The 56,546-nt window shown below is 71.6% G+C and carries 53 protein-coding genes (2 of these 53 running past the window's edge); 28 read left to right on the forward strand and 25 right to left on the reverse strand.

All coding sequences use genetic code 11. The features are described from left to right. The 11 genes from ACIRVH_RS40550 to ACIRVH_RS40600 all read right to left on the reverse strand — a co-directional run. Positions 1 to 172, reverse strand: partial view of a cytochrome P450 gene (locus ACIRVH_RS40550; RefSeq protein ID WP_403964619.1) — the start only. The gene continues 1,076 nt to the left of window position 1, outside the view; 172 of the gene's 1,248 nt are visible here — the first part of the coding sequence; it begins with the start codon at positions 170 to 172; the stop codon falls past the left edge of the window. A gap of 96 nt (positions 173 to 268) precedes the next feature. After that, on the reverse strand, positions 269 to 1,630 hold the full coding sequence (locus ACIRVH_RS40555; protein ID WP_403964621.1) for a cytochrome P450: 1,362 nt from the start codon (positions 1,628 to 1,630) through the stop codon (positions 269 to 271). A gap of 13 nt (positions 1,631 to 1,643) precedes the next feature. Continuing rightward, the gene (locus ACIRVH_RS40560) at positions 1,644 to 2,204 is read right to left on the reverse strand and encodes a GTP-binding protein (RefSeq protein ID WP_403964623.1); all 561 of its coding nucleotides are present in this window, start codon (positions 2,202 to 2,204) and stop codon (positions 1,644 to 1,646) included. A 3-nt stretch (positions 2,205 to 2,207) separates the two neighbouring features. Next, entirely contained in the window at positions 2,208 to 2,591 is a 384-nt protein-coding gene (locus tag ACIRVH_RS40565; RefSeq protein WP_389189503.1) for a DUF742 domain-containing protein, read from the reverse strand. Further along, entirely contained in the window at positions 2,588 to 3,430 is an 843-nt protein-coding gene (locus ACIRVH_RS40570) for a roadblock/LC7 domain-containing protein (RefSeq protein ID WP_403964625.1), read from the reverse strand. The genes ACIRVH_RS40565 and ACIRVH_RS40570 overlap by 4 nt, the downstream gene beginning before the upstream one ends. After that, positions 3,427 to 4,608, reverse strand: a complete 1,182-nt coding sequence (locus ACIRVH_RS40575; protein ID WP_403964627.1) for an ATP-binding protein — start codon at positions 4,606 to 4,608, stop codon at positions 3,427 to 3,429. Before ACIRVH_RS40575 ends, ACIRVH_RS40570 begins: the two co-directional genes overlap by 4 nt. A gap of 383 nt (positions 4,609 to 4,991) precedes the next feature. After that, positions 4,992 to 5,441, reverse strand: coding sequence for a hypothetical protein (locus tag ACIRVH_RS40580; protein WP_403964629.1), 450 nt, complete (start codon positions 5,439 to 5,441; stop codon positions 4,992 to 4,994). Between the two features lie 254 nt (positions 5,442 to 5,695). Continuing rightward, positions 5,696 to 6,511 carry an ABC transporter permease gene (locus tag ACIRVH_RS40585; RefSeq protein ID WP_403964631.1) on the reverse strand — a complete coding sequence of 272 codons (816 nt, stop codon included), beginning with the start codon at positions 6,509 to 6,511 and terminating at the stop codon, positions 5,696 to 5,698. 12 nt (positions 6,512 to 6,523) lie between these two features. Beyond that, positions 6,524 to 7,417 carry an ABC transporter permease gene (locus ACIRVH_RS40590; protein ID WP_403964633.1) on the reverse strand — a complete coding sequence of 298 codons (894 nt, stop codon included), beginning with the start codon at positions 7,415 to 7,417 and terminating at the stop codon, positions 6,524 to 6,526. A 3-nt stretch (positions 7,418 to 7,420) separates the two neighbouring features. After that, on the reverse strand, positions 7,421 to 8,614 hold the full coding sequence (locus ACIRVH_RS40595; protein ID WP_403964635.1) for an ABC transporter substrate-binding protein: 1,194 nt from the start codon (positions 8,612 to 8,614) through the stop codon (positions 7,421 to 7,423). A gap of 60 nt (positions 8,615 to 8,674) precedes the next feature. Beyond that, the gene (locus tag ACIRVH_RS40600; protein WP_403964637.1) at positions 8,675 to 9,706 is read right to left on the reverse strand and encodes an ABC transporter ATP-binding protein; all 1,032 of its coding nucleotides are present in this window, start codon (positions 9,704 to 9,706) and stop codon (positions 8,675 to 8,677) included. Positions 9,707 to 9,816: 110 nt separating this feature from the next. On the opposite strand from ACIRVH_RS40600, the gene ACIRVH_RS40605 reads away from it, so the two are divergent. Both ACIRVH_RS40605 and ACIRVH_RS40610 read left to right on the forward strand, forming a co-directional pair. Continuing rightward, positions 9,817 to 10,578, forward strand: coding sequence for a FadR/GntR family transcriptional regulator (locus ACIRVH_RS40605; protein ID WP_403964639.1), 762 nt, complete (start codon positions 9,817 to 9,819; stop codon positions 10,576 to 10,578). Positions 10,579 to 10,616: 38 nt separating this feature from the next. Beyond that, positions 10,617 to 11,393, forward strand: a complete 777-nt coding sequence (locus ACIRVH_RS40610) for a cache domain-containing protein (protein WP_403964641.1) — start codon at positions 10,617 to 10,619, stop codon at positions 11,391 to 11,393. A gap of 37 nt (positions 11,394 to 11,430) precedes the next feature. Here ACIRVH_RS40610 and ACIRVH_RS40615 read toward each other — a convergent pair whose 3' ends face one another. The 4 genes from ACIRVH_RS40615 to ACIRVH_RS40630 all read right to left on the reverse strand — a co-directional run bounded on the left by ACIRVH_RS40615 (position 11,431) and on the right by ACIRVH_RS40630 (position 16,455). After that, positions 11,431 to 12,039: a flavin reductase family protein gene (locus ACIRVH_RS40615; RefSeq protein WP_403964643.1), complete on the reverse strand. Its 609-nt coding sequence runs from the start codon at positions 12,037 to 12,039 to the stop codon at positions 11,431 to 11,433. 13 nt (positions 12,040 to 12,052) lie between these two features. Then, the gene (locus tag ACIRVH_RS40620) at positions 12,053 to 12,727 is read right to left on the reverse strand and encodes a DUF6215 domain-containing protein (protein WP_403964645.1); all 675 of its coding nucleotides are present in this window, start codon (positions 12,725 to 12,727) and stop codon (positions 12,053 to 12,055) included. Positions 12,728 to 12,817: 90 nt separating this feature from the next. Next, a complete protein-coding gene (locus ACIRVH_RS40625) occupies positions 12,818 to 14,296 on the reverse strand; it encodes a glutamate-cysteine ligase family protein (protein ID WP_403964647.1) in 1,479 nt (492 codons plus the stop codon). A 92-nt stretch (positions 14,297 to 14,388) separates the two neighbouring features. Then, positions 14,389 to 16,455 carry a SpoIIE family protein phosphatase gene (locus ACIRVH_RS40630; protein ID WP_403964649.1) on the reverse strand — a complete coding sequence of 689 codons (2,067 nt, stop codon included), beginning with the start codon at positions 16,453 to 16,455 and terminating at the stop codon, positions 14,389 to 14,391. Between the two features lie 176 nt (positions 16,456 to 16,631). Between ACIRVH_RS40630 and ACIRVH_RS40635 the strand changes: the two genes are divergently transcribed. Continuing rightward, entirely contained in the window at positions 16,632 to 19,094 is a 2,463-nt protein-coding gene (locus ACIRVH_RS40635) for a SpoIIE family protein phosphatase (RefSeq protein ID WP_403964651.1), read from the forward strand. Positions 19,095 to 19,132: 38 nt separating this feature from the next. Here ACIRVH_RS40635 and ACIRVH_RS40640 read toward each other — a convergent pair whose 3' ends face one another. Further along, on the reverse strand, positions 19,133 to 19,954 hold the full coding sequence (locus ACIRVH_RS40640; RefSeq protein WP_403964653.1) for an SDR family oxidoreductase: 822 nt from the start codon (positions 19,952 to 19,954) through the stop codon (positions 19,133 to 19,135). Positions 19,955 to 20,034: 80 nt separating this feature from the next. Between ACIRVH_RS40640 and ACIRVH_RS40645 the strand changes: the two genes are divergently transcribed. Beyond that, positions 20,035 to 20,640, forward strand: coding sequence for a TetR/AcrR family transcriptional regulator (locus tag ACIRVH_RS40645; protein WP_403964655.1), 606 nt, complete (start codon positions 20,035 to 20,037; stop codon positions 20,638 to 20,640). A gap of 16 nt (positions 20,641 to 20,656) precedes the next feature. Here ACIRVH_RS40645 and ACIRVH_RS40650 read toward each other — a convergent pair whose 3' ends face one another. Then, positions 20,657 to 22,603 carry an acyl-CoA dehydrogenase gene (locus ACIRVH_RS40650; protein WP_403964657.1) on the reverse strand — a complete coding sequence of 649 codons (1,947 nt, stop codon included), beginning with the start codon at positions 22,601 to 22,603 and terminating at the stop codon, positions 20,657 to 20,659. Between the two features lie 394 nt (positions 22,604 to 22,997). On the opposite strand from ACIRVH_RS40650, the gene ACIRVH_RS40655 reads away from it, so the two are divergent. The 18 genes from ACIRVH_RS40655 to ACIRVH_RS40740 all read left to right on the forward strand — a co-directional run bounded on the left by ACIRVH_RS40655 (position 22,998) and on the right by ACIRVH_RS40740 (position 41,566). Continuing rightward, entirely contained in the window at positions 22,998 to 23,681 is a 684-nt protein-coding gene (locus tag ACIRVH_RS40655; RefSeq protein WP_403964659.1) for a ScbR family autoregulator-binding transcription factor, read from the forward strand. Between the two features lie 121 nt (positions 23,682 to 23,802). Further along, entirely contained in the window at positions 23,803 to 25,041 is a 1,239-nt protein-coding gene (locus ACIRVH_RS40660) for a cytochrome P450 (RefSeq protein ID WP_403964661.1), read from the forward strand. Between the two features lie 278 nt (positions 25,042 to 25,319). Then, entirely contained in the window at positions 25,320 to 25,976 is a 657-nt protein-coding gene (locus ACIRVH_RS40665; RefSeq protein WP_403964663.1) for a ScbR family autoregulator-binding transcription factor, read from the forward strand. Positions 25,977 to 26,137: 161 nt separating this feature from the next. Continuing rightward, the gene (locus tag ACIRVH_RS40670; protein WP_403964664.1) at positions 26,138 to 26,395 is read left to right on the forward strand and encodes a hypothetical protein; all 258 of its coding nucleotides are present in this window, start codon (positions 26,138 to 26,140) and stop codon (positions 26,393 to 26,395) included. Between the two features lie 116 nt (positions 26,396 to 26,511). Continuing rightward, positions 26,512 to 28,731: a heavy metal translocating P-type ATPase gene (locus ACIRVH_RS40675; protein ID WP_403964727.1), complete on the forward strand. Its 2,220-nt coding sequence runs from the start codon at positions 26,512 to 26,514 to the stop codon at positions 28,729 to 28,731. Further along, positions 28,728 to 29,237, forward strand: a complete 510-nt coding sequence (locus ACIRVH_RS40680; RefSeq protein WP_403964666.1) for a copper chaperone PCu(A)C — start codon at positions 28,728 to 28,730, stop codon at positions 29,235 to 29,237. The genes ACIRVH_RS40675 and ACIRVH_RS40680 overlap by 4 nt, the downstream gene beginning before the upstream one ends. A 158-nt stretch (positions 29,238 to 29,395) precedes the next feature. After that, positions 29,396 to 30,052 (forward strand): hypothetical protein, encoded by a 657-nt coding sequence (locus ACIRVH_RS40685; RefSeq protein WP_403964668.1) that lies wholly within the window; start codon positions 29,396 to 29,398, stop codon positions 30,050 to 30,052. Positions 30,053 to 30,223: 171 nt separating this feature from the next. Next, positions 30,224 to 30,880: a sigma-70 family RNA polymerase sigma factor gene (locus ACIRVH_RS40690; RefSeq protein WP_403964670.1), complete on the forward strand. Its 657-nt coding sequence runs from the start codon at positions 30,224 to 30,226 to the stop codon at positions 30,878 to 30,880. Positions 30,881 to 31,023: 143 nt separating this feature from the next. Further along, positions 31,024 to 32,091, forward strand: coding sequence for an ABC transporter substrate-binding protein (locus ACIRVH_RS40695; RefSeq protein WP_403964672.1), 1,068 nt, complete (start codon positions 31,024 to 31,026; stop codon positions 32,089 to 32,091). A gap of 5 nt (positions 32,092 to 32,096) precedes the next feature. Beyond that, positions 32,097 to 33,164 carry a FecCD family ABC transporter permease gene (locus ACIRVH_RS40700; protein ID WP_403964729.1) on the forward strand — a complete coding sequence of 356 codons (1,068 nt, stop codon included), beginning with the start codon at positions 32,097 to 32,099 and terminating at the stop codon, positions 33,162 to 33,164. Continuing rightward, positions 33,161 to 34,045, forward strand: a complete 885-nt coding sequence (locus ACIRVH_RS40705; protein ID WP_403964674.1) for an ABC transporter ATP-binding protein — start codon at positions 33,161 to 33,163, stop codon at positions 34,043 to 34,045. Before ACIRVH_RS40700 ends, ACIRVH_RS40705 begins: the two co-directional genes overlap by 4 nt. Then, positions 34,008 to 35,396, forward strand: a complete 1,389-nt coding sequence (locus ACIRVH_RS40710) for an MFS transporter (RefSeq protein WP_403964676.1) — start codon at positions 34,008 to 34,010, stop codon at positions 35,394 to 35,396. Before ACIRVH_RS40705 ends, ACIRVH_RS40710 begins: the two co-directional genes overlap by 38 nt. A gap of 78 nt (positions 35,397 to 35,474) precedes the next feature. After that, positions 35,475 to 35,624, forward strand: coding sequence for a hypothetical protein (locus tag ACIRVH_RS40715; RefSeq protein ID WP_403964678.1), 150 nt, complete (start codon positions 35,475 to 35,477; stop codon positions 35,622 to 35,624). Between the two features lie 16 nt (positions 35,625 to 35,640). Further along, positions 35,641 to 37,467 (forward strand): asparagine synthase (glutamine-hydrolyzing), encoded by a 1,827-nt coding sequence (asnB, locus tag ACIRVH_RS40720; RefSeq protein WP_403964680.1) that lies wholly within the window; start codon positions 35,641 to 35,643, stop codon positions 37,465 to 37,467. A gap of 9 nt (positions 37,468 to 37,476) precedes the next feature. Further along, entirely contained in the window at positions 37,477 to 38,706 is a 1,230-nt protein-coding gene (locus tag ACIRVH_RS40725) for a cytochrome P450 (RefSeq protein ID WP_403964682.1), read from the forward strand. A gap of 27 nt (positions 38,707 to 38,733) precedes the next feature. Continuing rightward, positions 38,734 to 39,672: an L-tyrosine/L-tryptophan isonitrile synthase family protein gene (locus tag ACIRVH_RS40730; protein ID WP_403964684.1), complete on the forward strand. Its 939-nt coding sequence runs from the start codon at positions 38,734 to 38,736 to the stop codon at positions 39,670 to 39,672. 10 nt (positions 39,673 to 39,682) lie between these two features. Continuing rightward, on the forward strand, positions 39,683 to 40,081 hold the full coding sequence (locus tag ACIRVH_RS40735; RefSeq protein WP_403964686.1) for an ACT domain-containing protein: 399 nt from the start codon (positions 39,683 to 39,685) through the stop codon (positions 40,079 to 40,081). A gap of 120 nt (positions 40,082 to 40,201) precedes the next feature. Then, positions 40,202 to 41,566 (forward strand): S41 family peptidase, encoded by a 1,365-nt coding sequence (locus ACIRVH_RS40740; RefSeq protein WP_403964688.1) that lies wholly within the window; start codon positions 40,202 to 40,204, stop codon positions 41,564 to 41,566. Positions 41,567 to 41,573: 7 nt separating this feature from the next. Here ACIRVH_RS40740 and ACIRVH_RS40745 read toward each other — a convergent pair whose 3' ends face one another. The 5 genes from ACIRVH_RS40745 to ACIRVH_RS40765 form a co-directional block, all read right to left on the reverse strand. Next, positions 41,574 to 43,853, reverse strand: coding sequence for an FUSC family protein (locus tag ACIRVH_RS40745; RefSeq protein ID WP_403964690.1), 2,280 nt, complete (start codon positions 43,851 to 43,853; stop codon positions 41,574 to 41,576). 20 nt (positions 43,854 to 43,873) lie between these two features. Beyond that, positions 43,874 to 45,106, reverse strand: a complete 1,233-nt coding sequence (locus ACIRVH_RS40750) for a cytochrome P450 (RefSeq protein ID WP_403964692.1) — start codon at positions 45,104 to 45,106, stop codon at positions 43,874 to 43,876. Between the two features lie 387 nt (positions 45,107 to 45,493). After that, positions 45,494 to 45,805 (reverse strand): hypothetical protein, encoded by a 312-nt coding sequence (locus ACIRVH_RS40755; protein ID WP_403964694.1) that lies wholly within the window; start codon positions 45,803 to 45,805, stop codon positions 45,494 to 45,496. A 275-nt stretch (positions 45,806 to 46,080) separates the two neighbouring features. After that, complete coding sequence (locus tag ACIRVH_RS40760; protein ID WP_403964696.1) at positions 46,081 to 47,367, reverse strand: MFS transporter; 1,287 nt, start codon at positions 47,365 to 47,367, stop codon at positions 46,081 to 46,083. After that, positions 47,364 to 47,903 (reverse strand): ArsR/SmtB family transcription factor, encoded by a 540-nt coding sequence (locus ACIRVH_RS40765; protein WP_403964699.1) that lies wholly within the window; start codon positions 47,901 to 47,903, stop codon positions 47,364 to 47,366. Before ACIRVH_RS40765 ends, ACIRVH_RS40760 begins: the two co-directional genes overlap by 4 nt. 107 nt (positions 47,904 to 48,010) lie before the next feature. Here ACIRVH_RS40765 and ACIRVH_RS40770 point away from each other — a divergent pair, with 107 nt between their 5' ends. Next, entirely contained in the window at positions 48,011 to 48,610 is a 600-nt protein-coding gene (locus ACIRVH_RS40770) for a recombinase family protein (RefSeq protein WP_403964701.1), read from the forward strand. Beyond that, complete coding sequence (locus ACIRVH_RS40775) at positions 48,607 to 48,912, forward strand: hypothetical protein (protein ID WP_403964703.1); 306 nt, start codon at positions 48,607 to 48,609, stop codon at positions 48,910 to 48,912. The genes ACIRVH_RS40770 and ACIRVH_RS40775 overlap by 4 nt, the downstream gene beginning before the upstream one ends. Here ACIRVH_RS40775 and ACIRVH_RS40780 read toward each other — a convergent pair. Beyond that, positions 48,901 to 50,499, reverse strand: a complete 1,599-nt coding sequence (locus ACIRVH_RS40780; protein ID WP_403964705.1) for a glycerol-3-phosphate dehydrogenase/oxidase — start codon at positions 50,497 to 50,499, stop codon at positions 48,901 to 48,903. The genes ACIRVH_RS40775 and ACIRVH_RS40780 overlap by 12 nt on opposite strands. Then, positions 50,496 to 51,095 carry a TetR/AcrR family transcriptional regulator gene (locus tag ACIRVH_RS40785; protein WP_403964707.1) on the reverse strand — a complete coding sequence of 200 codons (600 nt, stop codon included), beginning with the start codon at positions 51,093 to 51,095 and terminating at the stop codon, positions 50,496 to 50,498. Before ACIRVH_RS40785 ends, ACIRVH_RS40780 begins: the two co-directional genes overlap by 4 nt. Before the next feature lie 83 nt (positions 51,096 to 51,178). Between ACIRVH_RS40785 and ACIRVH_RS40790 the strand changes: the two genes are divergently transcribed. Both ACIRVH_RS40790 and ACIRVH_RS40795 read left to right on the forward strand, forming a co-directional pair. Then, positions 51,179 to 52,768, forward strand: a complete 1,590-nt coding sequence (locus tag ACIRVH_RS40790; RefSeq protein WP_403964709.1) for an FAD-binding oxidoreductase — start codon at positions 51,179 to 51,181, stop codon at positions 52,766 to 52,768. A 48-nt stretch (positions 52,769 to 52,816) separates the two neighbouring features. Continuing rightward, complete coding sequence (locus ACIRVH_RS40795; RefSeq protein WP_403964711.1) at positions 52,817 to 53,722, forward strand: YegS/Rv2252/BmrU family lipid kinase; 906 nt, start codon at positions 52,817 to 52,819, stop codon at positions 53,720 to 53,722. Between the two features lie 43 nt (positions 53,723 to 53,765). Here ACIRVH_RS40795 and ACIRVH_RS40800 read toward each other — a convergent pair whose 3' ends face one another. Further along, positions 53,766 to 54,506 carry a VOC family protein gene (locus ACIRVH_RS40800; protein ID WP_403964714.1) on the reverse strand — a complete coding sequence of 247 codons (741 nt, stop codon included), beginning with the start codon at positions 54,504 to 54,506 and terminating at the stop codon, positions 53,766 to 53,768. 336 nt (positions 54,507 to 54,842) lie between these two features. Between ACIRVH_RS40800 and ACIRVH_RS40805 the strand changes: the two genes are divergently transcribed. Next, positions 54,843 to 55,286 (forward strand): hypothetical protein, encoded by a 444-nt coding sequence (locus ACIRVH_RS40805; protein ID WP_403964716.1) that lies wholly within the window; start codon positions 54,843 to 54,845, stop codon positions 55,284 to 55,286. A gap of 316 nt (positions 55,287 to 55,602) precedes the next feature. Further along, positions 55,603 to 56,546 carry the beginning of an N-acetylmuramoyl-L-alanine amidase gene (locus tag ACIRVH_RS40810; RefSeq protein WP_403964718.1) on the forward strand. The gene runs 1,252 nt beyond the window's last position, so the window shows 944 of its 2,196 coding nt (coding positions 1-944); its start codon is at positions 55,603 to 55,605; the stop codon falls past the right edge of the window.

Genomic DNA, 56,546 nt, shown 5'->3' on the forward strand with positions numbered 1-56,546 from the left:
CGTCGAAGGCGGTGACCAGATGTCCGCCCCAGGGGGCTGCGACGACTCCGCCCCTCGACCGCAGCTCCCCGTAGATCGGGAAGGGATTCGCCTGGCCCTTCGCCGTCCTTAAGCGGGAGAAGAGCGAAACGGCAAATCGTCTGTCGACGGGCGGAGTTATCGCAATCTCCACGATGTCCCCTTCTTGCTCTCACGTATCAGCCGCCATGCATACCCCCCCGTTTGCCGATACATACAAGATGACTATTCGTGCGAAGGGTTGCCTACGTCACTCTCCCCTGGTCCATGCCAGGAACCGACTGAAGAGGCCCGGTTTGGGCTTGGACGAGGCCGGCGCCGCAGGCTGCGGCACGAGGCTCGGGCCGTGGTGCGCGGTGGTCGCGGCAGGCTGCTGCGGTGCCTGAGCGGGCGTCGGCGCCACGGTGCGCGGCGTGAACCGGACCGGCAGCGCCACCAGGGACCGGCTCCAGGGAGCGGGCACCCAGCTCAAGTCCTTGAACGGCACCCGGACTTCGATGTCGGGCAGCCGGTTGAGGAGGGACTCGACGGCGGTGACGGCGATCACGAACGCCGGGTCCTTGGCCGGGCAGGCGTGCGGCCCGGCACCGAAGGACAGATGGGCCTTGGCGCTGAGCTGCTCGCGGTGCTCCGCCAGCCGGGGATCGGTGTTGGCGGCCGCGAAGGAGATCACCACCGGGTCGTTCGCGCGGAGCATCCGGCCGCCCAACTCCACGTCGTGGGTGGGGTAGTGGGCCGCGTAGTTGGCGATCGGCGCGTAGTTCCACAGGGCCTGGCCGACCGCGTCCTCGACCGGCAGGCCGGTCTGCCAGTCCTCGCCGAGGATCAGCGCGCTGCTGGTGCCGATCGTCGCCGACAGGGGCGCGGTGCCGCCCGAGAGCAGCGTCACGAGCTGGTGCAGCACCTCCTCGTCGGTCAGTGCCGCGGAGTGCTCCATCAGACGGGTCGTCAGGTCGTTGCCGGGCCTGCGCCGCTTGAGCGCGATCAGCTCGCCGAGCGCCTCGCCCAGCACCTGGTCCGCACCGGCCGTACCGTCGAAGATGCCGCTGATCCCGACGATCACCCGGTCACCGATCTCGGGCGGGCACCCGAACAACTCGCTGAAGACCAGCAGCGGCAGCGGCTGCGCGTACTCGGCCATCAGCTCGGCCTGCCCGAGCCGGTCGGAGCTGAACCGGCTCACCAGGTAGTCGGCGGACTGCTGGGTCTGCCGCACCAGCTGGATCTCGTTGACGTTGGCCAGACTGTCGGTGACGGCCTGGCGGAGGCGGGCGTGTGCCGCTCCGTCGCTGAACAGTGCGTTGGGCCGGTACCCCATCATGGGCAGCGCCGGGCTGTCCTCGGGCACCCGACCCTCGTTCAGCGCCCGCCAGCGCCGCGAGTCCCGGACGAACGAAGCGGGGTTCTGCAGGATGTACAGGGCGGCGTCGTAGCTGGTGACCAGCTCGACCTCCACGCCCGGGGCGATGTCGACCGGCGCACTCGGGCCGAGGCTGCGCAGGTACGCGTAGGTGGCGTCGGGATCGGAGCCGAACTGGGGGCCGTAGAGGGGGACATTGCCGTGCGCGGGGCAGCCGGGCGGTGGCCCTTGTATGCCGGGACGCTGCTGCATGTGGGGGAGGCTCCTAGTCGAGAAGGGACAGTAGGTGGTGGACGAGGGTGATGAGCGCCTGCGCCGACGACTGCTGGTCCCGTACGTCGCAGGAGACGACGGGTGTCCGGTCGGACAGGTTCAGCGCCTCGCGGATCTCCGCGAGCGGGTAGTTGGTCGTGTCGTCGAAGTGGTTGACGCCTATGGCGTACGTCAGGCCGAACCGCTCGACCAGGTCCAGGACCGCGAAGGACTCCGACAGCCGCTCCGGGTCGACGAGGACGAGCGCGCCCAGCGCCCCCCGGGACAGCTCCTCCCACATCTCCTTGAAGCGCTCCTGACCCGGCGTGCCGAAGAGGTACAGCACCACCTCGTCGCTGATGGTCAGGCGGCCGAAGTCCATGGCGACCGTCGTGGTGGTCTTGTCCGGAGTTCCTGACAGATCGTCAAAGCCTACGCTGGCTTCGGTGATCTCCTCTTCGGTCCGCAGGGGCTCGATCTCGGAGATGCTGCCGATGCACGTGGTCTTCCCGACCCCGAAGTGCCCCACCACGAGGATCTTCACCGCGGTGAGGACACCTGAATCCAGGTACACGAATCACGCTCCGAATCGGGCTTTGAGGCCGTCGAGTACGGCGTTGAGCACTTCTCGGTCGACACGTTCGGCGCGGGGCACGGGCTTCCGCGCGATGATGAGACCGCTCTCCTCCATCTGTGCCAGGAGAATCCGCACGATCCCCAGCGGCAGATGCGTGTGGGCGGCCACTTCGGCGACGGAGAGAAAACCTTCCGTCACCAGCTCCAGAACCTGCCTCGCCTCCGGAGAAAGCGTGCGAGCCGAAGCAGTGGCACCCTCTAGCGCGGACACCAGGGTGGTGCGCTCGTAGGCATTGTCCGGGGGCAGGGCTCGCCCGTTCGTGATCACGAAGAGCGGGACTAATGCTGAGGTCAGCTCAAGTTCCTGATCCGGCCCGTCATTCACGTACGGCTCGCCTCCCCGAGTGGTGCCATATATGCGCTCAGCCGGGGCACCACCTGATGCAGCCGGGTGGTGAACTCCTCGATATCGGCATCGTGTTCGGCGGCCGCGGCCAGGAACGCCCCGCGGCCGGCCGAGATCAGGAAGATCCAGCCGTGCTGAAACTCGATCACCGTCTGCCGCCACTTCGCGTCCTGGCCCACACCGGCGAACTGCGAGGTGGCCCGGCTGTAGGCGTGAATCCCCGTCATGGCCGCGGAGATCGTGTCCGCCAGGTCCTGGCTCATACCCGTGGTGGCGCCGCGGGGCAGGCCGTCGGAGCCCAACAGGACGGCGTGGCGCGCACCTTGCACCTCGGCGACCACCTCGTCGAGGTCCACGATCGGGATCCCCTGGCCGCCCGCCCCATGCTGCGCCCGGGCTCCGCCGGACTGCCCGGCGAGGCCGTCCGTGTTCACCCGGGGCGGCGAGGTGAGGTTGTTGCCGAGCCGGGCGACCAGCCGGTGCATGCGGAAGGAGATCTGCTGCATGTCGACGTCCGGCGCCGCGGCCGCCGCCAGGTAGGCGCCCTGCCCGGCACCGATCAGGAAGATCCAGCCGTGTGAGAACTCGATGATCGTCTGGTTCCACTGCCTGTCTTCCCCCGGCCCGGCGAAGTGGGAGGTCGCGCGGCTGAGCGACTGCATGCCGGCCATGGCGGCGGAGATCGTCCGCACGTCCTTCTGGGCCATGCCGTCGGTCGCGCCCCGGGGAAGGCCGTCCGCGGACAGCAGGACGGCGTGACGCGCCTTCGGCACGTTGTGCACGATGTCCTCGAGCATCCACGACAGGTCTGTGGTCATGCGTCATCGGACCCTTCGGACGGCGCCGAGGCGAGATTGCGGCCCGAGAGCGTGCCGCGCTGGAAGGCTCCGAGGCTCCGGCCCGCGGCACGGCCGGCGTCCTCCGGCGCCGCGGCGGGCGGCTCCGAGCTGTTCCGGTCGGGAACGCTGGCGATGGGCACCTGGCGGGCGCCACGCCGCGGCAGGCCGTGCGCGGTACGGCTGACGGGCTCCGGCCGGCCGACGGTGCCACGGATACCGCTGACCTGGGAGTCCTCGGCCGGGGCCGCCTCTTCCTCGGTCCACAGCTCCTCGGGCAGCAGCACGACGGCGCGCACGCCGCCGTAGCGGGAGACACCGGTCACGTCCACCCGGAATCCGTACTGCTGCGCGAGCAGACCGATGACGGGGAAACCGAACTTCGGCTGGTTGCCGAGATGCGAGAGACGGGGGCGGAAGCCACCGGAGAGCAGCGCGGAGGCCTTCTGCCGGTCCTCGTCGTTCATACCGACACCGGCGTCGTCGATGACGATGCACAGGTTCTTCTGCACCCGCTGGAAAGTGACCTCGATCGGCGAACCCTGCTGAGAAAAACTGGCAGCGTTGTCGAGAAGTTCGGCGACGGCGAGCGCGACCGGAGAAACGGCGGACGCCTTCAATGCGAAACCGGTCTGCTGCATGATTTCGACACGCCGGAAGTTACGAATCTGACCCTGCGCACTGCGCACCACGTCATAAACGCTGGCGGGCCTATTGCGGCGACCCAGCGGAGCACCACACATAACCGCAATACCCTGTGACTTGCGGGCCATCTGCGCATTGGCGTGACTGACTTCCAGCAAATCACTCAGGACGGAATGGCCGCCGTACTTGCGCTGGATTTCCTCAAGAAGCGCGAGCTGTTCCGCGGCAAGGCTCTGCAAAAAGCGCGCGGAACCCTTGAGAACAGCCTTGGTGCTCTCCTCGGCCGCCTCTTCGGCTTCTTGGATGGTCTTGTCGTGCTCGTCCTGGTGCTGCTGCAACTCCGCTCTTAAAGCGGCCAGTTGCACGTCGGCCTCGCTCAGCCTCTGCGTGAGCGCGGCCTCGGCCTGCTGCTTCTTCGCCGCTATGGCCTTGTTGCGACGACTGAGCACCAGGGCCGCGGCGACGGCGATGGTCGTCGCCGCAACCAGGCACCACACGAGTGCGTCTCGATTCATGGAAACCTTTCCTATATGTAGCCTGCAGTCGTCGGCGGACGGATCGGGGGAATCCGTGGCACAACCGCTTGGCACGACTCGGTCGCCGTCGTGATGAGAACCGGCCCGATCTCAAAACAGCGCCTGAGCCGAGTGGACCAAGGTCGCAGACGCGGGGATGCTATCACTGAGATAGGGGAAGTTTCACAACGCGGAGTCGTCCGGTAACCGAAGCATGTTCGCCGCAGAGGTTATTGATTGAACGACAGTCAACGGCAGTGCGGCCAAGTCGTGAGGGTGTGGGGTATTTATTCGGCACCATGAAGGACTGATTGCCCTTTCATGGACTTAACGGACGGCGAGGTGCTGAACGGCCCGGCTCAGGACCACCACTCCCATGACGATCAGTACGGCACCGCATATTTCGGGCACCAGCCACCAGCCCGTGCGGATGCGTTCGTCGAACAGGGCGATACCCAGGGCGCGTTGCCCGTGGCCGAGGCGGCCGCCAGCAGGACGGCCAGGCCCGTCACCACGCCGCCGACACCCCACCAGCCCGAACGGGGCAGCCGGCGGTGCATCAACAGCCCCGCGATGAGCAGGGCGAAGGGAAACTCCAGGATGAACAAAGGCTGGACCAGCGCGAGCGGGCCGTTGACGAGGGCCAGGCTCTGGAACAGCGCGGCGCCGACCACCCCGGCCATGCCGATCAGCCAGGCCGGCCGGCGCAGCAGCTCCGCCGGCAGCCGTACCCCGCCGCGACGGCTGGTGGACGCGGCCTTGCGCTGGAACGCCGTGCCGACGGCATTGCTCGCCGCGCCCACGACGGCGAACGCCGCGGCCACTTCGATCACGACCGTCTCCCGCCTGCGGGCGCACCTCCCGGAGGAGCTTCGGGCACGCTCAGCCTACGAAAGCCCTCCCAGGCCCCGGCCAGGAGAGTGGTGCGCTCGCGCAAGGGGTCTCCAGGGTCGAATGAGCGTGCCGCACGCGGTCGTTCACGCGTTCGGGGTGCGGCGGCGATCAGGAGAAACCCGGCAAGTGGCAAGGGTTGCCAGGGACTTGGATGAACTTTTGGGGTCGCTGTGGTGTGCGGGTCGGGTCCCCCTCACACCCGGCTCGATGTCGCCGTGTCCGAGGACAGCCGCTGGGCGACATAGATCGGGACGACCGACAGCAGGACGAGCACGGCAGCCACGACGTTCACCACGGGCGCCTGCTGGGGCCGGGTCATGTTGTCGAAGATCCAGATGGGCAGGGTCTCGATACCGGGTCCTGCCGTGAAGGTCGTGACGACGATCTCGTCGAAGGACAGGGCGAAGGCGAGCAGACCGCCGGCCAGCAGCGCGGAGCGGACCAGCGGGAAGGTGACGTCGGCGAAGGCGCGGAAGGTCGTCGCCCCCAGGTCCATCGCCGCCTCCTCGTACGAGGCGGCCGTACGGCGCAGCCGCGCCACCACGTTGTTGAAGACCACCACGATGCAGAAGGTGGCGTGGCCGACGATCACGGTGAACAGCCCGAGGCCCACACCGAGCGGCGCGAGCACCGTGCCGAAGGCCGAGTTGAGCGCGATGCCCGTGACGATGCCGGGCAGCGCGATCGGCAGGACCACGATGAACGACACCGTGTCGCGGCCGAAGAACCGGTGCCGGGCGACCGCGAACGCGATGAGCGTGCCGAGGACCAGCGCGATCGCGGTGGCGCCCAGGCCCGCCTTCACGGACACCCACAGCGCCTCGCGCGCACCGGAGTTGTCGAGGGCCACGGACCACCAGCGCAGTGTGAACCCGGGCGGTGGCCAGCTCGCACTGCGGTCGGGGTTCAGGGAGTTGACGAGGACGAGCAGGAGCGGGACGTAGATCACCGCGAAGCCGAGTGCGGCGCCTATGCGCAGGGCGGTGCGCGCGGTGCGGCTGAGATGCATGGCGCTCTTCTCCTACAGGCTGGTCAGGGCGCCCGTGCGGCGGATCGCCAGCAGGTACAGGACGATCACGAGCACGGGGACGGTGCCGAGCGCGGCCGCCATGGGCAGGTTGAGTTCGATGTTGGAGTACACGAGGTTGCCGACGAGCTGGGTCTTGCCGCCGACGATCTGCACGGTGATGTAGTCGCCGAGGCTGAGCGAGAAGGTGAACACGGAGCCGGCGGCCACGGACGGCAGCACCATCGGCAGCACCACCGAACGGAAGGTGCGGCCGGCCTTCGCCCCGAGGTCCGCCGAGGCGTCGAGCAGGTTGCCCGGCAGCTGTTCGAGGGCGGTGTGGATCGGCAGGATCATGTACGGCAGCCACAGGTACGTCAGCGTGAGCACGGTGGCGGGCAGCCCGAAGCCCGGTCCGCTCAGGCCGAAGGGCTTGAGCATCCAGTCGGCGAGGCCGCCCTCGGAGAGGATCAGCCGCCAGGCGTACACCTTCACCAGGTAGCTCGCCCACAGCGGGGTGAGGATCGCCACCACGAGCAGCGGGCGCCACGTGGGGCGGGCCACCCGCGCGGTGTAGAAGGCGACCGGAAAGGCGATCACGACGCACAGCACGGTCACCGCGAGCGCCACTCCGACGCTGCGCAGGATCACCTGGCGGAAGACCGGGGTCGTGAACAGGGCGTGGAAGTTGTCCGTCGACCAGACCTTCACCACCTGGGAGGTGAAGGAGTTGGTCGTCCAGAACGCGGAGACGAACAGGACCGTCAGCGAGCCCAGGTACAGGACCGTCAGCCACAGCAGCGGCGCGGTGAGCAGCAGGGCGAGGCGGAGCCGGGGTCTGGTGTGCAGCGCTCCGGCGAGCCGCCGGACGGTGCCCCGTCCGGCGGCGGGCGTCACTTCACTGGTCACGGCTCAGCCCTTGATCTCGGTCCAGGCCTGCACCCACTTCGCGTACGGCACGCACTTGACGTCCGTCCGGCCGTCGAGGCACTGCTCGATGGGTGTGTTCCAGAAGGCGATGTTCTTCCAGTAGCCCTCGTCGGCGGCGTGGTAGGTCGTGCAGAAGTTCTTGTCGCTGGTCTCGGCGCAGGCCTTGGAGTTGGCCGGGGCCTCGCCGAAGTACTCGGCGACCTGGGCGTTGACCTTGGGGGAGACGATCCAGTCGAGCCACTTGTAGGCGCAGTTGGGGTGCTTGGCCTTGGCGTACACCATCCAGGTGTCCGACCAGCCGGTCGAGCCCTCCTTCGGGACGAACGCCTTGACCTTGGCGCCCTCACCGGCGGTCAGGCTGGCGATGACCTGCCAGGTGGTGCCGACGACCGAGTCCCCGCTCTTGAAGGCGGAGATCTCCTTGAGATAGTCGCTCCAGTACTCGCCGATGTTCGCGTTCTGCTGCTTCAGCAGGGCCACGGCGGCGTCGAACTGCTTCTGGTCGAGCGCGTACGGGTTCTTGATCTTCAGTTCGGGCCTGGTGGCCTTGAGGTACAGGGCCGCGTCGGCGATGTAGATCGGCGAGTCGTACGCGGTGACGTGGCCCTTGTGCTTCGGGGCGTCGTCGAAGACCGCCGACCAGGAGGTGGGCGCCGGGTTCACCTTCTCGGTGTTGTACATCAGCAGGTTGGCGCCCCGGCCGTGCGGGATGCCGTACATCTGCCCCTTGACCGAGTTCCAGGAGCCGTTCTTCAGGCCGCTGAAGACGTCCTTGTAGTTGGGGACGAGGTCGGTGTTGACGGGGGCCGCGTCGCCGGAGGCGATCAGGCGCAGGGAGGCGTCCCCGGAGGCGGAGACGGCGTCGTACTCCCCGGTCTTCATCAGCTTGACCATCTCGTCCGAGCTGGCGGCGACCTTGGAGTTGACCTGGCATCCTGTCTGCTTCTCGAAGTCGCTGACCCAGTTCACCTTGGGGTCGTTGGAACCGTCCTCGACATAGCCCGCCCAGGCGATCAGGTTGACCTGGCCCTCGGTCTTGCCGAGCTTCGTCGGGGCCTTGAGGTCGGGCGGATTGAGGCCGGTGGCCGAGGAGCCGTTGCCGGAGGAGCCGCAGGCGGCGGTGAGCAGCAGGGCCGCGGTGCCGGCCGCGGCCACGAGGGTTCGGGTGAGACGCACGACGTTCTCCATGAGTGAGGGAGCCTTGCGCGGAGCGGAGGGTTCGGGGGAGCAGGGGGGTCAGGAAGGGATCCGGACGGCGTGTCCGCGGTGCCACTGGAGGCGCACCCGGGCGCCGCGGTAGGCGGCGACGTCCTCGGAGGAGGTCTCGAGGTTCTGCTGGAGGGCGGTGAGGCGGCCGCCGCCGTCGAGGTCGACGAGGAAGCGGGTGGCGTCGCCGAGGTAGACGACCTCGGCGACCGTGCCGGTGACGGTCGCGCGTCCGGGCTCGTCCGCCTCGGCGGACTCCTTCAGGACACGGATCTTCTCCGGGCGGATGTTGTACGTGCCGGGAGCGCCGACGATCCGGTGGGCCGCCTCGCCCTCCAGCAGGTTCGACGTGCCGACGAAGGAGGCGACGAAGGGGGTCGCCGGGCGCTCGTATATCTCGGCGGGTGTGCCGACCTGGGCGATGCGGCCCTGGTCGAAGACGGCGATGCGGTCGCTCATCGTCAGGGCCTCCTCCTGGTCGTGGGTGACGAAGACGAAGGTGATGCCCACCTCCCGCTGGAGTGCCTTGAGTTCGACCTGCATCTGTTCGCGCAGCTTCAGGTCGAGGGCGCCGAGGGGCTCGTCGAGCAGCAGGACCCGGGGGCGGCCGACGAGGGCGCGGGCCAGGGCGACGCGCTGGCGCTGTCCGCCGGACAGCTGGGCGGGGCGCCGCTGGCCGTAGCCCTCGAGACGGACCTCGGCGAGCGCCTTGCGGGCGCGGACGAGGCGTTCGGGCTTGGGCACCTTGCGGACCTTGAGCCCGTAGGCGACGTTCTGCTCGACCGTCATGTGCGGGAACAGGGCGTAGTCCTGGAAGACCGTGTGCACGTCCCGTTCGAACGGGGCGAGGCCGGTGACCTCCTGCCCGGCCAGTTCGATCCGGCCCGCGGTGGGCGCCTCGAACCCGGCGATGAGCCTGAGGACCGTGGTCTTCCCCGAGCCGGAGGGGCCGAGCATGGAGAAGAACTCTCCGTCCCGGATCTCCAGGTCCACACCGGCCACGGCGGTCGTCTCCCCGAACGACTTCCGCAGGTCCTGCAGCCGGATAGCAATTCCCTCCATGCGGGAACCTTTCTGGCGCGCTCTACGTTGACCGCAAACATATGAAGTCATAGTTCTAAGCTCAAGGTCCCCTTAGGGTAAAGCTTGAGTCAACGCACAAGGTGGTGGCCGTGAGGCAACACGAGATCGACGGCGGCGCCCGGGGAACGGGCGGCGGCGCCCGTCGGGCCGTCTTCACGCCGGTGGACAACCGGGCCCGCGTGGACACGGTCGTCCGCCGCATCGGCGACGCCATAGAACTGGGACTTCTCGCCGACGGCGAGCAGCTTCCGGGCGAGAGTGAACTCGCCGCACAGCTCGGCGTGTCGACGGTGACCCTGCGTGAGGCGCTGATGGCACTCAGGCAGCAGGGCCTGGTCACCACCCGCAGGGGCCGCGGCGGCGGCAGCTTCGTGTCGCTGCCCGAGGTCCCCGCCGACGACCGGCTCAAGGCCCGGCTGCGCGGCTGGAGCACCGAGGAACTGCGCGACCTGGGCGACCACTGGGCCGCCCTGTCCGGCGCCGCCGCCCGCCTCGCCGCCCAGCGCACCGAACCCGAGGACCTCCACCCCCTGCGCCGTACCGCCGAGGAGCTGGCCCACGCGGAGGAGACGGCGGCCCGCAGCCGCCTGTACGGCCGCTTCCACGTGGAACTCGCCGCGGCCGCCCAGTCCGCCCGGCTCACCCGTGAGCAGGTCGCCCTGCAGAGCGAGGTGGGCGCGCTGCTGTGCCTGGTCCTGGGGAACGGCGAATATCGTGAAGAAGTGGCGGACCGTCACCGCTCCGTGATCTCGGCCGTGCAAGATGGGGCCCACGAATCGGCCGGCACGCTGGCCGAGCGGTGCGTCAGGGAGTCGACGGCGCGACTCGTCGCCGTACGCCTCACCCTCTGAACGCGCCGCGTCCGGTTCTCGTCCCGCTGGAGGACACCATGGGCTGGAGCACCGGGCAGGCCCACTCGGCTGCCGCGACGCTCGACACGGACGCCGAGGCGTGGGTGGCCTCGCAGGTGGGCGGTGCGCTGGAGGCGGTGTTCGAGGCCGTCGCCGCCACCCGGGCCGACACCGCGGCCCTGCTCGCCAAGGCGACCGCACAGGGCCGTCGCCCCGCGAGCGTGGACCTCGCCGCCCTCCGCCCCGGCCTGCACCAGCGGCTGACCCGCCAGGAACTGGTCTCCGGCGTCGGCTTCGTGGCCGCCCCCGGCCTGCTGACCGACGTACCCGCATGGCTCGAGTGGTGGCAGACGGGCGCCGACGGCGACGTACGACCCCTGCTGCTCGACCTCGACCCCGGGCACTCGGCGTACTCCGACTACACGCACTGGGACTGGTTCGCCCTGCCCCGCGACACCGGGCGCCGCGCTGTGGCCGGCCCGTACGTCGACTACCTCTGCTCCGACGAGTACAGCCTCACCCTGTCCGCACCGGTCGAGACCGAGGGACGCTTCGCCGGGGTCGCCGCGGCCGATGTGTACCTACGGCACTTCGAGGCGGCCGTACTCCCGCTGCTGCGGCGGCTGCCCCGGCCCGCCCACCTGGTCAACGCCCGCGGCCGGGTCGCCGCCTCCGCCGACCCCGCACACCTGGCCGGCTCCCTCACCAAGGGCCCCGACTTCGGCGACCTGCTCACCGAGGCCACGCCCGCCGAGTACGAGGGCCTGCGACTGGTGCCCTGCCACGGCATCCCGCTCGTCCTCGTACTGGCCTAGGACCTGTACGGCAGGGCGCGGACGGACGCACCCGTGCTCAGTCGGCCGTCCACTCCCGGTACGGTACGCGCGCCGCCTCGCGCACCTCTCCGACCGTGCTCCACTCGTTCCCGCCCAACCGGGCCAGCGGGCGCAGCAGTCCGATGTCCGGCCGGCCGTCCACCAGGACGTCGTCGCTGACGGCCGCGTGCACGACCTGGCCGAACACCACCGTCGAGTTGCCGAGCCGCAGCGTCGAGTGCAGCGTGCACTCGAGCGCCACCGGGGAGGCGGCCACCCGCGGCGGCTTCACCCGCAGCGACGGCTCGGGCCGGATGCCCACCGCGTCGAACTCGCCCTCGTGCCGGGGAAAGTCGGTCGCGGTTGCGTTGATCTGCTCGAAGAGCTGCTCGGGCGCGAAGTTGACGACGAACTCCCCGGTCTCCTCGGCGTTGCGCAGCGAGTCCTTCCGGCCCACGGAGGTGAACTGCACGATCGGCGGATCCGTGCACGCCACGGTGAAGAACGAGTGCGGGGCCAGGTTCGCCGTCCTGCCGTCCGCGGTCAGGGTCGAGACCCATGCGATCGGCCGGGGCACGACCACCGCGGTGAGCAACTGGTAGAACCCTCTCGGGTCCAGGGACCGGGGTGAGTAGTCGACGCGCATGACAGCACGCTATCTATGTCCAACCGGGGACCGTCGGCAGCACCCGCTCGGCGACGCGGAGCAGCGCCGTGTCGTCGGGCGGAACGTCGTCCTGGCGCCAGACGGCGACCTCGAACGAGCCGCCCCCGTCCTTGGCGTCACGGGCGACCAGCAGATGACGGGCGATGCCACCCGGGCCGGTGCCGATCTTGTTGTCGCCGAGGTTGATCTCGAGGCCGATGGTCTGGCCCGAGTACAGGACGGCGGGGTGACCGAGGATCGTCTTCGACTCCTCGTCGCTGCTGAAGAGTCCGGAGAATTCGCCGACCCGCAGATCGTCCGACGCCCACAGCTTCACGGAGTACGTCTTCAGCGAGACCTCCGCCTGGGGTGAGGAAGTCTTCTTGCCGTCGGCGTCCTTGAAGGAGCTCTCGGAACCGTAGGCGGTCTCGGCCTGTTCCTGGGGTGTCCCGAGGAGCGTGGGCAGGTCCGATCGGTTCAGCGCCGTGCACAACCGGGCCGCCGACACATGCCTGCCGGGCTTGTGATCGTCACTGGAGCAGGTGGCCGGTCCCTCCTCGGTGGAGTCCGCCAATTTCCCCTGCCCCCACAGGACTCCCGCTATCCCCCCGAAGACCAGCACCGCCACGAGCGCCTGGACCCAGGGTCTCCGGTCCCTCTCGGACGCGGGATCGTCGACGTCAACCATGTTCCCCCACCTCAGTCGTTCCCCCGACAAACGCTGGTGGAGCCTAACCGGTGATCGTCTTCGGTGGCATCCCCGATTTCGCGGGCTCCGTCAGTCGACCGGCCAGGTGTGCACCGGCGCGTTGAGGTGCATGAAGTCGATGTACAGCTCGGTCATCCGGCGCAGGGCCTCGTGGCGGCCGGCGTGCGTGGTGGCGTCGATGCGGTGGAGCATCTCCTTCTGCCACACGGCCCCGTTGCGGGCCGTGACACAGCGCTGCTCGATGATGCCGAGCAGCGGCTCCCGCCAGGCCGCGTCCATGCCGGACAGCTCCAGCCCGCGGTGCGCCAGCGGCAGCAGCCGCCGCAGGACCAGTTCGGGCACCGGCAGTTCACCCATGCCCGGCCAGTACAGCAGCGCCTCGATGCCGTGCCGGGCCGCCGTGTGGAGGTTCTCCTCGGCCGCGGAGAACGACATCCGCGACCACACCGGGCGGTCCTCCTCCACCAGGGCGCGGGTCAGCCCGTAGTAGAAGGCGCCGTTGGCGAGCGTGTCGGCAACGGTCGGCCCGGCGGGCAGCACCCGGTTCTCCACCCGGACGTGCGGCTTGTCGTGGGCGACGGCGTAGACGGGCCGGTTCCAGCGGTAGATCGTGCCGTTGTGCAGGGTGAGTTCGGACAGTTCGGGGATGTCCCCGCGGTCCAGCGTCTCCCCGGGATCCTGCTCGTCGGTCAGAGGCAGCAGGGCCGGGAAGTAGCGCAGGTTCTCCTCGAAGAGGTCGAAGACGCTGTTGATCCACCGCTCCCCGAACCACACCCGCGGCCGTACCCCCTGGATCTTGATCTCCTCCGGGCGGGTGTCGGTCGCCTGCTCGAACAGCGGGATACGGGTCTCGTGCCACAGCTCCTTGCCGAACAGGAACGGCGAGTTGGCCGACAGTGCTATCTGGACCCCGGCGATGGCCTGCGCCGCGTTCCAGTAGCCGGCGAAGGTCTCCGGGGACACCTGCAGATGGAACTGCGTGCTGGTGCACGCGGCTTCCGGAGTGATCGTGTCCGCGTAGGTCCGCAGCCGGTCGACGCCGTCCACCTCGATGCGCAGGTCCTCGCCCCGGGCCGCGAAGATCTGGTCGTTGATCAGCCGGTAGCGCGGGTTCTCCGACAGGGACTCCTCGCCGATGTCGTCCTGGCGCAGGGTGGGCAGGATGCCGACCATGACCAGCCGGGCACCGACCGATCGGGACCGCTCGTCGGCGTGGTTCAGCGCGGCGCGGATCTCGGACTCCCAGGCGTCCGGGCCGCCCGCCGTCAGCCCACGGGGCGGAACGTTGATCTCGAGGTTGAACCGGCCCAGTTCGGTCGACCAGGCGGGGTCCGCGATCGCCTCCAGCACATCGGTGTTGCGCATCGCGGGCTCGGCCCGGTCGTCGACCAGGTTCAGCTCGATCTCCAGTCCGACCTGAGGTCGCTCGGACTCGAAGCGAGCGTCGCGGAGCATCTGCGCGAACGCGTCGAGGCACTCCTGCATCTTGATCCGGTACCGGCGGCGGTCCTCGCGGGTGAAGACGAGCGCCGGGACGTCCCGTCCCATCGGCCCTCCAGGGTTCCGCTCCTCGGACACCTCTCCCACCAGAGTCCCACCGACGGGCGAACCCCACCAAGCGGATGGAGCGGCGCCACGGCCTACAGGGCGCGTGCGACGAGCAGGGCCACGTCGTCGTGGTCGTCGGGATGGCGCAGACCGTACAACAGCCGGTCGCAGGTCTCCTCCAGCGGCCGGCGGGGCTCGTCGAGGAAGCCGAGGAGGACGGAGAGGCGGTCGTCGATGGGGTGCTGCCGGGTCTCCACGAGGCCGTCGGTGTACAGCACCAGCAGGTCGCCGGGGGTCAGTTCGGTCGTCGTGGTCTCGAACGGGATGCCGCCGACACCGAGCGGAGCCGCGGAGGGCAGGTCGAGGTACACGGGCGCCTGACCGGGCCGCGCCAGGGCGGGCGGCATGTGTCCCGCGTTGGCGATCGTGCACTGCCTGGTGCGGGGGTCGTAGACGATGTACAGGCACGTGACGATGTAGTGCTCCAGATCGCAGGTGATCTTGTCCAGGTGCTGGAGCACCGCGCCGGGAGCGAGGTCCAGGTCCGCGTAGGCACAGGTGGCGGTGCGCAGCCGGCCCATGGTGGCGGCCGCGTCGATGCCGTTGCCCATGACGTCGCCCACCACCAGGGCGGTCTTCTCGTCGGCCAGCGGGATGACGTCGTACCAGTCGCCGCCGACCTCGCTGGTGGCCTGCGCGGGCTGGTAGCGGGAGGCGAGTTCCAGGCCCGTGTGGTGCGGCGAGTGGTCCGGCAGCAGACTGCGCTGGAGCGTGAGGGCGGTGTTGCGCACGCTCTGGAACCAGCGGGCGTTGTCGATGGCGACGGCGGCACGGCTGGCCAGCTCGCCCGCCAGGACGACGTCGTCCTCGTCGAAGGGCAGCGGGTTGCTGGTGCGCTTGAGATCGAGGGCGCCGAGCACCTCGCCGTGCGCGATCAGCGGCACGGCCAGATACGAGTGCACGCCGGCCTGGGCCAGGAGCGCGCCGGCCTCGGAGTCCCGGGCTATCTGCCGCAGATCTCGGGCGCCGACGTGGCGCACCATGACCGCCCGGCCGGTGTGGACGCACAGGGTGACCAAGCGGTCGCCGTCGTACGAGGCAACGTTGCCGGGCGCGTCGGCGGCGCTCAGCGCCACGGTGGGGTGGGCCGCCTTGAGGGCGAGGGCACGGAACAGCTCCGGGCCGTTGTCCGGCCGGCGGGAGCGGCGCAGAGCCAGCGCGGAGTCGAGGACGTCCACGGCGACCACGTCCGCGAGCACGGGCGTGCAGATGTCGGCCAGCTCGCGGGCGGTCTCTTCCACCTCCAGCGTGGTGCCCACGCGGGCGGAGGCGTCCGCGATCAGCGCCAGGCGACGCCGGGCCCGGTCGGCCTCGGCGGCCGCGTGGTGCCGCTCGGTGACGTCGACGACCGACGCGGCCGCGCCCAGCACCCGCCCGCCCGGGTCCTCCAGCCGGTAGAAGGACAGCGACCAGGCGTGCTCGTGCTCGGGATCGGCCGGGGGACGGCCCACGTGGTACTGGTCGAGGAGGGGCGTGCCGGTGGTGAGCACCTGGCGCAGCGCGGACTCGACGGTGTTCACGTCGGGGAAGGGCAGGGTCTCCCGCAGATGACGGCCGATGTGGTCCTCGGCCGGGATCCCGTCGATCCGCTCCAGCGCCGGGTTGACCAGCAGGTACTTCAGATCGGGGTCCATGAGGGCGAGCCCGATCGGGGACTGGTTGATCAGGCGCTCGCACAGCGCGAGGTCGGTCTCGACGCGCTGCAGCAGGGTGTGGTCGGCCGCGATGCCCAGCGCGTACACGTCCCCGAGGTCGTCCAGGAGCCGCATGGTGCGGAACTCCGTCAGGCGGCTGCTGCCGTCCTTGTGTCGCACGGGGAAGGCGCCGGCCCACCCCCGGCCGGTCTCCAGCACCTCCGTGAACAGGCTCACCACGGCCTGCAGGTGCTCGGGAGGGATCAGCCGCCGCGCCGCGTACTTCCCGAGGACGTCCTCCGCCGTGTAGCCGAACAGGTCCTCGGCCTGCGGGGTCCAGAAGACGATGCGCCCACGGGTGTCCAGCGCGACCGCGGCCACGCTCAGCATGTCCAGCAGGCCGGTCGGCCGGGGCGGCTCGGGGCTGTGCTCGTCGTCGCCGGCGCGCAAGGATTCCACTGCCATGCCAGAACCACCTCCAGCGGCCGGTCACCCGTACGTGCCGGTACGGCGTCACGCCCGAGCGCTCATGGCCGTCACCTCCATGCTGCCTCCAGGGATCCGCCCACCCCAACCGCAGCACCGGCCCGTGCGTATCCAGCGGACAAGCAGGACCATGGTGAAGAAAGAGGATGGAGCAGATGGAACCACCGCGAAAGGGTTTCGACGCATCCGCATCCGTGGCACCGCGTGATCTCCTGGACGCCTCCACCGATGCTGCGGCGGTGCTCTCGGCGGACGGCGTCGTGGTCGGCTGGACCAGGGGCGCGGAAGCGCTGCTCGGCCACCCTGCGTCCGGGGTCGTGGGCCACCCCGCCGCAGGCCTGCTGGCGGTGCCCGCGGACCCGGCCCGCGCCGCAGGCATCGCGGAGCGGTGCCGCAGCGGAATGGGATGGAACGGCCTCGTCCCCGTACGGCACCGGGACGGTCGTCGCGTCGAGCTCGATCTCCGGGTCTCGGCGGCCTTCCGCATGGGCGGGCAGGAGTGCTTTCTGCTCTCGGCACGGGAGCAGCGGCCGCAGTGGACGGTCGGCCAGTCCGTCCTGGACGGATTCCTGACCCGCTCACCGGTCGGCATGGCCGTGATGGACCTGGAGCTGCGCTACATCTGGCTGAACGACACGCTGGAACGCTTCGGCGGGGTGCCCCGGGACCAGCGGCTGGGACGCCGGCTGAGCGAGCTGCTGCCCGGTCTGCAGGCGGACACCCTGGAAGGCCTGATGCGCAAGGTGCTGGCGACGGGGGAGCCGGTCACCGACTACGAGTATCTCGGCTGGAGCTGGGCCGATCCGCACCGCCAGCACGCCTACTCCACCTCCTTCTTCCCCCTGGTGAACGCCGGAGCCACCGTCACCGGGGTCTGCTACATGGTCCTCGACGTCACCGAGCGCTGGACCGCCCGCCGGCTCCTGTCCCTGGTCAACGAGGCCGGCACCAGCATCGGCACGACCCTCGACGTGTTGCGGACGGCCCAGGAACTGGCCGACCTCGCGGTGCCCCGGTTCGCCGACTTCGTCACCGTCGACCTCCTGGAGCCCGTTCTCAGCACCGAGGGCCACGGAGCCTGGCTGACCGATGCCGGACCGGCGCCCGTCCGGCCGGTGATGCGCCGCGCGGGACTGCAGTCGGTGCGGGAGGGCTGCCCCGAGGCCGTGGTGGGGATCGGTGAGGAGGTCGACTTCCTGCCACCGCCCAACGACATCAACCTCCTGATCAGAGGCGAGCCGTGCCTCATCCCGGTCCTCGACCCGAACGACCCCCTGTGGGTCGCCGAACAGCCCGAGCGAGTGGCCCGCATCCGCGAGTTCGGCCTGCACTCCCTCATCTCCGTACCGATGCGGGCGCGGAACACGGTGCTGGGCCTGACCACGTTCGCCCGCTCGCTCAACACGGTCCCGTTCGGGCAGGACGACGTCCTGCTGGCCCAGGAACTGGTGGCACGGGCGGCGGTGTGCGTCGACAACGCCCGCCGATACACCCGGGAGCACACCGCGGCGGTCACCCTGCAGCGCAGCCTGCTGCCCCACGTCCTGACCGGCGGAACGGCGGTGGAGGTCGCCTCCTCCTACCTTCCGGCGGACCCCACGGGCGGCGTCGGCGGTGACTGGTTCGACGTGATCCCCCTGTCCGGCGCGCGCGTCGGCCTCGTCATCGGGGACGTGGTGGGCCACGGCATCCCCGCGGCGGCGAGCATGGGGCGGCTGCGTACGGCGGTGCAGACCCTCGCCGACATGGAGATGCCTCCCGACGAACTGCTCGCCCACCTCGACGACCTGGTGCTGCGGCTGAGCGACGAGGAGGCCGATCGCGCCCCGGCCGACCGGAGCACGGCGACCTTCATCGGCGCGACCTGCCTCTACGCCGTCTACGACCCGGTCTCCAGGCGGTGCACGATGGCCCGGGCCGGCCACCCGCCGCCCGTGGTCGTCACTCCGGACGGACGCGCCTACTTCCCAGACATCCCGGCCGGGCCACCGCTCGGGCTGGGCGGCATGGCCTTCGAGGCCACCGAGATCGAGCTGGCCGAGAACAGCCTCCTCGGTCTCTACACCGACGGCCTCATCGAAGGAAACGACGGGGACGTGGAGTCGGGCATGGCACGGCTCGGCGAGGTGCTGGTCAGGACCGGGACGGACCTCGGCACGCTGTGCACCTCCACGGTGCAGCAGCTGGTGTCTGCACCGCAGCCCGACGACATCGCCCTCCTGCTGGCCCGCTCCCACACCCTCGCCGCGGACCAGGTGGCGTCGTGGGACGTACCCCCCGACCCGGCCGCCGTCGGACACGTACGGGCCGCGGCGACCCGCCAGATGACGGACTGGGGCTTCGCGGAACAGGCCCTGACGACGGAACTCATCGTCAGCGAACTCGTCACCAACGCGATCCGCTACGCCGACTCGCCCATCCGCCTGCGGCTGCTCCGCGACGCCCGCCTGACCTGTGAGGTCGCCGACGGCAGCAGCACCGCCCCCCGTTTGAGGCACGCCCGCAGCACGGACGAGGGCGGCCGCGGACTGTTCCTGGTGGCCCAGCTCGCCCTCCGCTGGGGCGCCCGGTACACGGCCGAAGGGAAGATCATCTGGGCCGAGCAGGACATCTCCTGAGGCCTGCACGGCCCCGGTGGGCCTGTTCTGGGTGAGTCTCAGCGGAACGCCGCGGCGTTGCGTGCCGCCCACGCCGCGAAGGGGGACGCGGGGCGCCCCAGGATCCGCTCGACGTCCCCGCTGACCGCCAGCTCCTCGGGGGTCGGCTCGCCGAGGACGGACAGGGTTCCCTCGACCACGGCGCTCGGCATGAACTGCGCCATCTGCGCGCGGGCTTCCTCGCGGCTCTGTTCCACGAAGGTGACCGGCTCGGCGATGGCCCGTGCGAGGGCGGCGGCCCGCTGCCGGGGAGTGGTGGCCTCGGGGCCGGTCAGCGTGTAGGTGATGCCGTCGTGCCCGTCCTCGCGCAGCACCACGGCGGCGACCGCGGCGACGTCGTCCGGGTCGACGAACGGCAGCGCCACGTCGGCGAACGGTGCCGCCGCGGTGCGATGGTGCCGGACGGGCTCGGCCCAGGCGAACGCGTTGGAGGCCAGCCCGCCCGAGCGCAGCACGGTGAAAGCCAGTCCGGATCCGGCCAGGGCCGCCTCGAAGCCGGCGGCGTGCGCGTAGCTGTGCGGCCGGGTGCCCGCGCCCTGCGAGGACAGCAGGACCACCTTGGTGACGCCGGCCGCGGCCGCCTGCTTCAGGATCCCTTCCGGATCGTCCCCGGCGACGAGCAGGAACAGAGCCGTGGCCCCCTCCAGCGCGGGACCGAGACCGGCCGGCTGTCCGAGATCGGCGGCCACGGCCCGCACCCCCGCCGGGACGTCCTCGGGGGTGATGTGCCGGGCCACCGCGGTCCCGGCCACCCCTTCCCCGGCCAGCCTCGCGACCAGGGCCCGCCCGACGTTCCCCGTACCACCCGTTACGACGATCATGACAGCTCCTCGATTGAGTCAGTTGACTAACTAAGTCGCCACGCTAGCCGGTCCGCCTGGCGCTGTCTATCCTTAGTCAGGTGACTGACTCAAAATCCGGTACGGCGGCCGGAGCCGCCACCTCCCGGCGGGGCGGCAAGCGTGAACGCCTGGTCGAAGCGGCCGTCCAGGTCTTCCACCAGCAGGGCGTGGAGAAGACCACCCTGGCGGACATCGCCCGTGCCGCCGATGTGCCCCTCGGGAACGTCTACTACTACTTCAAGACCAAGGACCAGCTGGTCGAGGCCGCGGTGGAGGCGCACTGCGACCAGCTCACCCGGCTCACGGCCCGACTCGAGGAGCTTCCCGACCCGGCCACCCGGCTGAAGGCCCTGGTCGCCGGCTGGGTCGAGGGGCGCGAGACGGCGGCCCGCTTCGGCTGCCCCTTCGGCACCCTGGCCACCGAGCTCGACAAGCGCGACGACGGCCTGGACCTGGCCGCCGCCGAGGTCATGCGGGCCCTGCTCGACTGGGTCGAGGGCCAGTTCACCGAACTGGGCCGACCCGACGCCCGCGCCCTCGCCGTCGAGCTGGTCGCCGCCTACCAGGGCATGTCGGTGCTCACCAACACCCTGCGCGACCCGGCACTGATGGCCACCCAGGGCGAACGCCTCCAAGCCTGGATCGACGGCTTCGCACAGCCCTGATCCAGGCTCGGACCCCCTACTCGGCCGCCGTCGCGTAGTCCGCGAGGGAGATGTGGCCCGAGTTGGCCAGCGGGATTCCCTCCAGGTAGGCGGCGGGCAGGTCGAAGCCCTCGACCAGCTCGGTCATGTGCGGGGCGAGGTCGCGCAGCACGTCGTCCAGCAGCTGGGGCAGGGCGCGGACCTGCTCGGCGGACAGATGGCCGTCGGCCAGCAGATCGCCGGTGTGCTCGCCGAGCTGCTGCAGCAGGAACAACACGCAGAGCCGCTCCAGCAGTTCGCGGGCCTCGGGGTCGGCCGCCCGGGCGACCGCGTCCAGGAAGGCGTCGGCCGCCCGCAGCCGGGCGTGCACCGAGACCATCTCCAGGGCCGCGGAGGAAGCGCCGTTCCAGCGCTCGACCGGATCCCCGGACGGCCCACGGCGCAGTGCGGTCCGGGCCCGGTCCTGCCAGCCGGCCTCGACCCGGGCCAGCAGCCCGCGCAGATGCCGGGGGTCCGTCAGCCGCTCCACGCCACCCGGGCGTTCGGGCGCCTCCCGGGGCGGCTGGTACTCGAAGAGCATCTCGGCGGCGGCCTTCACCCAGATCACCAGGTTGTCGCCCTCGGCGGTGATCGTGCCCTCGACGTACTGCGGGAACTCGGACAGACCGTTGGCGGCGAACAGGCCCTGCGCGCCACAGCGTTCCCGGCACTCGATGGTGATGTCCCGTGCCTGCCAGGTGATCCAGCTCTTGGCGATCGCGACCAGCCGCTCCGCCTCCGCCTGCTGTCCGGCGTCGTGGCCGGCGTGCACGGCGGCCCAGCGGGCGAGCACCGAGCGGTGCAGGAAGGTCATGGCGTAGCCCGAGGCCAGGCCCTTCAACAGCCGCCCGTGGTGCGAGCGGTGGGCGTTGACCGGGATGCGCTCGCCCACGCGGGGCCCGCTGACCTGTCGCTGGTCGCCGTAACGGACGGCTATGGCGAGCGCGGCCCGGGTCGCGCCGACGGCGGCGCCGCTCATGCAGAGCTTGCCCATCGTGACCCGGCCGATGGACTGCAGGAACCGCTTGCGCCGGTTGCCGAGGCTGCTGTGGAAACGGCCGTCGGCGTCCAGGCGGCCGTGCTCGGACTCCAGCAGGGCGTCACGCGGCAGCAGCACCCGGTCGAACGCGGTCAGGCAGTGGTCCACCGGGGCTCCGGTGCGCAGGGGCAGTCGGCGAACCCGCACTCCCGGCAGCAGGCCCCGCTCGTCGCTCAGCGGGGTCAGGAACAGGAAGACGCCTTCGTCCCGGCCCTCGACGATGAGGCGGGCGGCCACCACGGCACTCTTGGGTCCGCCGGTCATGCTGGTGTTGGGCATGAACTTCTGGGCGCCGACGTGCGGTGTGTTCAGCACGAACCCGCCGGTGTCCGGGTCCAGTTCGGCGGTGGTGGCCAGGGCCGAGGCGTCGTTGCCGTGGTCCAGTTCGGTGCACAGGAACGTGCCGGTGCGCCGCAGGGTCGCGAAGTCGGACAGGTCCCGGCGCTCGGCACCCTCGTGGTCGAGCAGGCTGCCGAGGAAGAGGTTGTAGTGGATGCTCGCCACCGTGCACAGGCCCCCGCCGCCGTCCACGATCGCAGCCCACTCGTGCAGCCCCGCCAGCAGCTGCGGGTCGTCCGCCAGTGGCTCGGCCCCGCCGGCCGTGTCGTTCACCAGCCGCAGCCACTCGTAGGAGAGGGCGGCGCGCTCGGCGGGGTCCAGCCCGGGACGGTGGCGGAACGTGTCCTTCGAGATGAGGTCGCGCCACATCCCGTGGATGTGCTCCCGGTCCTCGCCGTCGAACAGGAGTCGGGCCAACTCGCCGGACACGGTGCCGGGGAACGCTCCGCCGGGCCCGGTGTGCGGACCGTCGGCGCGGAACGTGTCCGGACCAAGCACCGGATCCGTGCCGTAGTGCTCGATCTCCGGCAGAGAAGGGAGATGTACCTGGGGTGTCAGAAGGGTCATGGCCCTCTCCCGTCGTCGCAGAACCGGAAGGGTGGGGATGCGCAGAGTCAGAAGATACGGACCTCCCGGTTTGCTTATCAAGCCAAATTTCTGCCAACGGTGGCCGAACTTCGGTGCCTTGGGGACACTCCCCGGCCCCAGAAGTGAGCGCGATGCTCAACTCCGGTCCGGTCCGGCGGACTTCCCTGCATCGGCAGATGCTGCGGGAACGTTGAGATACCGGGCGACAGGTTTTATTGTGGCGGTCAGCGACGGCTCGACGGGTTCCCGCGTATCTGGTGAGGAGGGTGGCGTTCACATGGTTGAAAGGCCATCTTCCGAGGTGGCAGGATACGTACCTGTCGGTTTCTTTTTGTGGCCGACCGGTCCGTGAAGCCAGTGCGGAGGATGTGCCGTGGCCCTGCAGGAACGAGCGATCAGGACGAGGCGCAACATCCTGGTGGCAGCCGCCGACGTGTTCGCCGACGTCGGCTACGAGGCGGCGACCATCTCGGAGATCCTCCAGCGGGCGAACGTCACCAAGGGCGCCCTGTACTTCCACTTCTCCTCCAAGGAGCAGCTCGCCCAGGCGGTCCTGACCGACCAGCTGAAGTCGGTGCCGGAATCGCCGCCGCGGGAGCTGGTGCTCCAGGAGGGGCTGGACGCCGGTTTCCTCCTCGCTCATCTGCTCGGCTCGGGCGACCCCATGGTGCGCGGCAGCATCCGCCTCACCGTGGACCAGGGGTCACCGCACGACGGGCTGGACCGGCGGGTGCCGATGGCCTCCTGGGTCGACTACAACGCCGCGCTGCTCGAACGGGCGAAGGCGAACGGAGAGGTGCTGCCCCAGGTCGACGTGGACGCCGCGGCGAAGGCTTTCGTGGCCGCGTTCACCGGGGCACAGGTGCTGTCCAAGATCATGAACAACCATGCCGACCTGATGGAACGCGTGGTCGACCTCTACCGGCACCTGATGACCAGCATCGCGGTCCCCGCGGTACTGGTACGCCTGGACATGTCACTCGAACGGGGCCGGCGTGTCTACGAAGAGGCCATGGAGCTGAGCCGGGAACCGCAGGAGGCGCCGGCCGCCGGCTGAACGGGGTCTCTCCGCGGACCACGGACACCGGCGCCGCCGGGAGCCGGGGGAGCGGACATCGCTGCCATGGGCACGTCGCAACGCCACAACGTGATGCAGAACCGACCCAGGGAGCACATCGATGGAAGAGACCGCCTGCCCTTACGCCCTCGACCTCACCGGCCAGGACCACCTGGGGGAGGCCGCGATGCTGCGCGCCCAGGGCCCCGCGGTCCAGGTGGAGCTGCCCGGCGGCGTGCTCGCCTGGGCCGTCGTCCGGCAGAGGTACGTGGAGCAGCTGCTGACCGACCCGCGCGTCTCGCGCAGCGCCCGCCTGCACTGGCCGCCGTTCATCGAGGGGAAGATAACGGAGGAGTGGCCCCTCTACCCATGGGTGGCGAACGAGAACATGCTGTTCGCCTACGGGGAGCACCACACCAGGCTGCGCCGGCTCGTCGCCGGCGCGTTCACCGCGCGGCGCTCCGAGGCGCTGCGCCCCCGGGTGCAGGAGCTGTCGGCCGAGCTGCTCGGCACACTGGCCGCTCTCCCGCCCGGCACCCCGGTCGACCTGCGCACCTCGTACGCGGAGGTGTTGCCGCTGCAGGTCATCTGCGAGCTGTTCGGCGTGCCGCAGGGCGCCGAGACGGATGCGCTGTCCGCGGCGTTGAGCACGGTGTTCAGCTCCACCGTCAGCGGCCAGGAGATGGAGGCCGCCCGGCTGGAGGCCTTCGGGCGGCTCGCCGCACTGGTCAAGGCCAAGCGGGAGCGGCCCGGTGACGACCTCACCAGCTCGCTGATCGCGGCCCGGGACCAGGGCGACCGGCTCACCGAGGACGAACTGCTCGGATCCCTCTTCATGTTCATCGCGGCGGGACAGGACACCACGGCCACCCTCATCACCAACGCGGCCGGCGCCCTGCTGACCCACCCCGAGCAGCTGGCGCACCTGCGCGCGGGCCGGGCGACCTGGGCGGACGTGGTCTCCGAGACCATGCGGGTGCACACGCCCGGGGCCTACGCGCCGATGCGGTTCGCGGTCGAGGACATCGACCTCGACGGGGTGCGGATCCGCAAGGGCGACTGCATCCTCGTCAACTTCGCGGCGGGCGGCCACGAGACCGACCGGCACGGTTCGGACGCGGACCGCTTCGATCTGCTGCGCGGCGGCGACCGGGACGTCCTCGGCTTCGGCCACGGAACCCACCGCTGCCTCGGCGCACCGCTCGGGGAGATCGAGGCCGCCTCCGCCCTCGCCAAGCTCTTCGATCTCTTCCCGGACGTTCAGCTGGCCTGCGCTCCCGAGGAGTTGGCCCCGCTGCCGACCTTCATGCTCAACGGATTCCGGTCGCTGCCCGTGCTGCTGCGTCCGTCGGCGTCCTGAGCGCGCGGGCGGATGCGCCCGCCGGAAGTCCGCCGCCCGTCGCGGGCGGCGGACTTCCTTGTGCGCCAAGGAAGCGACGTCACGTCCTTCATCCGGCCTTCTCGCTTCCGTAAGCCAAACCAAGCACGCGGTTTGCTTCGTGACTGACGGGGGCGTCAAATCACTCCGACGGGCGAGTTTGCCTGGTCCTCGATGTTTTTACCCTGGCATCCCGTCAGGTCTTGCCGCACCGCATCCACATAAACATACTGAACATGCGGTTATTAGAGGAGGGCGTCATGGTCAAGCAGGTACGGGCGGTTCGCACACGGCAGGCCCTCGTCCGCGCGGCGGCGGAAGCCTTCGCCCACGACGGGTACGCACGCGCGTCCCTGCCTGCGATCAGCAGGCGGGCCGGGGTGAGCGCCGGCGCGCTGCACTTCCACTTCCCGAGCAAGGACGCTCTGGCGAGCGAGATCGAGTGCGCGGCGGCACGCACGGTGGAGGAGATGACCGCGCACTGCCGGGCCACGGGCGGCAGCGCGCTCGGGGCGCTGGTGGCCGCGATCCGCCAACTGGTGGTCGCGTTAGCGGCCGACCCGGTCATGCGGGCCGGATTGGCGCTCAGCGGCGACCCCGCACGCAACGGCGGGACCGCGGTGGTGGACTCGTGGCACGGCTGGGTGCGTGACGTGATCGGCCAGGCGCAGACGGCGGGAGAGCTGACGAACGACCTCTCGCCCGAATGTGTGGCCGGGGCCGTGGTGGCCGCGACGGTCGGCTTCGAGGTCCTCGGCAGCGGGGACCGGGACTGGCTGTCGAAGGACCGCATGGTGGAGTTCTGGACCTGTCTGCTGCCGCGGCTGGCGACCGTGCCCGGACCGGACCTCGCCCGGGTGCTGGAGAGCGAGGCGACCGGCGACCGGGACGCCGAGAACAGCATGGCCGGCCTGTAGGACGGACCGGCCCCGCACCGAGGCGGCTCGGCGGCGCGCCTGCCGCCGCGTGACGCGTGCCATACCCGGACTCCGGAACTCGGCCCCTCGACGGCCCGACTCCTGAAGCGCTACGGCTTCGACCAGGTGATGCCGTACGACGTGATCTGGAGACGCGCTTGATGGACGAGTCCGGTCAGTCCCCCTCCGGCGCGGGCGCGGTGCTGCGCACAGCGGTGCCCCCGCCCGCCCTCTGCGGGTTCCTTCTGTTGCTGGCCCTGCTGTTCACGCTGTCGTACGCCGTCGGCGCCGCGGCCGGACCCGTCGCCCCCGGCATGCACGGCACCGGCACCGGCCGTGGCGGCGGTGACGGCGGAGGCGGGGGCGCGGGCGCGGACGACGGCGGCGACATGGGGCGGATGCACGGGGGAACCCACTGATGGCCACGGAACCCGTGATCGCGGACCCGACGGCCACCGACCCGACGGCCACCGACCCGACGACCAGCGACCCGACAACCGCCGACCTGACGACCACCGACCTGACCGTGGGCGGGATGACCTGCGCGGCCTGTGTGAAGCGCGTCGAGAAGAAGCTCGGCCGACTCGACGGGGTCACGGCGGTCGTCAACCTGGCGACCGGACGGGCCCGCGTGAGCCACCCGGCCCGGATCAGCCCCGAGGAGCTCGTCGCGACCGTCGAGCAGGCCGGGTACACGGCCGAGATCGCGCAGCGACCCGAGAAGCGGCTGCGCGAGCGCGGCGGAGGAGCGGGTCCGGCGGATGAAGTGCGGCAGGAGGCAGGGCAGGAGGTAGGGCAGGAGCGTGACCGGCTCCTGGTCACCGCGCTGCTCGCGCTGCCCGTCCTCGCGCTGTCGATGGTGCCCGGCCTGCAGTTCCGCAACTGGCAGTGGCTGTGCTTCGTGCTGGCCGCCCCGGTGGCCGTGTGGGGTGCCTGGCCCTTCCACGAGCGGGCGGTACGCGGGCTGCGGCACTCGGCGGCCACCATGGACACCCTCGTCTCCCTCGGCGTGCTGGCCTCCTTCTCCTGGTCGTCGTACGCACTGTTCCTCGGCGGTGCCGGGGATCCCGGCATGCGGATGCCGTTCAGCCTGCTGCCCTCCGCCTCTGGCGGTGCCGCGCATCTCTACCTCGAAGCGGCCGTCGGCGTACCGCTGTTCGTGCTGGCGGGCCGGTTCCTGGAGGCACGGGCCCGGCGCGGAACCGGGTCCGCACTGCGGTCGCTCGCGGAACTCGCCGCCAAGGAGGTGGCGGTGCGCGAGGACGGCACCGAACGACTTCTGCCCATCGAGGAGCTGACGGTCGGGCAGATCTTCGTCGTGCGGCCGGGGGAGCGGGTCGCCACCGACGGTGAGGTGGTGGAGGGCCGCTCCACGGTGGATCTTTCCCTGGTCACCGGGGAGAGCGAGCCCGTCGAGGCCGGGCCGGGCTCCGCGGTGACCGGCGGGGCCCTCAATGCCGGTGGGCTGCTGCTCGTACGCGCCACGGCGGTCGGCGCCGACACCCGACTCGCCCGAATCACCGACCTGGTGACGGAGGCGCAGGCGGGCAAGGCGCGGGCGCAGCGACTGGCCGACTCGGTCGCCGGTGTCTTCGTACCGGTCGTGCTCGCACTGGCCGTCACGGCGCTCGGGTTCTGGCTCGGTGCGGGCGCCGATGCACAGGCCGCCGTCACCGCCGCGATGGCCGTCCTGGTGGTGGCGTGTCCGTGTGCGCTGGGCCTGGCGACCCCGACCGCGCTGATGGCGGCCACCGGTCGCGGGGCCCGACTGGGCGTCCTCGTCGGCGGCCCGCAGGCCTTGGAGGGTCTACGGCACGTCGACACGGTCGTCCTGGACAAGACCGGCACCCTCACCACCGGCCGGATGAGCGTTGCCAGGGTCACCGCGGTACCCGGCGGGCTCGGGAGGGACGCGGCGCTGCGGCTGGCCGCTTCGGTCGAACAGGGCTCGGAGCATCCCCTGGGCCGGGCCGTCACCGCTCATGCGCCCGGGTCGCTTCCGGCCGTGAGCGACTTCCGTGCGGAGGCCGGCCGGGGCGTGCGGGGCCGGGTCGAGGGCCGCCTGGTCGAAGTTCTGTCCCCCGACGACGACTTGCCCACGGCGCTGGCCGAGGCGCTCCCGGTGGCGGAGGCCGCCGCGCACACACCGGTCCTGGTCCGCGTGGACGGGATCGCCGAGGCGCTGATCGAGGTCGGCGACGTCGTACGGCCCGGGGCCTACCGGGCGGTGGACCGGCTGCGGCGCCTCGACGTACGGCCGGTGCTCGCCACCGGCGACCGCGAGGCACCCGCGCAGGCCGTCGCCACGGAGTTGGGCATCGAGGAGGTGCACGCCCGCTGCACACCCGGCGACAAGGCGTCCCTCGTACGAGACCTCCAGCAGCGGGGCCGTCGGGTCGCCGTCATCGGGGACGGCGTGAACGACGCGGCCGCGCTGGCCGCCGCCGACCTGGGCATCGCCATGGGCGGCGGCACGGATGCCGCCATCGGTGCCGCCGACGTGACCCTGGTGCGCGGGGACATCGAGGCCCTCGCGGACGCGGTCCGTCTGGCCCGGCGCACCCTGGGCACGATCCGCGCCAACCTCGCCTGGGCGTTCGGATACAACCTCGTGACCGTGCCGCTCGCCCTGGTGGGCCTGCTCACCCCGATGGTCGCCGCGGCGGCGATGTCGGTCAGTTCGCTGCTGGTGGTCGGCAACAGCCTTCGGCTGCGCACCTGGCAGCCGTCTTCTGCCGGGAGGCGTACCCGATGACCGAGCAGAGCCCGTGGCGTCCCACCCGGCGCCGGCTGACCGACACCCTCCTCGCGGCCCTCGCGCCCGTCACGGCGTGCAGCCTCGCCCTGGGCGGCCTGACCACGTGGGTCGGTGCAGGGAAGGCGGGCAGCCCGGCCCGCGTCACCGTCTCGAAGGCGCGGGTCCTCCTGCCGTACGGCGACACGAAGGAGACGGCCGCCTTCTTCGACCTCTCCAACGCCGGCGGCGCCGACGACCGGCTGGTCAAGGTCACGTCCTCCCGCGCCGGCGGCGGCATCACACTCAGCCGGCATCGCGGCACCGGCTCAGGAGCCGCCACCAAGACCGACACGGACTCGGCGGTCGTCCCCGCGGGCCGCACCCTGTCCATGTCACCGCACGGTCTGGACGTGAACCTGCGGGCCGGGTCCGGGTGGCGGACCGGTGACCTCGTCCCGTTCACGCTGCACTTCGAGCACAGCGGGGCGATCGAGGCGCTCGCGGTGGTGATCCGCCCCGGCTGAGGGCGGTACCGGCCACCCCACAGATGTCGGACCGAACGCCTCGACCGTTCCCGCCATATGACGTGTTCTGGATCACATCGCGCCGGTTGAGTGACACGGCAGGGCAAATTCCGTACCGACGGATGATGACGGACCGCCAGATGCGAGGATGAGACGCCATGACTGCAGGGTGGTGTTCTCGCACAGTACGGGCCGCGGTGTTCGCGGCCGTCTGTGTGCTGCTCGCCGCCCTGGGCCACGTCATGATGTCGGGTCAGCACGTGCCCGGCTGGGCACTCGCCGCAGGCCTGGCCGTGACCGGTGCCGCCGGCTGGTCGCTGGCGGGCCGTGAGCGCGGGCTCCCGCTGATCGTGACCGTCGTGGTCGCCGCGCAGGCGGCGCTGCACGAGTCGTTCTCGGTCGCCCAGTCGGCCTCCGCCGACACGGCCTCCACGGACATGGCGTCGATGCCGATGGACTCCATGGACATGGGCTCCATGGGGCACATGGACATGAGCGGCATGGATCACATGGGGCACATGGGGCACTCGATGGGCGGCGGCTCGTCGTCGTTCGGGATGCTCGCCGCCCACCTGTTCGCCGCCCTGCTGTGCGGTATGTGGCTGGCGTACGGCGAGCGGGCCGCGTTCCGCATCCTGCGGGCCGTGGCCGCGCGGCTCGTAGCACCGCTGCGGCTGCTGCTCGCCCTGCCCGACACACCGGTCCGGCCGCGGCTGCGCGTCCGCCGGCGTCGCTCGCGGCGTGCGCCGCGGCTGCTCCTCCTCGTCCACTCGATCATCTCGCGGGGTCCGCCCGCCGGGGTCGCTGTCGCCTGACGACAGCCGGTTTCCCGAGGCCGCCCCGTGCGCCTCGGGCCTCGGCCGTACGCCCGCGCACACGCCGTACCCCCGCGTGAGCGCCCGTAGGGCCGGTTCCCCTCTCACCGGACCGCCGGCATCCGATCGTGCCCGCGGCCCGGATCCCGGATGACCCGAGAAGGACACCAGGTGATCACTCCTGCCCTGCCCACCTCGCGCGAAGACAGCGCCGCCGGCGACAAACCGGTCTCGACCGACGAGTCGATCACCGCGTGGGCCCTTGCGGCCCGGGGCGGCGACCCCCGTGCCGTCGAGCGTTTCGTGTGCGCGTTGCACCGCGACGTCCTGCGCTACGTCGCCCATCTGTGCGCCGACCCCCAGGCCGTGGACGACCTGGCACAGGACACGTTCCTGCGGGCGCTCGGCAGCCTGCACCGCTTCGAGGGCCGTTCCTCGGCACGCGCCTGGTTGCTGTCCATCGCCCGCCGGGCCGTCATCGACAGCTACCGGTACGCGGCCGCCCGGCCCAGGCTGTCCGACGTCCCGGACTGGCAGACGGCCGTGGAGCTGGCCCAGCCGCGCGACCTGCCCGGCTTCGACGAGGGCGTCGCCCTGCTGGATCTGCTGGCCGCCCTGCCGGACGAGCGCCGCGAGGCGTTCGTCCTCACCCAGTTGGCCGGGCTGCCGTACGCGGAGGCGGCCGCGGTGAGCGGCTGTCCGATCGGGACGGTCCGCTCCCGCGTGGCGCGGGCCCGCGCCACCCTGATGGAGCTGCTGGACGAGGGGGGCACCTCCCACGCCCTTGAGGCAGTGGGGGAGGACGCGCCCGCCGCCGTGGCGGCCTGAGACCGCCGTGAGGGTGCCGGCGCCTGCCGGCACCCTCGGCTTCGTCGGTCTCCATCGGGCGGGAACTCCAGGCACGTTCGCCCCGACTACTGGACCGGGCGACGGACGTTCGCCCGAGTACCAAGTGGACCTGGAGACATTCGATGCGTGTGCGTGTGTGGGGCGGAACCGCGGCCCTCGTGCTCGGCGGCCTGCTGACGGCGGGCTGCGGCGGCGGGAAGGGCACGGCGGACGAGAGCGCGGAGAAGGCCGTCTCAGGTGGCTATCCGGTGTCGGTCACCGACTGCACGGGCGCCAGGACGACGTTCTCCGCCGCACCGAAGCGGATCGTCACCAGCAACGCCTCCGCCCTGGAGCTGCTGCTCCGCCTCGGCGCGGGGGACCGCGTGATCGGCACCGGCTTCCCGCCCGGCAAGGGCACCCTGCCCCGCGACCTCGACGCGAAGGCGCGGAAGGTCGAGGTGCTCAGTGAGAGCGTCATCCCCAAGGAGAAGCTCCTCGGCTCCGGCGCCGACCTGTACCTGGACACCTTCGCCTCCATGGGGGGCATGGGCGGCGGGGGCATGGGTGACGCGCCGACCGAGGAGGAGTTCCAGGCGGCCGGGATCAAGCACATCCACCTGAAGTCCACGGCCTGCGCGGCCCGGAGCAAGGGCCCGGTCACCGACCTGTCGGCGGTCGAGGCCGACATCACCAACCTCGGCGCGGTCACCGGCACGCGTGCCGAGGCCGAGGAACTCGTCGCCGGGATGCGGCGGAAGGTGGCCGTCGTCCGGAAGGCGGTCCACGGTACGGCGCGGAGCGCGCGGCCGACGTACTTCTTCTTCGACTACGACGCAGGCACCAAGCAGCCCACCGTCACCTGCAACCGCCAGATCGCCAACGCGGTGATCACCCTGGCCGGTGCCCGCAACGTCTTCGCCGACTGCGACGGCGACTTCAAGCAGGTCGGCTGGGAGGACGTGATCGCCCGGAACCCGGACTGGATCCAGCTCGGGGTGCGCGACCGGGGCAGCGAAGCGGCCGACGAGAAGGCGTTCGACGAGGCGGAGGGGTGGCTGAGGTCCAACCCGGCCACCAAGGGGCTGAAGGCGGTGAAGGAGGGTCACTTCGTGCGCGTCGGCTCGGAGCAGACCACCATCGCCGGGGTCGAGAACGCCGACACGGTCGAGGCGATCGCCCGGGCCCTCCACCCCGGGAAGGTCCGCTGACGGTGCTGTCCACACCGACCACGTCCCGCCGTACGAGGACGGAGACGCGGACTCTTTCCGTGGTGCCGCTCGCCCTGGTCCTGGGCGGGGTGCTGCTCGCCGCGCTGACCGCGGCCGTCGCCTGGGGTTCGACCTCCATCGCGCCGGGCGAGGTGTGGACCGTGGTGTGGCACCGGCTGTCCGGCGAGGCGCCGCGGCCGGGTACCGACGACCTCATCGTGTGGCAACTGCGCGTCCCGCGCGCCCTGTTGGCGGCACTCGTCGGCGCCGGCCTCGGTCTCGTCGGCACGGCGGTGCAGGCGTTGGTGCGCAACCCGCTGGCCGACCCGTACCTGCTGGGCATCTCCAACGGCGCCTCGCTCGGCGCGGTCGCCGCGCTCGTCCTCGGACTGGGCGCGGGCGGCGCTCTGGGCCTCGGTCTGTCCGGCGCGGCCTTCGCCGGAGCGCTGGCCACCTTCGCCCTGGTCTGGGCGGTGGCCCGGCGCGGCGGCGGCTTCGCACCGCTCAGGCTGGTGCTGGCCGGCGTGGCGGTCGGCCAGTTCCTGTCCGGCTTCACCAGCTACCTGGTGCTGCGGGCCGGGGACGAGCAGCAGACGCACAGCGTCCTGTTCTGGCTCATGGGCAGCCTCGGCGGAGCGAGTTGGCAGCTGCTCGTCGTGCCCGCGGTGACCGTGCCGATCGCCCTGCTGTGGCTGCAGGCCCGCGCCCGGGGGCTGAACGCCCTGCTGATGGGCGACGAGACGGCCGCCGGACTCGGCATCGACGTCGGCCGCCTGCGCCGCGAGCTGTTCACGGTGACCAGCGTGCTGACCGGTGTCCTGGTCGCGGTCTCCGGTGCGATCGCCTTCGTCGCGCTGATGGTGCCGCACGTGTGCCGCCTGCTCGTCGGCGGCGACCACCGGCGCCTGCTGCCCGTCTCCGCGCTGTGCGGTGCCCTGCTGCTGGTCGTGGTCGACGTCGTGTGCCGGACGGCCATGGACACGCAGGAGCTGCCGGTCGGCGTGGTGACGTCGCTGCTCGGGGCTCCCGCCCTCTTGTACCTGCTGGACCGGCGCCTGGGGAGCGGCAGTTGAGGATCGACATCGAGGACCTGCACGTCGCCTACGCCGGGCGCACGGTCGTGGCGGGCGCCCGGCTCATCGCCGGCCAGGGCGAGATCACCGGCCTGATCGGCCCGAACGGCAGCGGCAAGTCGACGCTCCTGCGCACCGTCTACCGGCACCTGCGACCCGTCGCCGGGCGCGTGCTGCTGGCCGGCACCGACCTGCACGACCTGACCCCCGTGGAGTCGGCCCGGCACATCGCGGCCCTGCCGCAGGAGCGCGGCAGCGACTTCGAGCTGAGCGTGCGCGAGGTCGTCGCGATGGGCCGTACGCCCTACAAGCGCGCCTTCGCCGGGGAGGACGCCGCCGACCGGGACATCGTCCTGCGGGCGCTGGCCGACGTCGGCATGGCGGAGCACGCCGGACGCCGGTTCACGGCCCTGTCCGGCGGCGAACGCCAACGGGTGCTGCTGGCCCGCGCGTTCGCCCAGGACCCGGACGTGCTGGTCCTGGACGAGCCGACCAACCATCTCGACATCCGGCACCAGGTCGAACTGCTCGCTCTGCTCCGCGCCCGGCGCCGTACGACCCTGGTGTCGTTGCACGACCTCAACGCGGCCGCCTCCGTGTGCGACCGGCTGCATGTGCTGCACGCCGGAGCCGTGGTCGCCTCGGGGCCGCCGCGCGACGTCCTGACCCCGGCACTGATGGCCGAGGTGTTCGGCGTACGGGCGGCTGTGGTCGACCACCCCCTCACCGGCGACCCGCTGATCGCTTTCGACCACCGCGCCGGGAACTCGCAGGCCGTTCCCCCCGACTTGTGGGACGAGGCGGCCGACCGGCGGTCCATGTGCGAAGGTGAGGGGCGCAACGGTGAGACACCAGGGGCCCGGCTCGGAACAACCCGGTGACATACCCGGCGGCGCGGACCGCTGGCCGCTGGTGGGGCTGGCGGGCCTGCTGTCGTTCGTGGCGATGCTCGACATGAACATCGTCAACGTGGCCCTCGCGGACATCGCCGACGGCCTGCGGGTGTCGTCGGCGACCGCCCAGTGGGCAGTCCTGGGTTACCAACTCCCGGTGGTGGCCCTGCTGTTGCCCGCCGGGCGATGGCTGGACGGGGTGGGCCTGCGCCCGGCCGTGCTGGCCGCCACCGCGGGCTTCGGCCTGTGCAGCGCGTTCGCGGCCCTCGCACCCTGGGCGGTCTGGCTGATCGCCGCCCGCCTCGCCCAGGGCGCGTTCGCCGCCGCGCTGTTCGTCCTGATGCCGGTCCTCGCGATCCGTTCCGTACGGCCCGAGGCGCGCGGCCTTGCGATGAGCGTGCCCGCGACCCTCGGCCCGCTGGGCGCGGTCACCGGACCGGCCGTGGGCGGTCTGCTGCTGGACCACTTCGGCTGGCACTCCGTGTTCCTGGTGAAGCTCCCGTTCTGCGCGCTCGCACTGGTGATGGCGTGGCGCGCGCTGCCGCGGGACGGGCGGCTGCGCCTGCCCGGCCGGCGCGAGTCGGCGGACGCGCTCCTGGTCGCGGGCGGTGTGGCCGTGCTCCTGCTGGCGCTGACCCTGGCTGCGGACACCCCGGCGTGGCTGCTGCTCGGGCTCGCCGCCGTACCGCCGGTGTGGTGGTGGCTGCGCGGCCCCGGCGGCCGTCCGGTGGCCGGCGTGCTGCGTGCCTCGGCGCTGCTGCGGCCGCACGGCGCCGTGCTGGCCCTCGCGACCGGCTTCGCCGCCCTGCACTATGTCGTCGCCCTGCACCTGCAGCGCGACGACGGTGTCAGCGCCACGGCCACCGGTCTCACGGTCCTCGCCTTCCCGCTCGCCATGGGCCTGGCCGGACCCTTCGGCGGGCGCCTGGCGGATCGGTACGGTGCCCGGCCGGTGGCCGTCACCGGAGCCGTTCTCACCGCGTCCGGCCTGCTGTCGTGCGTGCCGTTGGGTGACGGCTGGTCGCCGGTGGACGTGGCCTGGCGGCTGGCGCTGGCCGGCGTCGGCATGGGCCTGAACGGCGGACCGGTCCAGGCCCTGGTCATGGGCGCCGCCCCACCGGAGCGGACGGCCACCGTCGGATCCACGGTGCAGCTCGCCCGCAGCCTCGGCTTCACCCTCGGCCCCGCGCTGGCCACCACCGCCTGGTCCCTGGCAGGCACCCGGGCCGGGCTGTACCTGGCCGCCGTAGCCGCCTGCCTCGCCGTACCGCTGCTGGCCGTGCCCGGCCGACGACCCGCCGCCCTCTCCGAGAAGTCCGCCGATTCCGTTTCCCCCTGACCGGGAGCCGTTCCCATGCCTGCTGCCCGTCCCCGAGAAGACCACTGACCCTGCCTCTCCCTGACGAGGAGCCGCTCCATGCTCGTCCTGCCCGGCCGGGGCCTGGCCACCGTCCTTGAGGAGGCTCGGCCGCGCCTCTTCCTGACGAGGAGCCGCTCCATGCTCGCCCTGCCCGGCCGGTGCCCCGCCACCGTCCCCGAGAAGACCACCGCCCCCATCTCCCCCTGACCCAGGAGCCGTCCCCATGTGCGGAATCACCGGCTGGGTGTCCTTCCACAGCGACGCCCGTACGCAGACCCCGGTCATCGAGGCCATGACCGCCACTCTCGCCCCGCGCGGGCCCGACGCCGGAGGCGTCTGGCTCGGTGAGCGGGCCGCGATCGGCCACCGGCGGCTGGCCGTGATCGACCTCGAAGGCGGCGTGCAGCCGATGACCGACCGGCCCGACGAGCCGACGGTCGTGCTGAGTCACAGCGGCGAGATCTACAACCACCACCCCCTGCGGGCCGAGTTGCGCAGCAGAGGACATGTCTTCCGCACCCGCAGTGACACCGAGGTGGTGCTGCGCGCCTACGCCGAATGGGGCGAGGCGGCGGCCGAGCACCTGGAGGGCATGTTCGCGTTCGCCGTGTGGGACGAGCGCGAGCAGCGGCTGCTGCTGGTGCGGGACCGGCTCGGCGTCAAGCCCCTCCACTGGGCCGCCGTCGACGGTGGCCTGGCCTTCGCCTCCGAGCCGAAGGCGCTCTTCGCCCACCCGGAGATACGGCCCCGGGTCGACGCGGACGGGCTGCGGGAGGCGTACAGCCTGCTGTTCAACACCGGGCCGACAGTGTGGTCCGGGGTCCGGGAGGTCCAGCCCGGCGGGCTGCTCGTCCTGGACCGGGACGGCATCCGCGAGCGCCGGTACTGGCAGCTGGAGGCCGCGCCCCACACCGACGACCTCGACACGACCGTCGAGCGGATAGGCGGGCTGGTCGGCGCCGCCGCGCGCAGCCAGTTGGAGTCCGACGTCCCGCTGTGCAGCCTGCTCTCCGGAGGGCTCGACTCCACCGTCCTGACCGCCCTGCTCGCAGACGAACTCCGGTCGCGGCAGGGGCCCGAAGCCCGGATCCGCTCCTATGCGGTCGACTACAGCGACCAGGCCGTCGAGTTCACCGGCGACGTCCTGCGCACCGGCCACGACACCCCGTACGCCGTCGAAGCGGGTGCCTTCATCGGCACCGACCACAGCACGGTCGTCCTCGACCCGCGCTCCCTCCTCGACCTAGGGCACCGGACGGCGGTCGTCGCCGCCCGGGACTCGCCGATCGGCGTCGGCGACATGGACACCTCGCTGTATCTGCTGTTCGGCGAGATTCGGCAGCACTCCACCGTCGCCCTGTCCGGAGAGGCCGCCGACGAGGTCTTCGGCGGCTACCCCTGGTTCCACAGTCCCAGGGCGCTGGCCGCCGGCACCTTCCCCTGGCTGCTGGTGACGGGCGACGAGGCCGCGATGCCGCTCAACCCCGAACTCGACCTGCGCATCGCCGAGTTCCGTGACGACACCTACCGCACCGCGCTGGCCGCCGTACCCCACCTGGACGAGGAGACCCCCGCCGAACACCGGCAGCGCGAGCTGCAGCACCTGTCCCTGACCCGCTGGCTGCGCCAACTCCTGTACCGCAAGGACCGGTTGAGCATGGCCCAGGGCCTGGAGGTGCGGGTGCCGTACTGCGACCACCGGCTCGTCGAGTACGCCTTCACCACACCGTGGGCCCTGAAGAGCCACGACGGCAGGGAGAAGAGCCTGCTGCGCGCAGCGGGAGCCGGCCTCGCCCCGGACTCGGTGCTCCACCGCCCCAAGAACCACTATCCGGCCACCCACCACCCCGACTACAACCGCGGCCTGCAGCAGCTGGCCCGCGACGCCCTCGCCGCCGAGCAGGTCCGCGCCCTCACCGACGAGACCCGCCTCGAGCCGTGCCTGGACACACCGCCCGACCGCCTGGAGTGGGGCCACCGACTGCGCCTGGAACGCGTCGTCGACCTCGCCCTCTGGCTGGACCACCACCGCCCCGAACTCGCCCTCTGAGGAACGCCCATGACGACACTGCCCGGCCCGGTCCCGCTGATGGGCTGCCCCTACAAGAGCAACCCCTACCCCCTCTACGAGCAGATGCGCGAGGCCGGCCCGGTCCACCGCGTCCTCTTCCCCAGCGGCGTACAGGCCTGGCTGGTGACCGGCTACGACGCCGCCCACTCCGCCCTCGCCGACGACCGGCTCGGCAAGAACCACGACCGGGGCAACGACCGCTGGCGCGCCCGCGCCTCGATCATGCCCGAGCCGCAGCACTCTCGGCTCCAGGTCCATCTCCTTCACCAGGACCCGCCCGAGCACACCCGCATGCGGCGCCTCGTCACCGACGCCTTCACTCCGCGCCGCATCGAGAGCCTGCGCCCCCGGCTCCAGGAACTGGCCGACGCACTCGTGGACGCGCTGCCCGAGACCGGCCCCGCCGACCTCGTCAGCGGATTCGCCGCGTCCTTCGCCTTCCAGGTCCTCGCCGAAGTCATCGGTCTACCGGCCGAGTTGGCCGACCGCTTCGACCGCGACTGGGGCAAGGTCGTCCAGCCGGTCGGACCCACCGACCCCGGGCGGCCCGCGTACGAGGCCCGGCTGCACGGCCTGCAGAGCTATATCGCCGACGTCGTGGCCCACAAGCGCGACCACCAGGACGACGACCTGCTCAGCCGCCTCGTCGTGGCCCGGGACCGGGGCGAACTGTCCCAGGAGGAGCTGGACTCCATGATCTTCCAGCTCCTCGTGGCCGGCCAGGAACCGGTCACCAACCAGATCACCACCGCCCTCATCGCCCTCCTCCGCCGCCCGGACCAGCTCGCCCGCCTGCGCGACACCCCGGACCTGCTGCCCCGCGCGGTCGAGGAACTCCTGCGCCACGACAGCGCCTTCGAGCTGACCACCTGGCGCTTCTTCGACGAGGACAGCGACCTGCACGGCACCACCATCCCGGCCGGCGACTCCGTGATCGTCTCCCTGTGCGCCGCCAACCGCGACCCGCGCCGCTTCCCCGCCCCCGACACCCTCGACCTCGACCGCAGCCCCAACCCCCACCTCGCCTTCGGCCACGGCATCCACTTCTGCCCCGGCGCCGCCCTCGCCCGCGCCGAACTTCAGATCGCCCTCGGCGCACTGCTCGCCCGGCTGCCCGGCCTGCACCTCGCCGTCGCCGACGAGGACCTCGACTGGATCCCGGCCGTCCTCGGCCGCGGCACCCACCACCTGCCCGTCGGCTACGACCGACGCCGCTGACCGAGACCCGCCCTCGCAAGGAGCGACATGCTGCTGACGACCGCCTCGCCCACGCGCATCAGCACCGACATCCTGAACCTGCTGCTGCCCTACCACCGCACCACCGACCGCGCCCCCGCCCCCGCCGCGGCGTTCGCGCACCAGCGGCGCCGGATCGCCGGCTTCGTACGCGACGGCGCACCGGTGGAGTTCACCCTGCCCGGCTTCCCCTGCAAGTCACCCAACCCGGCCAAGGTCCTCGGCCACCTGCCCGACCAGGCGGAGCGGCTGTCCCTGCGGTTCCTGAACGCCCTGTGCGCCGAGATCGAACGGATCCACCCGCCCGGCGCCCGGGTGGTCATCTGCTCCGACGGCCATGTCTTCGGCGATCTCGTCCGGGTGCCCGACCGGCACATCGACGCCTACGCCGACGAACTGCGCATCCTCATCGGCGACTTGGCCCCCGTCAGACTGTCGGTCTTCGACCTCCGGGACGTCTACGGCCCTCTTGCGTACGACGCGAAACGCGCCCACGTGCAGGACCGGTACGCCCCGACGGCCGAGGCCCTACGCGCCCTGGTCCGGTCCGACGACGCCACCCGCGCCCTCTACCGCGGCATCACCCGCTTCCTTGTCGAGGACACCGCCGACTTCCCCGGCACGCGCTCCGCCCTCCAACGGGAGTGCCGTCAGCGGGCCTACGGCGTCATCCGGCGCAGCCGCGCCTGGGGCGCCCTGATCGCCGAGCACCACCCCCGTGCCGTCCGGCTGTCCATCCACCCCCAGCCCGTCGGCGATGCCAAGTTCGGCATCCGCCTGCTCGACGCCCCGGACGCCTGGACCACCCCGTGGCACTCGGCCGCCCTCCGCCGCACCGACGGCACCTGGACCCTGATGCCCCGTGAGCGGGCCGCCCGGCTGGGCCGTCTGGTCGACCACGACGACAGACCGAGCCATTTCGAGCAGCACCGATCGCACGTTCCGTAACGTGGGGATCATGACCGGCGAGAGAGATCTGCAGAAGCTGCTGAGCGGAATGCGTCCGGAGCTGAACCCGGGCCGCTACGTGTTCACCACCGTCGAGGGCAATGTGCCCTCCGGCATCACCCCTGTGGTCACGGTCGCCGAGCACGAGGGCCTGACCCTGGTGGCGCGGCTCGACGAGGCGGACGCGGCGGGGCTGGGGTACGACTACGTGGCCGCCTGGATCACCTTGCGCGTCCACTCGGCACTGGAGGCGGTGGGGCTGACCGCAGCGGTCGCGCGGGAACTCGCCGACGCCGGGCTGAGCTGCAACGTGGTCGCCGGGTTCCACCACGACCACCTCTTCGTGCCGTACGAGCACGCTCACCAGGCGGTGGCCGTCCTGGAGAGTCTGGCCCGGCGCTCCGCCTGATCCGGCACCGGGGCACGGGGGTTGTCCCGACCCTCGATGCACCGGCTCGCCGGATGGAGCGGGTGCCGCGCCGTCGGCCACGGTGGAGGAGCCCAAAGGCACACACCGGAAGGACACATCGTGCGCATCGTCACGGCCACCGTCGTCGCCCTCACCCTCACCGCGGCTGCCGCCCCGGCCGCCGTGGGCGCTGCGCCGCCGAGCACCGACGGTGTGTGGCGCATGGACGGCTACGGCACCGTCCTCGCCCTCGGCGGGGGATCCCTCCAGGAGTACCAGACCACCTCCGCCGGCTGCGTGAAGGGTGACGCCTCACGGCAGACGGGACCCGGTACCTACACGACGACGGACGGCAGCGTCCTGACCGTACGGACCGGGTACGACCGGGACCATGCCGTGTACTCCGCGGACAGCTCGGTGGGCCACCGGGGGCTGCGCCGGATCGCCGCGCTGCCGGCCGACTGCACCCGCGCCCTGCCGAACGATCCCCGCACCGCGTTCGACGTCTTCTGGCAGACCTTCGAGGAGAACTACCCGTTCTTCGCCGCGAAGGGCGTCGACTGGCACACCGTTCGGGACCGGTACCGGCCGCAGGTGCACAAGGACACCACCAGGACGGAACTCTTCGACATCTTCAGCCGGATGGTGCGGCCGCTGCACGACGCCCATGTCGCGGTCAAGGACGGTGACCGCGTCTTCTACGAGGTCCGGCCGGGCACCGAGGTGCCGAGCGAGGAACTGGACGCCAAGGTGAAGAAGTTCATCGTCGCCCGCGACCTCGAGCACGCCTCGTACCGGCAGGACTTCGGCAACGGCCGTATCACCTACGCCGACCTGCCCGGCGGCCAGGGCTACCTGCGGATCTCCGGCTTCGGTGGATACGCCGGCGAGGGCGCCCCGTACAGCGCGGAGCAGGCGGAACTCGACCGGGCGCTGAACACGATCCTGACCCCCGGACGGGTGCAACGCCTGAGGGGGCTGATCATCGACCTGCGCATCAACGGCGGCGGTGCCGACACCCTGGGCATCCGCATCGCCGAGCGCCTGACCGACACCCCCTACCTCGCGTACTCCAAGCGGGCCCGCAACGACCCGGCCGACCCGACCCGGCACACCCGCCCGGAACCCGTTCCCGTCGTCCCGGCCGACGCGCCCCGCTACACCGGCCCCGTCGCCGTACTCACCGGCGGTTCGACGGTGAGCGCGGGCGAGACCTTCACCCAGGCACTCCTGGACCGGCCCGGCCGGACCGTGCGCATCGGGCAGGCCACGCAGGGCGTCTTCTCGGACGTGATGCTGCGCCGGCTCCCCGACGGCATGCTCTTCGTCCTGCCGAACGAGGAGTATCTGACCCGCACCGGCCGCACCTTCGACGGCACGGGCATCCCGCCGCAGCTGTCCGAACCGGTCTTCACGAAGGAGGAGTTCGACCAGGGCCGCGACTCCGCCTTCGACCGAGCGGTGCGCACCCTCCCGGCCGCCTGAGCGGGGGTCAGGCCGTCTCACCGGGCCGGGCCGCCGCGGCCAGGCCCGGCTGGAGGCGGTGGGCCGCGTTGAGGTGGTCGGCGGTCCAGATGACACGTACGGCCGTGTCGGAGGCCCGCCCGTCGTCGTCCCGCAGATCGCGGCGGACCGAGTCGACCAGGCTCGCCTCGGCCGCAGGGTTGCGTGGCAGCGGATCCCGGACGGCGGAGTGACCGGCCAGGCTCACGGCCAGATCCCGGTACCAGCCGGCCACCCGGCCCGCGGTATCCAGCAGCACCACGCGCGCCTCGGCGCGGTCCGTGCCGGCGTGCAGCTCGCTCGCGCGCTGCCACAGCCCGAGCACCGCGTCCGCGGCGAGCCGGAGCCCCACGATGCCGGTGACCAGGGTCGTCAGGTCCGCCAAGGAGACGGGCTTCGCGCCGCGTTCGGCGAGGAAGCTGCGGAAGGCGTCGTCGAGCCTGCGCGCGGCGGCCGCCGCCTCGAGGCCCTCCTCCAGCGGAGCGTCCGCCGCCGTGGGCCGGACACCGCACCGGCCCACGGCGTACTCGACGGCCCCGGCCAGATAGCGGGCGCTGTCGGTGTACGCCTCGGCCAGCGCCCGGTCCACGGCGGCCGCGGCACCGCGCGGCCAGAAGAACAGTCCGACCAGCACACTCACGGCACAGCCGATCCCGATGTCCTGGACCCGCAGCAGCACGATGTGCCAGTCGGGGTTCTGGCCGATGTTGAACAGGATGACCAGCGTGATCGTGAAGGCCGCCTGACCGGCGGCGAAGGACACGGCGGCCGGGGCGATGCCGGCGATCAGCACGGCGACGGGCAGCAGGAACCACAGCACGGTGCCGTGATGACCGATGAGCTGCAGCAGCCCGGCGCCCAGGACGGAGCCGACGATCGTTCCCCCGAGTGCGCGGATCGCGTTCTGCCCGGTGCTGAGGGCGTTCGAGCGCAGCACCGACAAGGTGCCGAGCAGCACCCAGAACGAGTGCTGCACGCCCGTCAGCACCGCCAGGGTGACCGCGATGCCCAGACCGACCGCGCCGCGGAGACTGTTGTGCAGCCACACGGAGTTGGGCCGCAGGTGGGCGACGGCCCGCTCACGCGCCGCGGCCAGCGGCCGGCCCGGGCCGCCGGGTTCGAGGCCGAGGAGCCGCTCCGGCCAGCTGCGTCGTTCCGCCGCGGCCGCCAGATCCACGTTGCTCGCGATCTGCAGGGTCGCGAACCCCAGTTCCTGGGCGCGGAACGACATGTCCAGGGACTCGAGGAAGGCGCGAACCCCCGGCTCCGTACTCGGACCTGGCAGGTGCACCGGCAGCAGTGCGGTGGCGCTGCGCTCCATCCGGTCCATGGCCGCACGCAGCCGTGCCGTCTCCGCTCGCAGCGCGTCGGGGGAGCCACTCGGCGCGTCCAGCAGATCGGCAGTCCGCTCCAGCACGGACGCGGCTGCCTGCCGCACCACGAGGGCCTGCGGATCGCAGACCGGGTGGCCGCCCGGCGGCGGAGCGCTGTCCGTCACGATCGTGCTGAGCCAGGTCAGTTCGTCGACCAGTCGTACCAGGGCCCGCGAGCCGACGGACAGCCCGGTGGGCCGATAGGGGGTCCCGTCGAATGCGGTGCGCAGGTCGGCCGTGGCGACGGCGGTCTCGTCTGCGGTCTCCCGGCACGTGCGCAGGCTCGGTGCGTCGGCCTCGGCCGCCAGGCGGGACGCGTCGGTGCGCAGCTGTGCGGCGGCCGCCCGGCACACCCGGGACGCGGGCGCGCTGAGCGGGTCCGCGGTGGGGCGCGGCCACAGCAGCGGCACGGCGAGCAGGGCGGCGGCCGAGGCGAGTCCCGCGCCGGCGAGTCGCTCGGGCAGCTGCGACAGCGGCGCGGGCGTGCTCACCGGCAGTACGAAGGCGAGGAGCAGCGCGGTCGAGGCGCCGGCGAGGACGGAGCTGACCACCCCCGAGAACAGCACCACGAAGCCGACCACGACGGTGGCGGTGATCGCCACCCAGCTCTCGCGGGCCGCGAGCGTGCCCAGACAGATGAGCAGCAACCAGGCCGCCGCGAGGCCCACATGGGCGCGCAACCGCTGCACCATGGGCCCGGTGAACTCGACCAGCAGCAGCATGGAGAAGGACCCGAACGCCGCGTAGGTCGCCATCGCCGACGAGTGGAACACCTGCGTGCACAGCGCGAACAGCGCCGGCATGACCAGGGCGGTACGGGCCGCCCTGCGCGTGGCGGCCAGCTCCGGGTCGCGCGAGCGCAGCCACGCCGGGATCCTCGGCCACCACCTCGGCATCGTTCCCGACCCCCTGCGCGCTACCAGGTGACCGGCAGGGTCCTCGGCCCGCGGATGAGTCCCTCACGCTGGAACTCGACCTCGTCGGCGGGTACGGCGAGCCGGACACCGGGGAAGCGGTCGAGCACGGCCTTGATCATGACCTCGGCCTCCATACGGGCCATCAGGGCCGCCAGGCAGTAGTGGGGGCCGTGCCCGAAGGCCAGGTGCCCGGCACCGTCCCGGTCGAAGTCCAGCACGTCCGGTTCGGGGAAGACCGAGGGATCGCGGTTCGCGGCGACGTAGGCGTTGTACACGGCCTCGCCCCTGCGGATGAGGTGGCCGCCGATCTCCACGTCCTCGGTGGCGATGCGGGGAATCCCGACACCGTTGCGGTGGGGGACGAAGCGGAACAGCTCCTCCACGGCTTTGGGCAGCAGTTCCGGAGTGCTGCGCAGCCGGTCGATCTGCTCGGGACGGGTCAGCAGCGCGTACATCATCGAGCCGCTGTTGTTGCGCACCGCGTGACCGCCGCTGACGTAGATGGCCATGGCCAGCGAGATCGCCTCCTCGTCGGTGATCTCACCGGCCTGGACGGCGTGGGCCAGCACTCCCGCCAGGTCGTCGCGGGGTTCGGCGCGGCGGCGTTCGAGCAGGTCGACCACGCGGCCCCTCGTGGTCCGGCGCGCCGCCTGGTTGCGTTCGTCGCCCTTCGGCGCCTTGGACAGGAGGGCTTCGGAGTTCCCTGCCCACTCGTGCCAGTCGTTCTCGTCCGCGCCGAGGAAGCAGCAGACGACGGCGATCGGGAAGGGAGTGTGCAGATGCTCCATCAGATCGCCCGGGGGGCCGGTCTGCTCCATCCCGTCGAGCATGCGGTGGGCGGTGCGCTCCGCCAGCGGACGCAGCCTGGCCATGCCCTTGCCGGTGAACGCCCGGGCCACGACCCTGCGCAGCCGGGTGTGCCGGGGCGGGTCGATGTACTGCAGGCCCGCCGTCTGCGAGGCCACGGCCTGCGGCGCCATGCTGGTCACCGAGCTGCCGACGACCGCCTCACGGGAGAAGCGCGGATCGGACGTGATGAAGCGGACGTCCTCGTAGCGCGTGACCAGCCAGGCGTGCCCGGAGCCGTACGGCAGACTGATCCGGGTGATCGGCTCGTCGCGGAGCATCTCGTCCAGGAAGGGATCCGGGTCCAGGGCAGGAAGGTCGTCGACGGCCCAGTGCCGTACCTGTGGAGGAGGCGACGCGGACGCGGGGTCCAGTTCGAGGGTCATGGCGCATCACTCCTGAATGTCCCGTTTCCCGGGCGCGGAGCCCTGGATGAGCAGCCGCACGTCAACAGGTCCCGCGGGGGCGGCCTGCCACCCTCTGCCCCTTCTCTGTCCTCCCCGTAGCGTGCCGCAGGCGCCGACGGCCCGCACGCCGGAGACGTCCGTCGCAGCATGTTCGCCGGCTCTACTGCGGATGCCACAGGAGTGTGGGCTCCCTCCATGGCCGACGGCGGCATCGGCGGTCACGCCCGCGGCCGACGGCTACTTCCCCGGCTCCTCGCGCCTCAACACCACGCACGGCTGGAACCACGATGCCCAGTTCGTCATCCGGCTGCCCGAGCAGTGGAGATCGTCAGGGAGGCGGTCCTCAGCGGGTGTGAGGTGGCCGGCTCAAGCGCCGGTCGCCCAGCGCACCGCGGCGACCACTCCGAGCAGCAGAGCCGGCCCCACCCACCACCAGCGCATGACCCGACGCACCGGCGGCAGTGCCCACACGGCCACCGCTGCGGCGGCCGCCCCGATGGTCAGGACGCACGACAGAACGATGCCCGCATATGCGTCGTCGTCCCATGGCCCGGAGGGGCGGATGCCGAGGGCTGTCCAGCAGAAGTACGCGGCAATGAGGGTGAGAAGGACCAAGGGCACGGCGAGAACCAGGAGGAGGCAGCCCCGGTCGTCGTCCACGCGGGAAGGATCGTTCATCGGCGCAGCGCACTCCTTGCGTCGTTCAGGTTGTTCATGAAGCCACGCCCGTAGGCCTGGGCGTCGCCGGTACTGAGCCGGCGTCATTTCTGCGGCCGGCACATTGGCGAACTCGCTCTCCGCCTTGAGCTGCGCCAGGTACTCGGAGGCGATGAAGATGTTCTGCGCGGGATCCTGGAGGGGCTCTCATGGTGGTGAGCTCGGCGTCCGGACGGCCCTCCTGAAGGAAGGCGAGGAACGCCGGGCTCGGCACTGGTCAACGACCTCGGGGAGCTCTAAATGGCACCCTCCTGAACGGGATCCCGGGATTCCGGGTGATCTGGATCACCGGCCGGAGTGGCGGCACGCAACGCCGCCTCGACCCGGCGGTTGCTGGTCATGGTCGACGTGACGGCGGTCATGGCGAGGAGGAGGCCGGCGGCGGTGTAGAGCGGGGTGCGTACGTCGTAGGCGGTGGCCAGCCAGCCGCCGAGGAAGGCGCCGAACGGGGCGGCGCACATGGCGAGCATGCGGGAGGTGGAGGCGACCCGGCCCATCAGGTGGGCGGGGACGATCGCCTGTCGGAGGGAGGGGCCGAGCACCATCGTGGCGCCCATGCCCGCTCCGCAGACTGCGAGCGCGAGCCCGGCGACGTACGGGTTCGGGGCGACGGCAAGGCCCAGGATGGCGAGTCCCTCGACTGCGGCCGTGCAGGTCAGTGCGGTGCCGGTGCCGAGCCGTCGGCCGAGGAAGGAGGCGATGCCCGCCCCGAGCAGACCGCCGGTGGCCTCCGTCGTGAGGAGCAGGCCGAAGCCGAAGGTGTCGATGCCGAGACGATCGTGCGCGAAGAGGGCGAGTACGGTCTCCACAGCGAGGAAGGCGATGTTCCCGACCGCCGGACGCAGCGCGAGCCCGAGCAGCAACTGATCCCGGAATACGTACGAGGCACCGGCCCGTGCCTGCCGCAGCAGCGACTCACGAGCCTGCGGTACGGGCCGGGGTGCGGCAGGCAGCGACCGTACGAGCAGTGCGGAGAGCGCGAACGACACCGCGTCGGCGAGCAGCGGAAACGCCCGCCCGAGCGCGAGCAGGGCACTGCCCGCAGGCGGCCCCGCGAAGCCGGACGCTGCGGTCTGGGTGCCGCGCAGGCGGGAGTTGGCGCGCTCCAGGAGCGCGGGGGCGCGGCCGAGCAGATCCGGCAGATAGGCCGTGGCGGCCGTGTCGAAGAAGAGTCCGCCGAGGCCGAGCAGGAAGGCGACGGCCGCGAGCAGGGGAATGCTCAGCACGTCGAGCGCGGCCGCTGCCGCCGGTATCGCGAGCAGCACCGCACGCGCCGCGTCCGTGACCCACATCGTGCGCCGACGGTCCCAGCGGTCCACCAGCGCACCGCCGAGCACCCCGAAGAGCACCCACGGCAGCGTTCCGGCGGCCGTGACGACGGCGAGCGCCATCGGATCCCGCGTCAGCGTCAACGCGAGCAGCGGCAGCGCGGCATGAGTCACCCCGTCACCGAGCGAGGACACCGTCTGCGCAGTCCACAGCCGTCCGAACCCGGTCGGCAACTTCCGAACGTCTGAAGTCACTTGGCGTCCCCTTCGGCCTGCTCGCGCCGTGCCGGGTGGAACAGTGCGAAGACGAGTGAGGCGTCCGGCAGCGACGGATCGGACAGCTCCCGGTACTCGTCCGCCAGGGCCTGCAGTCGCGCCCCCAGCTCTGCGAACTGCTCCTCGGTGAGCCGCAGATGCGCCATCCGTACGTGCCGCTCGCCGTCCGCCGGCGCTGCCTCCAGGTCCGCCACCGCGTGCCGCATCAGCACATCCGGCCCTCCCTCGCCCGGATCCGGCAGCACGATTGATCGCGCGGCCATCGCGTAGTACCGCTCGGTGACCCCCCGGACCTTCCGCGTTCGCACCACCTTCACCAGGCCGGCCCGTTCGAGCAGCCGTACGTGGTAGCTGGAACTCCCCTTCGCGAGGCCCACTCGCTCGGCGATCTGCGTGATGGTGGCGGGCTCGAAGCGGAGCACGGCCATGATCCGGTGACGCGTGAGATTGGAGACGGCGCGTAGCTGCTCGTCAGTGGTGACGTGAAACGTCTCGGGAAGATCATCGGTAGGCATGCCCACAATGGTCAACGATTCTTGACCATTGAGCAAGGGAATTTCGCGCGGACTCCCAGAATGTGCTGTCCGGCGCGCGAGACCTTCTGCCGGAGCCCCCTCCACCCGTGCCGATCCGGGGAGCTGTCGAGAAGTCCGGCAAGGACGCGCTCCGTCCCGAGCTGAAGGCGTGCCACGCGTTCCTCGACGCGGGCGACACGCTCGTGGTCACCTCGTTCGGCCGCTACGGCCGCAGCCTCCAGGACCTCATCGACATGGTCGCCGAACTGCGCGAGCGCGGCGTCGGCTTCACCTCGCTGCACGAGAACCTGGACACCACCACGCCCGGCGGACGGCTCGTCTTCCACGTCTTCGCCGCGCTCGCGGAGTTCATCCGCGAACTCATCGTCATCGGCACCAAGGAGGGCCTCGCCGCGGCCCGTGCGCGGGTCGAGTCGGCGGACGCCCCACGGTCGCCACTGAGGAGATCGTCCGCGCGGCCCGTGACCTGCTGCCCGACCCGGACCGCTCGATCAACCTCGATCGACAATCTGCTGGGCGTCTCCCCGGGCACGTCCTACAACCACGTCCCGGACCTGCGCGAGCTCCGCGCCGGGGCCCTGCCGCGTCAGCTCGAAGCGCCTGCGAAGCAGGCGGATCTGAGCAAGATCAATCTCAGTGGCACCATCTGTGCCTCAACTACTTACACCCGCTCACCCGGCCGGTGATCACACTGCACAGACCCCTGGACGCGCTGCTGCTCATCGCGGTCCAGTCCGACGTCCACGCGCGGACGATCGCCGAGGAGGGGCGGTCCGGGCTGCACCGGTACTACCGGATCGAGGGCGGCACCCACGGCGACAGCCGCAACGACACCTTCCCGGACCGGCTGCTGCCGGTCCTGCCCTGCTACCGCACCGCCTTCACCGCGCTGACGGCCTGGGGGGAGCGGGGCGGGGTGCCGCCGCCGAGCGGCACCGTTCCCCGGCCGGGCTACGGCGATCCGGTCAACACCGGCTCACTCACCTGACCTCGGTCGGGCCAGGGTGTCGGCCTGCGCCAGGATCTCCCCGGCGATCGCGAGCGCCTCGGCGCGGTCCTCGGGGACGACGCCGATCCGGGTGCGCCGGTCCAGCAGGTCCGCCGCGTCGAGTGCGCCCTCGTGCCGGGCGGCCCACACGAGTTCGGCCCGGGTGACCGGATGCCCCGGCAGCACCGGTTCGGCCAGGGCCGGATCCCGTTCCATGAGGGCGTGGACGGCCGGGGCCTCGGTGCCGTAGCGGCGGACCAGACGGCGGGGTGCGGGCACGGCGCGCAGCCGGTCGGGTGCTGTGGCGCCGACCAGCGGCAGGCCGGCGGTGGGGGAGGGGTGCACGGGCAGGCCACGGGCCTCGACCGCGGCGTCCACGGCGTCCTGCGCCATCCGGCGGTAGGTGGTGAGCTTCCCGCCCACGATGGTGGTCACCCCGTCGGGCGAGGTCAGCACCGCGTGCCGGCGGGAGATGTCGGAGGTGCGGGCCGGTGCGTCACCCGGGCCGTCGTGACCGCTGGTGTCCAGCAGGGGGCGCAGCCCGGCGAAGGCGCCGACGACCTCGTCCCGGCGTACCGGCGTGTCCAGTACGGACCCGAGCACGTCCAGCAGGAAGCCGATGTCGGTCTCGGGGACCTCCGGCACGTCGGGGATCGGGCCGTCGACCGGCTCGTCGGTGAGTCCGACGTAGACCCGGCCGTCCCCCTGGGGCAGCACCAGGACGAAGCGGCTGGTCTCGCCGGGGATCGGGAGGTGCAGTCCGGCCGGCAGGGCGCCGAGCCGCTCCGAGCGCAGAACCAGGTGGGTGCCGCGGGAGGGCCGGATCCGTATCCCCTCGACCAGGTCGCCCGCCCACACCCCGGTGGCGTTGATCACGGCGCGGGCGCGGATCTCGCCCTCCTCGCCGGTGAGTTCGTCGCGGATGCGGGCGCCGGTCCCGGTCGACTCCAGCACCCTGACCCGGGTCAGTACCCGGGCGCCGCGCATGGCGGCGGTGCGCGCCAGCGCGGTCACCAGCCGGGCGTCGTCGGTGACCTTCCCGTCCCAGGACAGCAGTCCGCCGCGCAGGTCGGCCGGACGCACCGAGGGCGCCAGGTGCCGGGCCTCCGTCGCCGACAGCCGGCGCGGGGCGGGCAGCACCTGCCGCGGGGTCCGGGCGGCCAGCCGCAGTACGTCGCCGGCCCGGAACCCGGCCCAGGCCAGCGAGGCCTGCGCCCGCGACACCAGCGGGGTGAGCGGCAGCACGAACGGCTGGGCGGCGACCAGGTGCGGGGCGGTGCGGGTCATCAGAACACCGCGCTCGACGGCGCTTTCATGGGCGACGTCGAACTGTGCGGAGGCCAGATAGCGCAGCCCGCCGTGGATGAGCTTGGAACTCCAGCGGGAGGTGCCGAAGGCCAGGTCGTGCGCGTCGACCGCGACGACGTCAAGACCGCGGGCGGCCGCGTCCAGGGCGGCTCCGGCCCCCGTGGCGCCGAGCCCGACGACCAGCACGTCGGCGACCCTGCCGTCGGTGGCCTCGGCCAGTTCCCGGGTCCGCCGGCCCGCGCTGAGGGACGAGCCTCGTACGGCCTCGTTGTGGCTCATGGCGTCAGGGTCCTCTCCAGAAGGGTGCGCAGCTCGCCCCGCAGGGCGGCGGAGTCGAGGTCGGGGTCGTCCTCGTCGGTCATCGTGCGCAGGGACAGGGCGAAGGACTGCACGATCAGCAGCAGGCCCCGGGCCTGCCGCTCGACGTGAGCGGTGCGTACCGATCCGTCCGCGTGGCCCTCGCGCAGCGCGCCGGCCAGCAGCTCCAGCAGCGCCTCCTGGCTCGCCCCGCGCCGGTCGAGCACGTAGGGGAGCAGCAGTTCGGGATCGACGTCGACGATCTTGCGGAAGAGCGGGTGGGCGCGGAACGCCTCCACCCCCGCCACCAGACCCGCCACGATCCGGCCGCGCGTGTCGGTGCCGGGGGTGGGCTCCGGTATCGCACGGGTGGCCACGTCGATCCACTCACGGGTCATCAGATCGCCCACCAGCGTGCGCAGGTCGGGCCAGCGCCGGTACAGCGTCATCCGCGAGACGCCGGCGCGGCGGGCCACGTCGGCGAGGGTGGTGCGGCGGACCCCGACGGCCAGCACACAGTCGCGCACCGCGTCGAGCACGTGATCATTGTCCGAACCGTTGTGACGAATAGGCGTCATGTGTCACAGTGTAACGCCCCGGGGGCCTGGCGGAGACGCCGCCGCGCGAACCGAGCACACCGATCTGTGAGGACGACCCTTCGATGGACATGCTGTGGAACGGCTGGGGCGACCCGGCCAAGGCGGCACCGCTGCCCGACTCGGTGACCGGACTGCTGCGCGACCTGCTCGGCGTCAAACCGCGCACCACGCCGGCGCTCGTCCTGGAGGACATCGACCTGCCCGCGCCCACGGCCGACCCGGCTGCGCTGAAGGGGCTCGCCCAGGCCGTCGGCGGCGAGGAGCACGTCCGCACGGACGCCGAGAGCCGCATCCGGCACACCCGCGGCAAGTCCACCCCCGACCTGCTGCGGCTGCGCGCCGGCGACGTCTCCGACGTCCCGCAGGCCGTGGTCCTGCCCGCGACCCACGACGAAGTCCTCGCCGTACTGCGGGCCTGCGCCGCGCACGGCCTGGCCGTCGTCCCGTTCGGCGGCGGCACCTCCGTCGTCGGCGGCCTGGCTCCCGAGCGGCGCGCCTTCGTCGCCCTGGATCTGCGCCGCATGAACCGCCTGCAACTCCTGGACCGGGTCTCCCGCACCGCCGTGCTCCAGCCCGGTCTACGCGCCCCCGAGGCCGAGGCCCTGCTCAACGAAGAGGGCTTCACCCTCGGCCACTTCCCGCAGTCCTTCGAGTGGGCCACCATCGGCGGCTTCGCCGCCGCCCGCTCCAGCGGACAGGCCTCCGCCGGATACGGCCGCTTCGACGAGATGGTGCTCGGCCTCACCCTCGCCACCCCCGAGGGAACCGTGGAGGCGGGCCGTGCCCCCCGCTCCGCCGCCGGACCCGACCTGCGCCAGCTGATCCTCGGCTCCGAGGGCGCCTTCGGCGTCATCACCTCCGTTCTCGTACGGATCCGCCCGCTGCCCGAGGTGCGTGTCTACGAGGGCTGGCGGTTCGCCTCCTTCGAGGAGGGAGCGGCGGCCCTGCGCCGGCTCGCCCAGGACGGACCCCGGCCGACCGTGCTGCGCCTGTCCGACGAGACCGAGACGCTCATCGGCCTCGCCCAGCCGGACGCCATCGGCGCCGGCCTGGACAGCAATGCCGGATGCATGGCGATCACCGGCTACGAGGGCACGGCCGAGGACACGGCCCAGCGCCGTGAGCAGGCGGCGGCCGTCCTCCGGGACGCCGGCGGCACCCTGGTCGGATCCGAACCGGGCGAACGCTGGGCCCACGGCCGCTACTCCGCGCCCTACCTGCGCGACTCCCTGCTCGATGCGGGAGCCTTCGCCGAGACGCTGGAGACCGCCGCCTTCTGGTCCCGGATCCCCGACCTGTACGCCGCGGTCCGCTCCGCCCTGACCGACACCCTCACCGAGGCCGGCACCCCGCCCCTGGTGATGTGCCACATCTCCCACGTGTACGAGAACGGCGCCTCCCTGTACTTCACGGTCGTGAGCGCCCAGGGTGAGGACCCCGTCGCGCACTGGACGCGCGCCAAGCACGCCGCCAACGACGCCCTGCTCGCCGCCGGGGGCACCATCAGCCACCATCACGGGGTGGGCACCGACCACCGCGACTGGTATGTCAGGGAGGCCGGACCCCTGGCCGTCGAGGCCCTGCGCGCCGTCAAGCGCCGCCTCGACCCCGAGGGACTCCTCAACCCGGGCGTCCTGCTGCCCACCGACTGATCCGCCCCACCCAGCCCGTCACTCTCGTCATCGCCCGGAGGCCCACCGATGCGACAGTTCACCGCCGTCGTCAACCCGACAGCGGGCGACTCGACCGGGGCGGCATCGCTGCTCCAACTGGCCCGACTGCTCCGCGAGGCCGGGGCCGAGCTGGAGACGGAGTACAGCCACAGCCTCGCCCACGCCCAGGACATCGCCCGGCAGGCCGGGGAGCGCGGCCGGGTGGTCCTGGCGGTCGGCGGCGACGGCATGGCCGGCGGCATCGGCGGAGCGCTCAGCGGCACGGGTACGGTCCTGGGCCTCGTACCCGCCGGGCGGGGCAACGACTTCGCCCGGGCGCTGAACCTGCCGTCCGACCCGGCCGGGCTCGCCGACATCCTCCTGCACGCCGAGCCCAGCCCTGTCGACACCATCGAGGTGGAGTCGGCCGTGCACCATCGCACCGTGGTCCTCGGCAGCGTCTACGCCGGGGTCGACGCGCTGGCCAACCGGCACGCCAACGAGGCCCGGCTGCTGCGCGGGTCCGCCTCGTACTACGCGGGCGGCCTGCGCGCGGTGACCACCTGGCGGCCGGCGGACTACCGCGTCACCGTCGACGGCGAGGAGCACGCCCACCGCGGCTACACCGTCGTGGCCGCCAACTCCCCCTACTACGGCTCCGGTCGGCTCATCGCCCCCGGCGCCCGGGTCGACGACGGACTGCTGGACATCGTCATGATCCGCGAGGCGCCGCGCCGGTTGTTCTTCGCCCTCATGAACGAGCTGAAGACCGGCGGCCACGTCCACCGCCCCGAGGTACGGGTCCTGCACGGAAAGGAGATCCGCATCGAGGCCACCCGTCCCGTCCCCTACGGAGCCGACGGCGAGGTGGAGGCCACGCTGCCGGTGACGGTGCGGGTACGGCCCGCGGACCTGCCGGTGCTCTGGCGCCCGGCCGCCGCGGACCGCCCCTGACCTCTCAGCGGTCCTGGGACAGGGCCAGGAGTTCGGCTCCGCGTCAGGACGGGGCGAGAACGCAGAACTCGTGGCCCTCCGGGTCGGCCAGGCACGTCCACGGGACGTCGCCCTGGCCGAGGTCGAGGTCGGTGGCGCCGAGAGCCCGCAGCCGGGCCACCTCCGCTGCTCTGTCGTCACCGGGGTACGGCAGCAGGTCGAGATGGACGCGGTCCGGCACGGTCTTCACGTCGTGCGTGCGGAGGAACTCGAGATACGGGCCGACACCCTTGGCAGAGCGCAACACCGCCTGTTCATCGGTCACCTCGTGCAGGGTCCAGTCCGTCGCCTCGTCCCAGAACCGGGCCATGGCCCGCGGATCCGCGCAGTCGACCACCACCGCGGCGATCGGCCCGGTGTCCCGGTAGATCTCCCGAGGCTCCAGCACGCAGAACTCGTTGCCCTCGGGGTCGGCGAGCACCGTCCACGGCACTTCGCCCTGGCCCACGTGGGCGGGCGTCGCACCGAGAGCCTCAAGGCGCGCGACCAACTCCGCCTGATGCGCCGCAGAGGTGGTGGCGAGATCGAGGTGCACACGGTTCTTTGTCGTTGTCCTGGGTTCCGGGACGGGAACGACGTCGATGCCGACGGCGACCGGGTCCGGCCAGACGAGGCCACCGGGGGGTCCGACGTAGGTGGTCACGCCGGGGCTGTAGGCGCTCCAGCCGAGCGCCTCCGCCCAGAACCGGCCGACCGCCGAGTGATCAAGAGCCTTGATGTTCACCATCACAGGTCGCAGCGCCATGCCGGCGATCCTATGCGCCCGCTCTGCAACGACATCCGCAGGTACCGGCGCCGAACAGGGATCAACTTGCTGACCAACCCAATGGTCAGCCGTCTCGCTTGGCAGTCAGCCGTTCAGTGTTCGTCGCCGGCACCGGCTGCGGCTGGCGGCAGCTCCCGCTCGCGGTCGGCATCTCCGGAGCGAACCTCCACGACAGCCTGGCCCACGAACCGCTCCTCGCGTCGCTTCTGTCCATTCGCTCATGCCGTGGGACCCGTCGCCGCAAGGCGGCCAAGCTCCACGGTGACAAGGCCTGCGACCACCGCTTCGACCGGCTCAACCGGTACGAACGCCGGTGTGCTCCCGATCAACTGGTACGTACAGACTGGCCTCGACGCAATCCCCGACCTCGACACCATCCCTGTCGTCGGCATCTGTCCGCCCCTCGACGACTGCCGCTTCGACGCATCCGCCTTCTCCGCAGGCAGGAAACGGGCGTTGGCCGGCCCGAATCGCGGGTGCCGCGGAGCGAGACGCACCTCCGGCGGCCACCGGCACACCAACGGCGACGACCGAGCCGATGTCGCGGCGTCCGTGTACGTCGGGCCGCGCGCGGCCGTCTTCGGCTCCTCGACCGTGACCGGCAACGTCCGCATCGAGGATCTGTCGTGGGTCAATTCCGGAGCCACGATCAGCGGCAACGGCGTCGTCAAGGACAGCGCCGATGTCCAGGGCGGCGAGAGTGACGTCAACCCGGTGTACGGCGCTTTCACGGACCAGGAACGCGCGATCACCATCTGAGCCCTCGGCGACAAACCTCACCATGGACGCTCATGTGCCCATAACTTCCGGGTAATTGCGTCGTTTCAGGTCAAGATCATCCCGCTGAGGCCAGTGAGGTGTGGCATGGCTCACATCACCTCGTCCACCCGTGATGATCACGGATCGGAATGCGCTTTCGAGATGGGTCACCTGTGTGACAGGTGAGCCTGACGTGACGTTACTTCTATGGCCGATCCCGGCCGATTGTGGGGGTGGACTCTCCGTGAGTCGTCGTACAGCGCATGCGTACAGACCGTTCAACCTCAAACGGCGGGCATGGCTGACACTTGGTGCGGTGGTCCTGGGCGGCGGGGGAGTGGTCTCCTACGCGGTGGCCAGCCCCTCCCACGACTCGGATGGCGCCGGCCGGGCCAAGCGGCCGGTGAAGGTCTATGACCTGGCGCTGAAGGGCACTGCGAACGGCAAGCGCGAGCTGCCCCGCACCGACACCGCGCAGTTCTCGATGCTCGGTGTGTCCTGGACCGGCGCCGCCAAGCGGCTCGACGGCACGGCCCAGGTACGCACCCGCAGCCGCGAGACCGGGGACTGGAGCGCCTGGCGCGACCTCGAGGTGAACGTCGACCCGCTGGAGCGTCCCGACGCCGATGTCCGCGGTGCCTCCGAGCCGCTGTGGGTCGGCTCCTCCGACGGCGTCCAGGCGCAGGTCGTCCACAAGGACGGCTCCACCGCCCCGCTGCCGAAGGGCCTGCAGGTCAACCTGGTCGATCCGGGCGTGGTGACCGACGCCGAGACCAAGTCCGGTGCGGGCGACGCCCATCCGGCCGCCTTCGCCACCGAGACGACGTCGCCCTCGGAGAGCCCGACCGAGTCCCCCTCGGAGAGCCCGACCGACTCCCCCTCGCAGAGCCCCACCGAATCAGCCTCGGAGAGCCCGACGGAGTCGCCCTCGGCGAGCCAGACCGAATCCCCGTCCGCGAGCCCGTCGGCCACCACGCCGACGGCGCCGCCGTCCACCGTGCCCGAACCGCCGATCACCTCCCGGGCCGACTGGGGCGCCGACGAGTCGATCAGCCCCGACGCGCCGGAGTACAACGCAGACGTCAAGGCCGTCTTCGTCCACCACACGGATGGCAGCAACGACTACTCCTGCACCGACTCGGCGTCGATCGTGCGGAGCATCTACGCGTACCACGTGCAGGTCAACGGCTGGAAGGACATCGGCTACAACTTCCTCGTCGACAAGTGCGGCACCGTCTTCGAGGGCCGCAAGGGCGGTGT

Origin of the sequence: Streptomyces sp. NPDC101165 (assembly GCF_044768135.1) — a bacterium.
Lineage (GTDB): Bacteria > Actinomycetota > Actinomycetes > Streptomycetales > Streptomycetaceae > Streptomyces.

What these genes read in the sequence shown, in the direction of transcription:
- ACIRVH_RS40600 (WP_403964637.1), bottom strand. Translation starts at nt 9,706, where the DNA reads ATGGAGGGAATTGCTATCCGGCTGCAGGACCTGCGGAAGTCGTTCGGG.
- ACIRVH_RS40635 (WP_403964651.1), top strand. Translation starts at nt 16,632, where the DNA reads ATGGAACCACCGCGAAAGGGTTTCGACGCATCCGCATCCGTGGCACCG.
- ACIRVH_RS40615 (WP_403964643.1), bottom strand. Translation starts at nt 12,039, where the DNA reads ATGCGCGTCGACTACTCACCCCGGTCCCTGGACCCGAGAGGGTTCTAC.
- ACIRVH_RS40790 (WP_403964709.1), top strand. Translation starts at nt 51,179, where the DNA reads ATGGACATGCTGTGGAACGGCTGGGGCGACCCGGCCAAGGCGGCACCG.
- ACIRVH_RS40735 (WP_403964686.1), top strand. Translation starts at nt 39,683, where the DNA reads ATGACCGGCGAGAGAGATCTGCAGAAGCTGCTGAGCGGAATGCGTCCG.
- ACIRVH_RS40785 (WP_403964707.1), bottom strand. Translation starts at nt 51,095, where the DNA reads ATGACGCCTATTCGTCACAACGGTTCGGACAATGATCACGTGCTCGAC.
- ACIRVH_RS40555 (WP_403964621.1), bottom strand. Translation starts at nt 1,630, where the DNA reads ATGCAGCAGCGTCCCGGCATACAAGGGCCACCGCCCGGCTGCCCCGCG.
- ACIRVH_RS40780 (WP_403964705.1), bottom strand. Translation starts at nt 50,499, where the DNA reads ATGAGCCACAACGAGGCCGTACGAGGCTCGTCCCTCAGCGCGGGCCGG.
- ACIRVH_RS40795 (WP_403964711.1), top strand. Translation starts at nt 52,817, where the DNA reads ATGCGACAGTTCACCGCCGTCGTCAACCCGACAGCGGGCGACTCGACC.
- asnB (WP_403964680.1), top strand. Translation starts at nt 35,641, where the DNA reads ATGTGCGGAATCACCGGCTGGGTGTCCTTCCACAGCGACGCCCGTACG.
- ACIRVH_RS40585 (WP_403964631.1), bottom strand. Translation starts at nt 6,511, where the DNA reads ATGCATCTCAGCCGCACCGCGCGCACCGCCCTGCGCATAGGCGCCGCA.
- ACIRVH_RS40630 (WP_403964649.1), bottom strand. Translation starts at nt 16,455, where the DNA reads ATGGCAGTGGAATCCTTGCGCGCCGGCGACGACGAGCACAGCCCCGAG.
- ACIRVH_RS40575 (WP_403964627.1), bottom strand. Translation starts at nt 4,608, where the DNA reads ATGAATCGAGACGCACTCGTGTGGTGCCTGGTTGCGGCGACGACCATC.
- ACIRVH_RS40665 (WP_403964663.1), top strand. Translation starts at nt 25,320, where the DNA reads ATGGTCAAGCAGGTACGGGCGGTTCGCACACGGCAGGCCCTCGTCCGC.
- ACIRVH_RS40675 (WP_403964727.1), top strand. Translation starts at nt 26,512, where the DNA reads ATGACCTGCGCGGCCTGTGTGAAGCGCGTCGAGAAGAAGCTCGGCCGA.
- ACIRVH_RS40680 (WP_403964666.1), top strand. Translation starts at nt 28,728, where the DNA reads ATGACCGAGCAGAGCCCGTGGCGTCCCACCCGGCGCCGGCTGACCGAC.
- ACIRVH_RS40620 (WP_403964645.1), bottom strand. Translation starts at nt 12,727, where the DNA reads ATGGTTGACGTCGACGATCCCGCGTCCGAGAGGGACCGGAGACCCTGG.
- ACIRVH_RS40695 (WP_403964672.1), top strand. Translation starts at nt 31,024, where the DNA reads ATGCGTGTGCGTGTGTGGGGCGGAACCGCGGCCCTCGTGCTCGGCGGC.
- ACIRVH_RS40730 (WP_403964684.1), top strand. Translation starts at nt 38,734, where the DNA reads ATGCTGCTGACGACCGCCTCGCCCACGCGCATCAGCACCGACATCCTG.
- ACIRVH_RS40765 (WP_403964699.1), bottom strand. Translation starts at nt 47,903, where the DNA reads ATGCCTACCGATGATCTTCCCGAGACGTTTCACGTCACCACTGACGAG.
- ACIRVH_RS40800 (WP_403964714.1), bottom strand. Translation starts at nt 54,506, where the DNA reads ATGGCGCTGCGACCTGTGATGGTGAACATCAAGGCTCTTGATCACTCG.
- ACIRVH_RS40685 (WP_403964668.1), top strand. Translation starts at nt 29,396, where the DNA reads ATGACTGCAGGGTGGTGTTCTCGCACAGTACGGGCCGCGGTGTTCGCG.
- ACIRVH_RS40755 (WP_403964694.1), bottom strand. Translation starts at nt 45,805, where the DNA reads ATGAACGATCCTTCCCGCGTGGACGACGACCGGGGCTGCCTCCTCCTG.
- ACIRVH_RS40660 (WP_403964661.1), top strand. Translation starts at nt 23,803, where the DNA reads ATGGAAGAGACCGCCTGCCCTTACGCCCTCGACCTCACCGGCCAGGAC.
- ACIRVH_RS40670 (WP_403964664.1), top strand. Translation starts at nt 26,138, where the DNA reads ATGGACGAGTCCGGTCAGTCCCCCTCCGGCGCGGGCGCGGTGCTGCGC.
- ACIRVH_RS40640 (WP_403964653.1), bottom strand. Translation starts at nt 19,954, where the DNA reads ATGATCGTCGTAACGGGTGGTACGGGGAACGTCGGGCGGGCCCTGGTC.
- ACIRVH_RS40745 (WP_403964690.1), bottom strand. Translation starts at nt 43,853, where the DNA reads ATGCCGAGGTGGTGGCCGAGGATCCCGGCGTGGCTGCGCTCGCGCGAC.
- ACIRVH_RS40610 (WP_403964641.1), top strand. Translation starts at nt 10,617, where the DNA reads ATGGGCTGGAGCACCGGGCAGGCCCACTCGGCTGCCGCGACGCTCGAC.
- ACIRVH_RS40650 (WP_403964657.1), bottom strand. Translation starts at nt 22,603, where the DNA reads ATGACCCTTCTGACACCCCAGGTACATCTCCCTTCTCTGCCGGAGATC.
- ACIRVH_RS40625 (WP_403964647.1), bottom strand. Translation starts at nt 14,296, where the DNA reads ATGGGACGGGACGTCCCGGCGCTCGTCTTCACCCGCGAGGACCGCCGC.
- ACIRVH_RS40570 (WP_403964625.1), bottom strand. Translation starts at nt 3,430, where the DNA reads ATGACCACAGACCTGTCGTGGATGCTCGAGGACATCGTGCACAACGTG.
- ACIRVH_RS40725 (WP_403964682.1), top strand. Translation starts at nt 37,477, where the DNA reads ATGACGACACTGCCCGGCCCGGTCCCGCTGATGGGCTGCCCCTACAAG.
- ACIRVH_RS40715 (WP_403964678.1), top strand. Translation starts at nt 35,475, where the DNA reads ATGCTCGTCCTGCCCGGCCGGGGCCTGGCCACCGTCCTTGAGGAGGCT.
- ACIRVH_RS40750 (WP_403964692.1), bottom strand. Translation starts at nt 45,106, where the DNA reads ATGACCCTCGAACTGGACCCCGCGTCCGCGTCGCCTCCTCCACAGGTA.